We start from the raw sequence: 57671 nt of genomic DNA, 5'->3' as shown, positions 1-57671 counted from the left end.
GCGGCGGCCAGCCTGGCCGTCCCCAGGGCGGGGATCGGACCCGCGGCCGGCGAGTCCCTGAGGTCGCGGACGGTCACCATGACCGCCGACGGGTAGGCGTCGAGGACGCGGCGCACGGCGTAGTCGGGGCTGGCCGGGTCCATGGTGAGGTTGGCGAAGGTGGACACCTTGGCCTTGGGGGCGTTGGCCACCTCCAGGGTGAACCGGTCCTCACTCGTGCCCGCCCGGACGGTCGCGACGGCGTCGTCGACGTTGGTCAGCGCGCTGCGCACCTCCAGCAGCGGCTGCCCTGCCGGGTCGAGCAGGGTGACGCCTCCGGCGGTGTAGCTCCGGTTGCGCCAGACGGGCAGCGAGAGGCCGCGGTAGTCGGCCACGCCCCGCTCCGAGTCGCGCATGGCCAGCATGAGGTCGGCGTTGTGGACGAGCCGGTCCAGGTAGGAGGTGTCCTGGTAGGCCTCGTACATCCGGATGAAGGCGGCGAGCGCGTAGGACTGCCCCCAGCCCAGGCCGCCCTGCTCGTTGTGGTCGGTCGGCTGGCCGAGGGCGCCGCTGGAGTGGAAGACCTTGTCGAACAGGTCGAAGGTCTCCCTGGCCGTGTAGTCGTGGCCCGCGGCGGCGCGGGCCGTACCTGTGGTGCCGAGAACTCCCATGGCGAGGGCTCCCAGCGCGAATTGCCTGCGTGACAGCATGATTCGACCACCTCTCATTGTTCGATCACCGCTGGCGCGACGTCAGCCCTTGACCGCGCCGCGCATGCCTTCGAGTACGTGACGTTGCATGATCATGAAGAAGATGACGACGGGCAGGATCGAGATGACCGTCCCGGCGGCGAGGCTGCGGACGTCGGTGCCGGTGACGCCCGCGAGGTAGGAGATCCCCAGCGCGATCGGGTACATCGCGGAGTCCTTCAGCACGACCATCGGCCAGATGAAGCTGTTCCAGACCGAGATGAAGCCGAAGATGCCGAGAATCGCCAGGGTGGGACGTGCGGCGGGCAGCATGACGTGCCAGAAGATCCGCAGTTCGTGGCAGCCGTCGGTGCGGGCGGCGTCGATGACCTCGCGCGGCACGCCCGTGAAGGTCTGGCGGAGCAGGAAGATCCCGAAAGCCGACAGCAGGCCCGGCAGGATCACGCCCGCGTAGGTGTCGGCCAGGCCGAGCTGCGAGACCACCAGGAAGCGGGGGAGGAGCATGACCTCGCCCGGCAGGAACATCGTCGACAGGATGGCGAAGAAGATGAGGTTCTTGCCGCGGAAGTTCATCTGGGCGAGCGGGTAGGCGCACAGCGCGGAGACGATGATGTAGACGGGCACCATCACGCCGACGTAGACGACCGAGTTGAGCAGGTAGGTCGGGTAGGGGATGGTCGTCCACGCCTCCTTCACCCAGGTCAGGACCGGGGGCCGGGGGATGATGTCGGGAGGGAAGGAGAAGACGGCCTGGCCGGCGGGCTTGAAGGCCGCCGAGAGCAGGATCAGGAACGGGCCGACGAAGACGAGGGCGATCGCGGTCAGCAGGACGTACATGCCCGCGCGCCGCAGCCAGAAGGCGAGCCTCGGCGTCATGGCGTGACCGTCCTTCCCTTGGTGATCCGGTAGTTGGCGAGAGCCATGAGGACCAGAAGGACCCACAGGACGAGGCCCATGGCGCTGGCGTAACCCATGTCGTACTTCTGGAAGGCCGCCGACCAGATGTAGTAGCCGAGCGTGAGGGTGGAGTCCTGGGGGCCGCCCTGGGTCATCACGTAGACGGACGTGAAGACCTGCATCGCCTCGAGCATCTCCATGGTCAGCGTGACCGCGATGTAGGGGACGATCAGCGGGACGGTGATGTGGCGCAGCCGGTGCCAGGCCGAGGCGCCGTCGACCTTGGCGGCCTCGTAGAGGTTCGTGGGGATGGTCTGCAGCCCGGCGAGATAGATCATCATGAAGACGCCCATGCTCTTCCAGCCCTCGACGAGGACGAGGGCCGGAAGGGCCCACACGGGGTCGAGGAGATACTGGATCGGCTGGTCGAGGACGCCGAAGCCGGTGAGGATCCAGTTGAGCACGCCCTGCTGGTTGAAGACGTACTCCCAGGCGACGCCGACCGCGACCATCGAGGTCACCACGGGCAGGTAGTAGAGCATCCGGAACGTCTTGATGCCCGGCAGCCGCTGGTTGACGAGTACGGCCAGCAGCAGCGGGACGATGACGAGCAGCGGGAACATCCCCACCAGGAACAGCAGCGAATTGCCCAGGCCGGTCCAGAACCTGTCGTCGCCCATGAGCCGGACGAAGTTGCCCGCGCCCACGAAGACCGGCTCGGAGATCGCGTCCCAGTCGAAGAACGACAGCTGGATCGCGGTGATCGCCGGCCACGCGAAGAAGATCCCGAACAGGATCAGGGCGGGCAGCGGGAACAGATAGGGGGTGTACCAGCGCTGCCCCGGCAACCTGCCGGGCTGTGGCGCTCGTACGTCGCGTTTCCTGCGGCCACGCCGCGCCGGGGCCGCCGAAGGCGCGTGGCTCTCTTGTACGTGTATGGCCATCGGCGCTAACACCCTTCAGCGCGAATTTGTGAGGGCCGTAGATTAGATAACGGCAGGCCAGAATTCCGGGAGCGTATCTTTGCCGAATCGCGTTCGTCAAGGGTGAACAGGCTGGCCGGATGAGTTGTGAGCGAGATGGATCGAGGGGCTTGACGGGTCGGGATCGGGCTGACATTGTGCCGAAAGAATGATTTAAGGACGGCCGCAATTCAGGAGGCTCGTAATGACTCCACCCAGGACGGCGTTAGCGGCAGGGCTGCTGGCGCTGGCGGTTCTCACCACCGGCTGTGTGGCGGGCACCTCCGCCGGCACCCCATCCGCCGCGGCCGACCAGCCGTTCGAGGGTGAGGTCGAATTCTGGACGATCAACCTGAAGAAGAACTTCAACGACTATGTCACCGGGCTGATCACCCAGTACCAGAAGGACCACCCCAAGGTCACCGTCAAGTGGGTGGACGTGCCCGGCCAGGACAGCGCGACCAAGCTGCTCGCGGCCATGGCCAGCGGCGACGTGCCCGACGCGGTCAACCTGGGCTCTCCCGACCTCGGCAGGTTCATCCCGTCGCTGGCGCCGATGGACGACTACTTCACGCCGGAGGAGCTGGCCGACTTCCAGCCGAACCTGGTGGCGCCGCTGCGCCAGGACGGCAAGCTCTACGGGGTGCCCTGGTACAACGGCGGCGCCCCGGTGGCGATGTACCGCAAGTCGGTCGTGTCCAAGGCCGGCTTCGACGAGAAGGCGCCGCCGAAGACCTACGACGAGGCGCTGGCCCTGGCGGCCAAGGTCTACGACGAGACCAAGGTCTACGGCATCAACGAGATCCCCGGGCCGTCCGTCGTCTCCGTGCTGCGCTACTACGGGGTCACACTGCTGTCGGAGGACAAGAAGAAGGCGGCGTTCAACACCCCCGAGGTCGCCGCGATCATCGAGAAGTTCAAGAAGAGCTACGACGAGCACGGCATCGCGCCGGGCTCCGTCTCCAAGGACGTCCGCGCCCTCCCGCAGAGCCTCGACAACGGCCAGATCGCCTTCACCGCCAGTGCCAACGGCTCGACCCTGGTCAACATCCAGAAGAACGCCCCCGACATCTACAAGGACCTCGTCGTCACCGAGCCCGTCCAGACGGCCGGCGGCGGCTACCTGCTCAACGCCCAGCAGACGTTCACGATCCCCAAGGCCTCCAAGCACAAGAAGGCGGCGGCCGAGTTCATCAAGTTCTTCACCAACGGCGCCAACCAGCTCGCCTTCTGCAAGATCGTGCCGATCTACCCGTCGACGATCTCCTCGACGAAGGACGCCTTCTTCGCCGGCACCGGCGGTACCGAGCCGGTGGACGTCGCCCGCCAGGTGATCGTCAAGGGGCTGCCGAAGCTGGAGTACACCCCGATGGGCACGGCCAAGGACACCGAGCTCGCCGAGTCCCTGGCGGAGGAGATCCGCGCCGTGTTCCAGGGGCAGAAGAGCGTGAAGGACGCGCTCGACACCGCAGAGAAGAATTGGAATGACGCTCTTGTCTAAGCTACGAGTCGGCATCGTGGGCGCCGGAATCATGGGCCGCGGGCACGCCGAGGTGCTGGCGGCCCACCCGTACGCCGAGATCACCGCCGTGGCCAGCCGTACCCGGGAGCACGCGGAGGACCTGGCCGGGCGGGTGGGAGCCGCCGTCTACCCCGACTACCAGGAGTTGCTGGCCTCAGGCACGGTCGACGCGGTGTCGGTCACCACGCCCGACCACCTGCACGCCGACGTGATGGTGGCGGCGGCCGAGGCGGGCGTCCACATCCTGGTGGAGAAGCCGTTCACCACGACGGTGGCCGACGCCGACCGCGCGCTCGCGGCGATCCGGCGGGCGGGCGTGGTCGCGATGTGCCTGTTCAACCACCGCTGGGTGCCCGCCTACGCCCAGGCCAAGGACCAGATGCCCCTGCTGGGGGAGGCGGTCGTGGGCTACGCGAGGAAGAACGACACGATCCACGTGCCCACCGAGATGATCGGCTGGGCGGACCGGACGACCTGCGCCTGGTTCCTGTCCAGCCACGACATCGACCTGGTGACCTGGCTGTTCGACGACGAGGTGGTCGAGGTCTTCGCGACGGCCCGCTACGGCAAGCTCCGGGCGAGGGGCGTCGACACCCCGGACGCCATGCAGATCCAGGCCCGGTTCAGCCGGGGCGCCACAGCCACGTTCGAGTCGGCCTGGATCTATCCCAACACCTTCCCGACCATGGTCGACAGCTACGTCACCGTGGTCGGAGAGGACGGCGTGGTCCAGCTCGACCGGCAGCGGGAGAACATCCAGCTCGCCACCGACAAGGGCTACACCTACCCGCGGAACATGCTCCAGCGCGTCGTCCACGGCATTCCGGCCGGCGCCTACCGCGACGCCATCGAGCACTTCGTGCACTGCGCCCGGACGGGAACCGAGCCGTTGATCACGGTTGAGAGCTCCCGCCACGTCACCGCGGTGCTCGCCGCCGCGCACGAGTCCGCGCGGACGGGCCTGCCGGTGAAGGTCGTGGGGAGGGACTGACGTGCAGTACGTGGAGAAACCGCCACACATCGATCCCGTGCGGATGCGTCACATCACCGATGAGGACCTGCTCGCGGCGACCGGGACCGCGACGGTGGAGGAGCTGCGCCGCCACCTGTCCACCAGGACCGGGCCCCGGCCGGTGTTCGACGTCGCCCGCTGGGCGGCGGGCATGTCCGGGACGGAGACCGCCGCCCAGGCCGTCGCCGCCGCCGACGAACTCCTCGGCACCGAGGTCGACTTCCTGGACAAGGGCCGCGGCCGGTCGAGGCTCTACGGGTTCCACTACCTGAGGTGGATGTCGCCGCTGGTCTCGGCCTACGCGCTGACCGGCGACCCGGCCTACGCCAAGGAGTGGGACCGGCTGTTCGGCCAGTGGTACGACAGCCGGGACCACGTGGCCGGAGACTGGCCCGGTCTCGACGTCGTCTGGTACTCCCTCGGCGTCTGGTCGCGCTCCTCCCTGATCACCCAGGCCCTGGCGGTCTTCGGCGAGGAGCCCGCGCTCAGCCGCGAGGGCTGGCTGCGGATGGTGAAGACCGTCCTCGGCGGCGCCCGCTGGGCGGCCGAGGAGCACGACGAGTTCCGGCAGGGCAACTGGCAGTTCGCGTGCGCGTCCGAGCTCCTGCACGTCGCCGCGGTCTTCCCCGAGTTCGACGAGGCGAGCGGCTGGGCCGAGGTCGCGAAGGCGCGGATCCTCGACCACCTCGAACTCGACGTGCGGGCCGACGGCGGGCACCACGAGCGCTCTCCCGGCTACCACAGCATGTGCGTCGAGGCCGTCCAGCGGGCCGCCGTCATCGGCGAGCAGTACCTCGGCTGGGACCTCGCCGCCCACCCGCGCGTCCGGGCCATGCACGACTGGTACGTCGCGCTCGTCACCCCCGCCGGGTGGATTCCCCACCTGCAGGACAGCGGCCTGTACTGGCCCGCCGCGCACCTGCTGCGCGGCCACTACCTGCTCGGCGACCCCGGCTACGAGGCGCTCGCCCGGCGCTGGCTGACGCCCGAGCAGCTGCGCGGCGAGCTGGCGTGGCTGCCGCCCCGCCCGGACGGCGCGCCCGCGCCCGCGCCCGCTCCGGCGGGCGAGCCCGACTCCTCCTCCCGCACCCTGGACACCAGCCGGTACGCGGTCTTCCGTACCGGCTGGGAGCCCGACTCGCTGCACACCGTGGTGAACTACGGGCCGTTCGTCGGCCACGAGCTGGAGCCGCACAGCCACCACGCGGCGCTGGACTTCGTGCTGTCCGGCTGGGGCGTGCCGCTGGCGTGGGAGGCGGGCGGTCCGCCGTCCTACGACGATCCCGGCTACTACGACTGGTTCCAGGCGACCCGCGGGCACAACACGGTGCTCCTGCCGGGCGAGGAGTTCGCCGCCGACCGGGACGCCACCTGCGACACGTTCGCGGCGCTGCCGCACGTCGACGTGTTCGCGGGCCACCATCACGGCTACCCCAAGAGGCACGACCGGCGGATCGTCTTCGTCCGTGAATCCCCGTCGTACTGGCTGGTGACCGACGAGATCGAGGACGGCCCGGAGGCCGTCTGGCAGGTGCACGGCCGCTCGCCCTGGTCGGAACGCGCGGGGGGACACGCCAACGTGCGGGGCCCCGGCCTCTACGTGCTCCCCGCCGAGCCCGAGGCGGTCACCGGCGTCCTGCACGGCAGCGGGCCGAGCCGGATCCCCGACCCCTCGACCAGGACCGCGGAGTACGGCGAGATCCACACCCTCGGCCTGCGCCAGCGGGCCGGAACGTTCACGGTCGGCCTCTTCCCCTACGCCGAGGACCCTCCGGCGGTACGGCTGCGCGGCGGCGAGGTCTCCCTCGACGGCGTCGTCGACGCCTTCTCGGGTCACCAGTGGACGCGCTGCGACACCGGGGGCGTCCTGCTCGCCGCCGCCTGCTGGGGCCCCTCCCTCGTCCACGACGGGATCGCCCTGGTCGAGGCCCGGGGGCTGGTCGCGGCCGACGTCACCTACCAAGGGGGGTTCGCCGCGGTGGTGGACACCGACCGGTGCACCGAACTGAGGGTCCACGCCCCCGGCGTGACCAGGCTGGCGCTCAACGGGGTACGGCTGCGCCCGGGCCTCACGGTCACCCTGCCCTCGTCCGGCCGCTGGCGCCTGGAAGCAGCGGCCGATGAGTAGCCGAGGGCATGTGCTGCTCGACGCCGACGCGATGCTGGGCCGCCATCCCGCGCGCGACGTCGGCGCGGGCACCGTCGCGGAGGCGCTGGCCGGGATGGACCGCTTCGGCATCTCCGAGGCGCTGGTCGGGCACACGCTGTCGTGGCTGCACGACCCCCGCACCGGCAACCAGGCGCTGCTGGAGCTGGTCGCCGGCCAGCCCCGGCTGCACCCGTGCTGGGTGATGCTCCCCGACACCTGCGGGGAGACGGGCACCCCGGCGGAGTTCGTGACCGCCGCCCTGGAGGGCGGGGTCCGCGCGGTGCGCGCCTACCCCGTCGACCACGGCTACGACCTCGCGGGTGTGGACGCGGCGCCGGTGCTCGACGCGGTCGCCGAAGCCGGCCTCCCGCTGCTGCTCGACGCCGCCCAGACCACGTGGCCGCAGGTGGAGGCGGTCGCCGCGGCCCGCCCGCACCTCGCGATCGTGGTCGGCGGGCTCGGCTACCGCGTCCTGCGCCAGGCGGCCGGCGTCCTGGCCCGCACGGAGAACGTCCACCTGGGGCTGGCCAACCTCTCCTCGCACTGCGGTCTGGAGTGGCTCGTCGAGCGGTTCGGCGAGCAGCGGCTGCTCTTCGGCACCGGCGCGCCCACCCGTGACCCGGCCGAGGCGGTCACCCGGCTGCTCTGGTCGGAGCTCGGCGACGGCGCGGTGGCCGCGATCGGCGCGGGCAACCTGCGGAGCCTGCTCCGCGAGAAGGTGAGAGTAGCGTGAACCCCCTCACGGCCGCCCTCCGGGAGCGCCGTCCCCAGCACAGTCTGCGGATCGTCGACGCGCACGCGCACGCCGGGCCGTACAGCCTGTTCTTCATCCCCGACGCGGGGCCGGCGGCGATGGTCAGGGTGATGGACCGGTGCGGGGTGTCGCACGCCGTCCTCTCCAGCCACCTGGCGATCCAGCTCGACGCCGCGGCGGGCAACGCGGCGACCGCCGCGGTCGTCGACCACGCCCCCGGCCGGTTCACCGGCTACCTGACCGTCAACCCGTGGCAGGACCCGGTGGGGGAGATCGGGAAGTGGGGTGACGACCCCCGTTTCGGGGGCGTCAAGCTCCACCCGGACCTGCACGTCTACCCGCTCACGGGCCCGAGGTACGCGCCGGTGTGGGAGTTCGCGCAGCGCACCGGCTGCCCGGTGCTCACGCACACCTACGACGGCTCGCCGTACAACGACCTGCCCATGGTGGAGGAGATGGCCGTCCGGTATCCGGGGGCGGTGATCCTCGCCGGGCACGCGGGAGCCACCCCGCTGGGGTTCGACGCGGCCATCGAGGTGGCGCAGCGCCGTCCGGGGGTGGTGCTGGAGGTGTGCGGTTCGTACAACACCGGCGCCGACCTCGCCCGCATGGTGCGCGAGGTCGGTCCGCGGCAGGTGGTGTTCGGCTCCGACTTCCCGTTCATCGACCTCCGGATGTCGCTCGGACGGGTACTCTTCAGTGATCTCAGCGACGATGCCAGAGCCGCCGTGCTCGGTGGAACGATGACCGATCTGCTCCAGTGGCGGGACAACGCCCGGCGAGCACGTTCCAGTCAGGTGACCGCACCCTGAGCGCGATTTATGATCCCGATGGGGGCGACTCGGATAAGGGGTGACAACGGTCATGGAGCGGCTACGGTCCGAGACGCGATCGAGGGTGACGATCGGCGTCGTGGGGCCGCACGACCTGGTCGAGCAGATCATGTCGATCGGGGCGGATCTGCCCGCGGCCGCGGACTGGCGGCTGGTCGGCGCGCCGCACGCGGAGGAGCACGAGACATACGAGAAGTTCTGCAAGATCGCCGACAGCATCGACGTCGTCCTCTTCACCGGGCCTCTCCAGCACGACCTGGCCCGGCAGGCCGGTGAGCTGCCGGTGCCCGCGACGTTCGTCCCGGTCAACGGCTCCGGCCTCTACTCCAGCCTGCTGCGGGGCGTGCTCAGCCACGGCATCGACCCGGCCAGGGTCAGCATCGACTCGATCTCCGCCGCGGACGTGCGCGAGGCCTACGGTGAGATCGGCGTGAGCACCGACCACGTCCATCTGTCGGAGTACGACCAGCCGGAGTCGGCGCGCGGCTTCATCGGCTTCCACGAGAAGCTCTACCGGCAAGGGGACACGACCGCGGCGCTGACCACGATCAGGACCGTGGCCAAGAAGCTGGCCGCCGCCCAGGTGCCCGTGCTGCGGATGCTGCCGACCCCGCACACGTTGCGGCTCGCGCTCAACACCGCCGCGCTCCTCGGGACGGGCAGCCGGCTGGAGGAGTCGCAGATCGCCATCGTCCTGGTGGAGCTGGCCGCCTCGGCCCGGCCCAGCTACTCGGGGCCGGGCAACTACTGGCAGCAGGAGCTGAAGCTCTCGCTGCAGCAGGCGCTGCTGGCCGACGCCAGGCTGATGGGCGCCACCGTGGTGCCGCGCGACGAGAACAGCTACGTGGTCACCGCCACCGTCGGCTCGCTGTCGCAGGCGACCGACGGCTTCCGGGCCGCGCCCTTCATCGACCGGATCCGCACCGACGTGGGCGTCGCGGTCGAGGTCGGCATCGGCCTGGGCAACACCGCCCGGGACGCCGACTCCAACGCGATGCTCGCCGTGGAGAAGGCGCGCAACGCCGACGCCACCGCGGCCTTCCTCGTCGGCCTGGACGGAACGGTGCTGTCCCTGCCGCTGCGCCGGCGCCCCAAGGCCGAGCCGGTGAGCGAGCCCGCGGTGACCTCGAAGGCGGCGAAGGTCCTGGAGCGGCTGGTCGAGGGGCTCGGCGACGGGCCCGAGGCGAGGGTGGTGGACGCCGAGATCGTGGCGGACATCCTGTCGATCGCCCCGCGCAGCGCGCGCCGGGTCCTGCAGGGCCTGGTGGAGGAGGGCCTGGCCTGGCCCATGCCGACCGTGCGCGCGGCTCAGGCCGGGCGTCCGCGGCAGCCGTACCGGCTGGTGATGGAGCGGTCGCTCCGCTAGCGGTCAGGCGTCGCCGAGCCGCACCCGCCGGCCGTACCCGGCCAGGAGCAGGTCGTTGCGGGCGTCGCCGCCCGGGGTGTTGGCCGACCTGAACACGGGCGGCGATTCACCCGCGGCGACGTACCGGCCGGCCACCTCGGCGACCAGGAGCTGGGCGATCAGGACGCCGGTGAGGTTGGAGACCGGGCAGACGACGTCCCCGCCGGGCAGCTCCATGGTCGCGTCACCGTACGGCGCGCCGTTGTCGACGACCACGTGGGCCAGGTCGGCGAGCCGCTCCCGCCCGGTGATCCGGCTCGTGTGCGCGCGGGAGGTGATGGCGATCACGACATGCCCGCGGTCGGCGGCGAGGCGGGCCATCTCGACGACCGAGGCGTTGCCGCCCGAGTTCGAGATGATCACGAAGACGTCCTCCGGCCGGATGTCGGCCAGCTCCCAGATCCGCTCCGCCAGCCCGGGCTCGCGCTCGACCTTCGGGTCGAGGATGGCCGCGGGGACGGCGTCGCCGTAGTAGACGACGTCGCGGATGCCGAGCTGGTTGGCGGGGACCAGCCCGCCGGCCCGGCCCACCAGCTCCAGGGCGACCGACCTGGAGTGCCCGGTGCCGAACGCCTGGAGCACCCCGCCGGCTCGCAGCGCGTGGAAGACCAGCTCCCCGGCACGCGCGATGGCCGCGCGCTCTCCGGTGAGCAGCCGGTCGACCGCCGCCCGCGCGATCTCCGCATACGCCGCCTGGCCGATCATGATTCCTCCGGGGTGTCGAGGTCGTGCAGCAGGTCTGCGACGGTCGTGGCGAGGTACTCGGCGCTGCCGGGTGCGACCCGGCAGGCCAGCACCTCGTACTCCTGGCCGGCGTAGGCGGCGGCCGTCGGCAGGTAGCCCGGATAGCCGTTGACGTATCCCAGCACGAACGTCGGGTCCGGGCGCGTCCGGCGGACGGCCTCGCCCGTGGCGACGAAGGGCTCACCCGGCAGAGCGGCCAGCGCGAGCCCGCCGAGGCGCACGGCGCTCACCTCGGTGGTGATGGACGCCGGCGCCGGCGGCTTTCCGGCCGGTGGGCGGGCGGCGCCCGTCCCGGCGGCGCCGGGTGCGGGCTCCGGGGCCGCCTCGGTGAGGAGGCGGGCGCCTTCCAGGCGGCTCAGGGCCATGCGCGTGGCGGTCGCGTCGCCGGCGGCGCGGGACCGCTCGTGGGCGGCGCGCAGCTCGGCGAGCAGGGCGTGCGGGTCGGCGACCGAGGAGTCGCGGGCCAGGGAGCACCGCCGCGACGCCCAGCCGATCACGGAGCCGGGGCTCCAGGCCTCGGCGGCGGGGGCGGCGTCGAGGAGTTCGGCGCACCGATCGGCGACGAGGCCGCCGAGCCGGTCGAGTTCGGCGGCGTCCTGGCCCCGGCGGGTGTGCCGGGTGCTGATGTCGCCGGCCGTACCGGCCGCGACCAGGACCCAGACATCCGGTCCCAGCCGTGCCCGTACGGCCCCGCGCACCGCGCCGGTCAGGTCGGCGCTCACCAGGAGATTGTCCGGGGGCAGCACCGTGGGGTGAACGGGGAGCACGACCAGGACACCCTCCAGGCGGCCGGCCGGATCCCGGACGGCCAGGACGTCCAGCGGGACCAGAGGCTCGGCCGACGGCATGCCGCGGGCGGCGCCCACGTCGCGTAGCCCGCCCTGGTGAGCCGAGCCCCTCGCGGGCCGTTCGGCGGCCATCGCGCGCGCGAGGGCGGTGCGGGTGGCTTCGACGATCCGGTCGCGCCAGGGCTGCGGCGTCGGCCCGCCGCCGGGCACGCACCCGGTCTCCGGGCCCGCGTGGGTGTGCGTCGCGGCCAGCCACAGCTCGCAGGTCGCCGAGACCGCCTGCCTGGCCTGCCGGGAGAGGTCGTCGTTGACGCATATCACGTCCGCCACCGCCAGCGCGAAGCGCCGCCGCCCGTCGGACCAGGTGATCACGCCCACCTGCAGCGGGTCGAGCTCGCCGGCCGAGGCACCGGGCCGGTCGAGGTAGCCGCCCATCGGCGTGCCGGGAGGGACGGGCAGGCGGGCCGCCCCGTACCCGACTCTCATCGCTCCACCGTCCGGATGAGCGTCCGGTAGTGGCCGGGCCGGGAGGTGGCGGCGAGGAGGGCGGCGCCCGCGAGGCCGTCGCCCTCCGGGGGCGCCGGCAGGGCCCGGGGCAGGCGGGCCGTCAGCTCGGCTTCGAAGGCCGCCCGCAGGGCCGGTGCGCGGAGCAGGCGGCCGGTCCAGGAGACGGGCACCGGCTCGTCGCCGGGGAGGGAGCGGGCGGCGGCGGCGACGCTTGCCGCGAGCTCGCGGCCGGCCTCTTCGACGATCGCCCGCGCGGTCGCGTCCTCGCCGGCCAGGTCGAGCACGTGGACGGCGAAGCCCGCGACCTGGGCGACGGCGTCGGAGGACAGGTAGAGCCGCTGGGGCGCGGTTCCCAGATCGCCGAACACGTGCCGGGCGCGGTCGGTGAGCGGGCCCGGGGTCGCGCGGCCGTCGAACCCCCGGTAGGCGGCGTCGAGGCCGCGCCGGCCGATCCAGAAGCCGCTGCCCGCGTCGCCGTACAGGTATCCCCAGCCGTCCACCTGCCGGGCGTGGCCGTCCGGGGCCACCCCCAGGGCGATCGCACCGGTGCCCGCGGCGAGGACGACGCCGGAGCGCCCGGCGAAGGCGCCGGCGTGCGCGGTGACGACGTCGCTGGTGAGCAGGACGCGCCGGGCGCCGATCCCGGCGAACAGGCGCTCGGCCAGCTCCCGGTCGGCGGCGGGTCCGCCCAGCAGCGTGGTGAGCCCGAGGCAGACCGTGCCGACCGGGGCGTCCGGCGGGACCGAGGCGCCTGTGGCCTCCGGCAGGGCCGAGGCCCCGGGGGCGACCGCCGGAGCCAGGGCTCGCCAGGCCGCCAGCACCTTCCGCGCGACGGCGTCGACCGTGAGCCCGCTCGCGTAGGCCAGGCCCGGTTCTTCGCGGGTCAGGAGTATCCGCCCGCCGGACGCGAGCCCGAGCCGCAGCCCGCTCTGTCCACCGTCGACCGCCAGTTCCATGCGAGACAGCCTAATTTCGGTGCAGTCCCTAATTCAATACTTTGCGCACTGATTCAGGGATTTCTTATTTATGGTCGCGCCCGATATGTCTGGCGCCGATATTCGGTGGGTGAGCAGCCGACATGGCGCCGGAACACGCTCCGCAGGGCCTTCGCGCTCAGGTAGCCCGACTCGGTGGCGACGACGTCGACCGGCAGGGCGGAGGTGCTGAGCAGGGTCCGCGCGTGGCGCAGGCGCAGCCCGGTGAGGTGGCGCAGGAACGTGGTCCCGCGCTCCTCCGCGAACAGGTGCGAGATGTAGAAGGGGCTGGCGGAGATCGCCTCGGCGACTGTGGAGAGCCTGAGCCGGGGATCGGTGTAGTGCGCGGTCAGGTAGCTCTCGGCCATCGTGAGGATGTCCTTCGCGCCGTCGCCCGGCACCAGCCGCCTGACGGTCTCCTCCAGCCAGATGTGCAGGTAGGAACGCTCGTGGATCTCGGTCACGGTGATCAGCCGCTCGACCGGCAGCCGGGCGCAGGCCTCCAGCCAGTCCGTGGAGCCGCCGGCGAGCCGGGAGCGGTTGACCACGTCGACGACGAACAGCAGCTCGCCCATGAGCCAGCTGTGCAGGGTCTTCGGGTCCAGGTCGCGTTCCTGCAGGCACCGGTCCACCCAGTTGGAGAGCAGTCCGGCCGCGCCGCCGACGTCGCCGACCTGGATCCGGCGGGCCAGCTCGGGCTCGATCCGCACCGGAGGCGGCGAGCCCGGCCGGTCCGGCGCGGGCGAGGTGATCACTTGGTCCCCGCCGAGCAGGAGCTTGTAGGAGTTCGTCCATCGGGCGCCCCGCTCGGCCGCCGCGACCCCGCCCGGCCCGCTGTGCGGGGTGCCCAGGCTGACGGTCGCGGTGAGCTCGGTCTCGCCCACGATGCGGGTGCGCAGCTCCTCCGCCAGCCCGCCCGCCTCGGTCATGAGCGTGTGGGGGTCGTCGCCGGTCAGGAGCACGAGCCACTCGTCGGGAGGCGTCGAACGGCAGCTCGCCGCCGGCCGGCCGTACGTCACCGCCCGGACCGCCCGCCCGGCCCGGTCGAGCTGGTGGAGGGCCCACGGCTGCCCGCGCGACCGCCGCGAGGCGACGAAGTCGTCGATGTCGACCAGCGCGGCGACCGTGAAGGGCGCGTCCATGCGCCGAATAATACTATTTAGGCGGTCCTAAATGTAACCCTGTTCACCAGCGTTCCGACGCCGGCCACCGTGGCCCGCATGACGTCGCCCTCCTGGAGCGGGGCGATCCCGGCGATGGTGCCGGTCGCGATGAGGTCGCCGGGCTCCAGCGTCATCCCGTCCGACAGGTCGGCGATCAGCTGGGGGATCCCGAACACCATCTGCTTGGTGTTCGCCCGCTGCCGCACCTGGCCGTCCACCTCCAGGCGGAGTTCGAGCGCCTGGGGGTCGGGCACCTCGTCCACGGTGGCGAGATACGGCCCGGCGGGGGCGAAGGTGTCGAACCCCTTGGCCTGGTCCCACGGCACGTTGCGGTCGATGTTCGCCAGCTGCAGGTCGCGGGCCGTCATGTCGTTGATCACCGTGTAGCCGGCCACGGCCTCCCGCCAGCGCTCGGCCGGCAGGTCCCGGGTCACCGACCCGATGACGACGGCCAGCTCCACCTCGTGCTCCAGATGCCTCGTCCGGGCCGGAGCCACGACCGGGTGGTTGTGACCGGTCAGCGAGGACGGCGGCTTGAAGAACAGCACCGGCGAGGGCGGCACCTCCAGCCCGCTCTCCTCGGCGTGCTCCACGTAGTTGAGCGCCAGGCAGCAGATCTTGGTGCAGGTGGCCACCGGCGGCTCGAACAGCACCGCCGACTCGTCGAGCAGCGAGGACGCGGTCGCCCAGAGCCGGTCCACCTCCCCGGTGAGCCGCTCAAGCCCGAACCGGTCGAGCAGGGCCACCGGATCGGAGGGTCCGTCAAGACCGGACAGGCTGACAAGCTCGCCGCCCTCGCGCCAGGCCACGACTTCGACTTGGTCGGCGGGAGTCCGCCGGATACGCCCGAGAAACACGGCTATTCCTTCCTGAGGGTTGTGCCCCAGCTCACCAGCTCGGTCGAGGCGTCACAAGAACCCATCCTTGCGATGACGACCTCTCTCTTGCGCTCTTCCTTGTCCGCGGCGGGCGATGCGCCCTTTGATGGTCGTCATGACCCGCAATCTGGACGTCAGCCGCGACCTCTACTCCACCGCGCAGCAGTACCTGGCTGGAGGGGTCTCCAGCGACGCTCGCCGTACCACCGGCGTCCCGCTCTACGTGGACCGCGCGCGGGGCGCGCGCCTCTGGGACGTGGACGGCAACGCCTACATCGACTACGTCCTGGGCCAGGGGCCCGCGCTGCTCGGGCACTGCCCGCCCGAGGTGGTCGAGGCGATCTCGGCCCAGGCCGCGCGGGGCATGGTCTACTCGGCCCAGCACGCGGCCGAGGTCCGGGTGGCCGAGCGGCTGTGCGCGATGGTCCCCTCGGCGGAACGGGTCCGTTTCAACACCGTCGGCTCCGAGGCGGTCCACGCCGCTCTCCGGCTGGCCCGAGGCTTCACCGGCCGTTCCAGGATCCTCAAGTTCGAAGGGCACTACCACGGCTGGCTGGACCCGGTCCTCTACAGCGTGCATCCCGCCCTGGACCTGGCCGGCCCGGCCGACGCTCCCGTCGCGGTGCCCGGTACGGCCGGCCAGCAGGAGGGCCACGGCGAGGACCTGATCGTCTGCCCGTGGAACGACCTGGAGGCCCTGACCCGCCTGATGGACCGCTACGGTGCCGAGATCGCCGCGGTGATCGCCGAGCCGGTGCTCTGCAACACCGGGGCGATCCTGCCCGATCCCGGATACCTCGAAGCCGTACGGAAGCTCTGCGACCGGCACGGCAGCCTGATGATCTTCGATGAGATCATCACCGGTTTCCGGCTGGCGCCCGGCGGAGCCCAGGAGTACCTCGGCGTCACCCCGGACCTGTCGGTGTTCGGCAAGGCCATGGCCGGAGGCATGCAGGTGTCGGCGCTCGTCGGAAAGGCGGCCGTCATGGACCACATCTCGACGGGGAAGGTCGCCCACGCGGGCACGTTCAACTCCCAGCCCGTCGGCATCGCGGCGGCCGAGGCGACGCTGCGCGTTCTCGACGAGCGGCGCGACGAGGTCTACGGCACGCTGTTCGCCCGCGGCTCGGCGCTGATGGAGGGCATCAGGGCCGAGGCGGAGAAGGCGGGTGTGCCGCTGCTCGTGGACGGTCCCGGACCGGTCTTCCAGACCTACTTCACCGACGCCGGCGCGGTGCGCGACTATCGCGACTTCGCCGCGACCGATCGGGCGATGATGGCCCGGCTGCACGCGGCGCTCCTCGACCGCGGCGTCAACATGGTGCCGCGTGGCCTGTGGTTCTTGTCCACCGCGCACACCGAGTCCGACATCGCCGCCACCGTCGACGCCTTCGCCGGTGCGCTCCGGGCGCTCTGACCACCGGGTGCGCGAGCTGCCGACCACGTGGATCGATCAGAACGTACGGCCCGCGTCCCGATGTGGACCGGAGCGCGGGCCGCCCGGTCTCGCAGGTCGTCGCCATGTGTCATGTCGGCGTACTAGCCTCGGGCTTTCGCCACGAATATCGCCAGCCTTGATCGTTTACATGAGAAAAGTGCCTTTGACCTGGGATGATCGGACTTGTCTAAGGTCCCGTCCACACCAGCTCAAGAGGCACTTTTCACGTGAAGACTATCGCGTCGCACCGCAAGATCGTCATGTCCGCCGACGGCTCCGGGCTCATCTCCCAAGCAGGCGCGCTGCTGTTGCTGGAAACACTGCGCGTCACCGGCCTGGACCGTGCCTTGTCGGAGCAGCTGCAGCGATGGCGACCGGCCCGCGCGATCCACGACCCCGGAAAGATCATCGCTGATCTCGCCGTCAGCCTCGCCCTGGGAGGCGACTGCCTGGCCGACATCGCGATGCTGCGCGCCCAGCCAGAACTGTTCGGCCCCATCGCCTCCGATCCGACCGTCTCCCGGCTGATCGACCGGCTCGCCGCCGACACCACCAAAGCCCTCACCGCGATCCGCGCCGCCCGCGCCATCGCCCGTGAACACGCCTGGACCCGCGCCGAGTCAGCCGCGCCCGGAGCCGACAGCCGGCCGATCCCCATCGATCTGGACGCCACCATCGTCATCTCCCACTCCGACAAGGAAAACGCCACCCCGACCTGGAAGAAAACCTTCGGCTTCCACCCCATGACCGCCTTCGCCGACCACGGCCCCGACGGAGCCGGTGAGCCCCTGGCCCTGGTACTGCGGGCGGGCAACGCCGGCTCCAACACCGCCACCGACCACATCAACGCCACCCGCCTGGCCCTGGCCCAACTACCCAAGCACCGACGCCGCCAGATTCTGATCCGCACCGACTCAGGCGGCGGCACTCATGAGTTCCTCACCTGGCCGACCCGCCCGGGCCGGTGGTTGACGTACTCCATCGGCTTCACCATCACCGACGACATCGGTGAGGCGATCTTGCGATTGCCCGCCGGCGCGTGGACACCCGCCTACGACGCCGAGGGGCAGGTAAGACCAGGCGCCTGGGTCGCCGAGATCACCGGCCTGGCGAAGTCGACCTCCTGGCCCAAGGGCATGCGCGTCATCGTCCGCAGGGAGCGCCCGCACCCCGGTGCGCGACTGCGCTTCACCGACTCGGGCGGGCACCGCTTCACCTGTTTCGTCACCAACACCAAGCAAGGCCAGCTCGCCGATCTGGAACTGCGCCATCGCCGCCGCGCCCGCGCCGAGGACCGCATCCGCTGCGCCAAGGACACCGGCCTGCGCAACCTGCCGCTGCACGACTTCACCCAGAACCGGATCTGGTGCGAGATCGTCGCGCCGGCCTGCGACCTCATGGCCTGGATGCAGATGCTCGCCCTGAACGGCCCCGCCCGCCGCTGGGAACCCAAGCGCCTGCGGCTGCGCCTGTTCGCCGTCGCCGGACGTCTGGTCCGCAGCGGCCGGCGGCTCCGGCTCCGCATCGCCGCCCGATGGCCCTGGGCCACGCAGCTCATCACCGCCGTCACCCGCCTGCAAGCCCTGCCGGCGCCACCCTGACCAGCATCAAGCCACCCCACCGACCAGGAAAGGACACCCACGGGCCCGTGGAACCCCGCCCACCCGGCGCGACAGCCGGGCCACCACGCTGACCAGGAAGCGAAATCAACCCTCAGCCGAATGTCTCAGCCGACCACACGAAGATCATGAAAGATCGAGGCTAACACCACCGGCGACAATCCACGCCGCCCATCAGCGGGAAACCAGCCAGCGAAGTCCTTCTCGCCGAACACTCCCGCGAGCCGGTCTCGGATCCACATCGCCGGAGTTCCAGAAGGATTAGCCGCCCAGGCCGCACGGACCGTCTCCGCCGGGATCACCCGGCCGATATCCCCGCCCATCGACACCCGTCCACCTCCATACAGTCACTACAGAGCGGTGCGGAGAGGTCACTTTAGAGAACCACGAAGCCAACGGGAACACCAGACACAAGGAAGATCACCAACAGCATCCGGAGTTTGACTCAGATCCGAAGCAGACCCACGCACTGAGGTCCGCCGCGGTGGTTCCACCAGGGGCCACACTTCCGTCTTCCACGCCACGATCGCCTCTTCGTCCCCGTTCGCTCGCCCGGCGCGCCGGGGCCCCGTAGCAGCGCCTCCAGTCGGGCGAACTGCGCCTGGCTCAGCCGCGCAGCGACGCCGGGCCTTTGGAGGCCAGGCCCGGCGCCACCGGTTGGCCGACATCCGGGTGACCCGAAGGTCCCTGGCCACCTGCATATCGGTGTATCCGCAGGCGAACAGTTCGGCCGCGCGCAGCCGTACCCGTTTACGCTCTGCTCGTTGCACGGCGGTCAGCCCGCCGCCTTGCGTATACCGCACGACCTGGCTATACGGCAGTAATCCGACATATTCACATGATCGCCGAACATTACGAATTAAAGATCAGCAGAGGTTCCCGGCTGGGGTGCCGCCGGCGTGTTCGCGGGCTCTGGGGACTCACCCTCGGGCGTCTCACCGTCGTCCTCGAGACTCTGCAGGTAAAGCTCGCGGACCTTCTGGAGTTCCTCGTCGTCAAGGAAGCGACTGAACGAGCTGGGCATGCCATTTTCCTCTCACGTGGCGCAGCGGTCATAACTTCCGGTCCGGAGGCACCGGATTATGCTGGCGGACCCAGCGGAAAGCGTTCCCGGTGGCCTGCTGACCGCCATTTATGGGAACGGTCACCCCTGAAATCCAATCGGCCGCCGGAGAACAGAGGAAAACAATGGTTCTCGCGACGTCGTCCGGTTGGCCGAATCTTCGCAACGGGTACAAGGACGCACGGTCGGCCCGTTGGTCGTCGCCGGTCAGCCATTCGGCGGTGAGGTCGGTCTCGATGATTGCCGGGGCCACCGCGTTCACCCGGATCCGATGCTGGCCTAATTCATAGGCGAGCGTTCCCACAAGGTTCACCACGGCGGCCTTCGCGGCGCCGTAAAGGCCCTCGCCCGGCGCCGGGAAGAGCCCATCGATGGAGGCCGTGCAGCAGATCGAGCCGCCGGTGCCCTGAGCGATCATCAGCCGAGCCGCCTCAAGCGTGGCGAACAGCGTCGTCCGGATGTTGAGGTCCATCACCGACGTGTAGGCGTCATGGGTGGCCTTGAGCAGTGGACCGGTAGCACCGGGGCGGTCGCTCCAGCCGCCGACGTTGTTGACCAGCACGTCGATACCGCCAAGTAGATCGGCCGCCCGGCTCACCACCTGTTCGGCGGCGCCCGGCTCGCTCAGGTCGGCGGCCAGCGGCACGATCCGCCCTTGACCGTCCGATGCGGCCAGTTCCTTGAGGGTGGCCTCGCCCCGGGCGACCGCCACCACCCGGGCTTCGGCCGCGGCGAACAGTTCCACCACGGCCCGGCCGATGCCACGTGACCCGGCCAGCACCACGACCCGCCGGCCGGCCAAGCCCGGCACGTCCCCGATCGAGTTCACGTCACCCTCCATGTCTCGGCGAGCGCGGGCCTGTACGCGGCGATGCCTTCGCTCTGCAGCAGGTGCCCGTGGTCGGCGGGCGCGTCGACGACCGTGAGGCGGCCGCCGACCAAGTCGCGCCAGGCGTCCGTACGCCTCTCCCGTTCCGCGTCGTCCGGCGCGGCTCGCACGAGGAGCACGTCACCGGCGTACGGCTCGGGACGGAACGTAGCCATCATCCGCGCGTTATTGCGCGCCACCCGGGCCAACCGGCCGAGCTGCTCCTCGTCGAGGGCCGCGAACGGCGACGCCTGCACGGAATCGAGCCCGAGTGAATTCATGATCACCGCGAGCCAGTCCCGCTCGTGACCGGCCGCGTCGTCCGGCTGCAGCGGCGAGCCGGTCGGCGGATACACGTCCAGCAGGGTGAGCGAGGCGATGGGCAGTGCCTGCGCCACGAGGTAGGCCAGGACGCCACCGAATGACCAGCCGACCAGGTGGCAGGGCCGGTCGGGGCTGAGCGTCCGGATCCGATCGGTGTAGTCGGCGACCATGTCGGTCAGGCTCGGCGCCGGTGTATCGCCGGGTCGCAGCCCGAGCGACTGCAGGGCGTATACCGGACGGCGTTGCGGCACCTGCCGGAGCAGGGAAGTGTAGGACCAGGCCACCCCGGCGCCGGGGTGGACGCAGACGACCGGTTCCCGGTCGCCGGTGGAGCGCAGGGTCAGTACCGGAGCGAACGGGAGATCGTCGGCGGTGGTCAGCCGGGCCACCATGCCGGCCGGGGTGGGTGCCTGGAACAGGCTCAGCAGGGTGACGTCGCCGCCGAAGGCGAGCCGGATCCGACTGGTCAGTCGGCCGGCCAGCAGCGAGTGGCCGCCGAGCTCGAAGAAATTGTCGTCGGGCCGTACCTCGGGCATGTCCAGCACCTCGGCGAAGATGCCGCACATGAGGTCCTCGGCCGGTGAGGCGGCGGGCCGCCCGGCCGACTCGGTGACGGCCGGCTCCAGCAGGCGGGCGCGGTCGATCTTGCCGTTGGCCAGTAGCGGCAGGCTGTCCACGACCATTACCCGCGGCGGCACCATGTATTCCGGTAGCCGGTCGGCCAGATGCGCCCGCAGCTCCGCCTCGGCGGCTTCGTGCCCGGACCGCAGAAGCGCATAGGCCATCAGGCGCCTCTCACCGGACGGTCCGGTCTGGACGGTCACCACCGGACGGGCCACCGCGGCATGCCGGCTGAGGACGGCCTCGACCTCCTTCGGCTCGATCCGGAAACCCCGGATCTTGACCTGGTCGTCGTGCCGGCCGATGAACTCGATCTCGCCGGTGGGCCGCCACCTAGCGATGTCACCGCTGCGGTAGAACCGCCTCATGCGGCCGCGATGGTCAGGCCTCTCGACGAACAGCTCAGTGGTCAGCGCCGGATCGCCGAGGTAGCGGCGGGCCAGGCCGGCGCCGGCGACGTACACCTCGCCAGGCACGCCGACCGGCGCGCACCGGCCGTCCTCGGCGACGATCTCGATGAAGGTGTTGTCGAGCGGGCGCCCGACCAGCGGGAACGCCTCAGCCGATAGGTCGCGGGGCACCGGGCCGGAGGAGCAGATCACCGTCGACTCGGTGGGGCCATAGCCGTTCCACACGTCGAACGGCAAGCGGCTCCAGTCCCGCGGGCGCAGGCGTTCACTGCCTGTCAGCATGGTGCGCAGCCGCGTTCCCTCGGGCCAGGGGAGCTCGAACAGCGTTTCGGCGACCGGCGTGGTGAAGTGGGTCAGCGTGACGCCCTCGTGCAGCAGCCACTCCTGCAGTTCGGCGCCGACCGGGACGACGTCGCCGACCATCAACAGGGTGGCGCCGGCCGCCAGCATCGGCCAGACCTCAAGGGTCCAGGCATCGAACGAAGGGATGGACGAGACCGTGGCGATGTCGGAGGCACAGGTGCTGAACATCCGCTCGTGCCAAGCGACGAGGTTGAGCACGCCGCGGTGCTCGATGACGACGCCCTTGGGCCGGCCGGTGGAACCCGAAGTGTAGACGACGTACGCGATGCCGTCCCGCTTCCGGGCCCTGGCCTCTCCAGCAGCAGTAGGCAGGTCGTCCAGCGGGATCGTGGTGACCGGCAGCTCCGCGGCACGGCCGGCCAGCTCGGGCGCGGCCAACAGGAACCGTACACCGGCCTCCTCGGCCTGGAACCGCATACGGGGGCCGGGGTCGCGGGGGTTGAGCACCAGGTAGCCGCCGCCGGCCAGCCAGATGCCCAGCTGCACGGCCGCCAGGTCCGCGCCGCGCGGGGCGAGCACGCCGACCACCTCGTCGGGTACGGTACCCACGGCGGCCAGCGTTCCCGCCACCGCGGCGGCCCGTTCACAGAGCTCGCCGTACGTGATGGTGATGTCGTCCTGCACGAACGCAGGCGCGTCGGGCCGCTCCCGGCAGCGCCTCAGTACCAGGTCGGCGACGCTGGGCACGTCGGGCAGCGGCCGCTCGGTGGCGTTCCACACGTCGAGCAGCTCCCGCTCCTCCGCCGAGACCCAGGGCAAGTCGCGGATCGGCGTGCCCGGATCCTGGACGGCGGCCTCCAGCACCGCGCGTACGGTCCGGCCGATCTTCTCGATCGTCGCGCGGTCGAACAGCTCGGTGCGGTACGCGAGGCGCAGGGTGGCGGTGTCGCCGTTGATCAGCAGAGTCGGGCCGAGGTCGAAATGCAGCGGCAAGTGAGCGCCGGTGTCGACCGGCTCGACCTCGAGGCCGGTCAGTTCGAGCTCAGGCTCGGTGTCGTCGAGCGTCTGCAGCACGATCTGGAACGGCTGCGCGTCGCTGAGCGCCACCCGGCGGCCCAGTTCGGCGGTGATCAGCTCGAACGGCACGTGCTGGGCCTCCAGCGCGTCGAGCAGCGCGCCGCGGGCCGCCTCCACCAGGTCGCGGAACGGCTCGGCCCGCGCGACGGACACCCGCAGCACCGCGAGGTTCACGAACAGCCCGACCGCGTCGGCCTCCCGGCGGCGCCGATTGAGCGTCGCTGTGCCGATCGCGACGTCCGATCGTGCACCGTGGACGGAGGAGAGCGCGGCGAACACGGCGTGCAGAATGCTGAACGGTGCGCATCGCTCCTCGGCGGCCAGCGCTCGCACTGCCTTCCACAGCGGCTCGTCGAGGTCGACGGCCACGAAGTCGGCCGCGAAGGTGGACACGCGCGGCCGGGGGCGGTCGGCGGTGATGGCCGGTTCCACCGGCAGGTCGGCCAGGTCCTCGACGATCTCACGGACGGCCGCCGAGTTCGAACCCTGCGGAAAGCTCCGGCGCTGAACGGCGGTGTGTTCGCGTGCGATGGCGTCGACCTCGCCGCCTGTGTCGGCCAGGCCGGCGTACGCGTCGCGTAGTTCCCCGCGGATCACCGCGAGCGAGCGACCATCGCAGGCGATGTGGTGCGCGCACAGGTGCAGTAGGTGATCCGCGGGCGCGAGCCGGACGACGGCGGCCCGCAGCAGCACGTCGCGCCCGAGGTCGAACGGCCGCGCGCCGGCCCGGGCGAGCGCCGCCGACGCCTCTGCCTCGGTCATGCCGGTGGCGTCGATGACCTCGGCGGTCACCGGTGCGGGGTCGAGGAGCCGACCGCGGGGCACGCCGTCCACGGCGGTCACCGCAGTGCGCAGGCTCTCATGCCGAGCCACGATGCCGGTCAGCGCGGCATCGAGGCGGGCGACGTCGAGCGGGCCGCGCACCCGGTAGGTCGCCACCGAGTTGAAGACCGCGGCCTCCGGCGCCGACTGATCGATCAGCCACAGGCCCTCCTGCTGATAGGAGAGCGGAAACTCCTCAGACATCGGCGGTCCCCTGCGCGCCCGCGGCAGCCCAGGCGAGGAACCGTGCGAGCCGTTCGACGCCGATGTCGATCTGCTGCTCGGAGAGGTAGCTGCAGGCCAGGCGCAGCCGCCGGCGTACGGTCGGGTCGTCGTCCAGGCTGAAGTGGCTCATCGGGGTCCAGAGCACGCCGAAATCGCGGCCGGAAACCTCCAGCAGCTCCTCGGGCACCGGGAAGTCACAGGTGACGACCACGAAGAAGCCACCGTCCGGGCGGTTCCACCGCACCCGGTCACGCAGCCGCGGGTGCTGCCCGAGCTGGGCGTCGAGGGCGGACAGCAGGTGGGCGAGGGAGGCCCGATAGAACGCGCCGCGGTCCTCGCCCGGCAGCCTGTCCTGTTCCTCCAGCTCCAGCAGCAGGCCGCCGACGACGGCCTGGCCGATGGGCGAGGTGTTGAGTGTGACCATGCTCTTGGCGGTGGCGATTTGCGCGGCCAGCGTGCTCTCACCGGCCGGGCCGGTGACCCGCTGGTCGGCGACCACGTAACCGACCCGCGCGCCGGGCAGGCCGGTCTTGGCGAACGTGCCGATGTGGATCACCCGTGGGTCGGCCGGGTCGTCCAGCGCCTTGAGGGTGGGCACGCGCTCGTCGCGGGGCGCGGTGAAGACGTACGGACTGTCCTCGATGATCAGCAGGCCGAGCTCGCCGGCGGCCGCGATCAGCTCGCGCCGCTCACCGACGGTCATCGTGTAGCCGCCCGGGTTGGCGAAGTCAGGGATCGTGTAGAGCACCCGCGGCGGGCGGCCGTCCCGCCGCAACCCGGCGACGACCTCGCGTAACGCGTCCGCTCGCGGCGCCGAGGCGCCCTCGTGGGCGGCCACGGCCACCAGGTCGAGGCCGAGCAGGCGGGCCGCACCCGAGGCGCCGACGTAGCAGGGGTCGGTGACCAGCACCGGACCGCGCTCGGGACCGGACAGCACCAGCAGGGAGAGGAAGATTCCCTCCTGGGCGCCGACGGTGACCACGAGGTCCTCACCGATCACCTCGAGGCCCTGTTCCCGGCCGAGCGCCCGGGCCAGCAGGTCGTTGATGATCCCAGCCGCAGCGCCGTACTGCAGGACCCGGCGCTGCGCCTCCCGAGGGGTGGCGCCGGTCGCGCGCAGGTGGTCCTGATAGCGGCGGATCAGCCGTCCCGGATCCACGCCCTCGAAGAACTGTTCGTGCGGGCGGCCCGGAGCGAATGAAACGGCCTCCGGATATCGGGAGGTCACCTCGTTCAAGAAGTCCATTGAGGAAAGAACCGGCTCGGACAATGCCGGGTGAAGATCGGTGATCGACAATGGCGCCGATGTCGCCTGCGGGAGAAGAATCCGAGACGGCATAGCGTCAAGCCGCATGAAATTTCCCCCGTTTCATCAGGCGCAGCTCCCTGATCATCATTACTACACGCACGGGAGTGTGATTGCAAGACTCTCGCGAAGCGCATCGAGCCCGGCGCACATGTGGCAGGCCCTTGCCATTATGAACTTCAATATGGCGCACGACCTGCGACTTCGTCTTGACTGGATGGTCGCGCGCGGAAGAAAAACTGGATCCGTGCTGGACGAGCATTGGGGATGTACTGATAACGTCGGCGCCGAAGCTGTCGGGCCCGATTGGCCCTGAGCCGGGGAGCACGGCACACGCGCCTGGGACGACGACGGGGAGAGCCGAGGAGGCAAGGCTGTTTTCTCATGGTCATTTCTCGATTTGAGCGGGGCCGGACTAACCCTGATCGGTGTTGCGCGCCTTCTCGTGACGTCACCATAGTTGCGGCGGCTGATGCGGAACCCGTTTCGGCCCGACGCGTCTCTGCTGTTCGCTGAAACCGTTTCAATCGTGGAATAACCGAGATCAGAAGGAGCAACCTTTGTCTACCGGCTTGCTTCCGTTCAGCCGCGAAAGAATTGTCGAACTGCACGATGAATACGATCGTGACGGGTCGGTGGTGGTCGGTCAGATCCTCAGCGGCGACGAGGTCCAGGAGTGCCGATCGCAGATCGACCGGTACATTAAGCAGGTCATTCCGGCGCTTCCCCAGTCGGTCATCGACAAGACCGTCCGGTACGAGGAGGACGGCGAGGCCATCCGTAGCTGCTACTTCATGGATCAGGTGGACCCCTGGTTCCGCAAGTTCGGCAACCGGGCCGATCTGAAGGCCCTGGTGGCCGGTGTGGCCGGCTACGAGCCTGAACTGTACGTGGTGGAGACCTTCAACAAGTACGCCGAAGTCGGCTCGTCCGCGGTCCCGCATCAGGATGCCATCTTCCTGCCGATCGAGCCGATCGACATGGTGCACCTGTGGATCGCCATCGACCCGGCGACCGAGCAGAACGGTGCGCTGGAATACTGGAACGGCACCCACAAGCAGGGCCTGGTCCCGCACGAGCCGGCGCCGTTCGGCCTCATCGTGACCGGCTGGGACATCCACAGCCAGCGGGAACTCGTGAAGACGGCGGTGCTGGAGCCGGGCGGAGCCGCCATCCACAGTGGCACCGTGATCCACTACAGCCCGCCCAACCCGACCACGCAGCCCCGGCTCGGCCTGCTCTGCGGATACCGGGGCGCGCACACCCGTGTGCTGGAGGAAGAGTAGGTGTGGTCCCGGCATCACGACCCACCGCCGGCGCCCTGTCGCCGGAACTCTGGCAGCGACTCCTCGCCGAGGGACGCGGGCTGACCTCTCCCCTCGTCCTCGGGGGACGGCTGGAGGCCCAGGTGCTGCTCGACGCATACACCAGCGGAGTCTTCCCCGAACCGTGCGTGCGCGAGACGACCAAGGCCATGATGCGCGAGAAGCACGCCGACGAACTGGCGTCCGGCATCATCCCGGAGTTCCCGGGCGGACCTTCCGGCGATGAGGTGTGGTGGCAGTCGCCCGACCCGCGAGGGGTGTTCACCGTCGACGGCCCGTGGAAACCCCGGCGGCACCTGCGCCGGCTGATGCGCGAGTGCGGGTGGCGCAGCACCGTCGACCAGCGCCTGCGGGAGGTGATGCTGTCCTGCCGGCGTCACGACACGTCGTGGATCACCGACGACATGGTGGACGCGTTCGAGGAACTGCACCGGCGGGGCCGCGCGCACAGCCTGGAGATCTGGGAGGGGGACGAGCTGATCGGCGGCCTGTACGGCCTGCAGGTCGGCGGCGTCCTGATGGCCGAGTCGCTGTTCCACCGGCGCGAGGGCGTGTGGAAGGTGGCGCTGCTCGACATCGTGGTGCGGTTCTTCGACGGCGGCGGGGCGCTGGTCGACTGCCAGTACCCGGGACCACATCTGATCCCGCGCGGCGTACAGCCGGTGTCGCGGGCCGAGTACCTGAGGATCCTCGGCCGCGAGCGTGACCGGGACGTCGATTGGGACCGGGCGGAGCGGCCGATCGGGCGGCTCGACGAGCGGTTCGCCGGTCCGGCGCCCGCCCGGGGACCGAAGAAGAAGACCAAAGCCTGACGGCGGGGGTACCGCAGCGTAGAAAGGGCAGGACGTGATGGACGACCTGGATCGGCGGCTGGCGGCATTGTCTCCGGAACGCCGCGCGTTGCTCGAACGGCGGTTGACGGGCGCCTCCGGTGGCGCGGCGGTGGCGCCGCGGCCGGCTCCCGAGGTGCCGGCCGGTGAGTCGGAGAACAACCCGGGCTTCAGCCTCTTCTTCTTCTCGGCCGAGACCGGTGACGTCGCGGCGAGCAAGTACGACCTGCTGCTCAAGTGCGCCGGGTTCGCGGATCGGGCGGGCTTCGAGGCGGTCTGGGTGCCCGAGCGGCACTTCGACGCGTTCGGCGGGCCGTACAGTTCGCCCGGCCTTCTGCTGGCTGCGCTGGCTGCGACCACCACGCGGGTGAAGCTGCGCGCCGGCAGCGTGGTGCTCCCGCTGCACGATCCGCTGCTGGTAGCCGAGCAGTGGGGCGTCCTCGACAACCTCAGCGGCGGCCGGGTCGGGCTGAGCCTGGCCAGCGGATGGCACACGCAGGACTTCGCACTGGCGCCGCAGGCGTACGAACGGCGCCGCGAGATCCTGTTGGAACGCCTCCAGGAGCTGCGCGGCCTGTGGGCGGGCAAGCCGGTGTCCCGACTCGACGGTGCGGGCCAGCCGGTGGAGCTGCTCTCCCACCCGCGGCCGGCCACCGCCCGGTTGCCGATCTGGCTGACCAGTTCCGGCAACGTGTCCACCTGGAAGGCGGCGGCCGCGGCCGACACCCACGTGCTGAGCGCGCTGCTCGAACAGTCGGTGGAGGAACTGGCCGATAAGATCGCGGTCTACCGCAAGGCACGGGCGGAAGCCGGTCTCGACCCGGCGGCCGGACGGGTCACGGTGATGTTGCACACGTACGTCGGTGCCACGTTGGAGCAGGCCCGGCAGGAGGCCCGCGGGCCGCTGGTGCGCTACCTGCTCGCGCACATGTCGTTGTTCGAGAAGCTGCTCGCCCGTACCGGAGCGATCGACCTCGCGAAGGTGACCGAGGCCGACCGGCGCACGCTGGCCGAGATGGCGTTCGAACGGTACTTCGTCAGCAATGGGCTCTTCGGTGATGTGGCGACGGCGAGCGCCATGGTGCGGCGGCTGCGCGAGGCGGGGGTGAACGAGATCGCCTGTCTGGTCGACTTCGGCATCCCGGCGCCGACCGTGCTCGACGGCCTCACGAACTTGCACGAGCTGGCCCGGTCGGTGTGGCAGTCGGCATGACGACCTATCCCGACCTCTTCTTCGCCGCGGCCGAACGTGATCCGGGAGCGCTCGCCCTCGATGGCCGTGGGCACCGGATGACGTACGGCGAGCTCGCGGCCATCGTCCGGCGGCTGGCCCGGCGGCTGGCGGCGGACGGTGTCTGCCGGGGTGACCTGGTTGCGGTGGTGTCCACGCCGGGCGGCGCGGGGGTCGCCGGGTTGCTCGCCGTAATGGCGGCCGGTGCCGCATATATCGCCCTGGATCCGCGCGACCCGCCGGCCCGGCTGCGGCACATCGCGTCGGTCGCCGGCGTGCGGCTCACACTGCTCGGGGACGACGCCGGTGAATCCCCGGTCATGGGGCCGGCCCGGACCATCGATCTTGAAATCGGTGGTGATCCGGGTGCCACGCGGGCGGAGCCGGAGGACCTCGCGTACGTCTGCTTCACCTCCGGCTCGACCGGGACGCCGCGCGGGGTGATGGTCGAGCACCGGCAGCTGGTGAACTATGTGCGCTGGGTCGCGCCGGTCACGGTGCCCGCGCTGACCCGGCTGAGCTTCGACGCGAGCGTCCAGCAGACCCTCGCGCCGCTGTCCCGCGGCGACACTGTGTGGCTGGTCGACCCGGACCTGGCCCGGCGGCCGGACCGGCTGCTCACCGCGTTGCGTGACCGGCCCGGCAGCGGGCTGCACTGCGTGCCGTCACTTTGGCGGCTGGTCCTTCCGTTCGTCGACCCCTCTGATCCGCCGCGGCTGGCGGCGCTGTTCCTGGGCGGCGAGATGGTCGACGAGAAGCTGTGGGCGGACACCCGGGCCGCGCTGCCGGGTACCCGGATCGCCGACGTGTACGGCCCGACCGAGACGACAGTACAGGCCACCGGCGGTTTCCAGGAGCCGGGGGAGCCGCTGCACGTCGGCTGTCCGGCCGACGGCGTACTCCTCGAAATCGTCGACGACCAGGGGCGCCCGCTTCCGGCCGGCGAGCGCGGCGAGATCCTGATCGGCGGGACCGGGGTCGCCCGCGGCTACCTCAACGATCCCGAAGCGACCGCGGCGGCGTTCACGCTGCGCGCGGGGCCCTCCGGCGAGCCGGAACGTTGGTACGCCACCGGGGACCGGGGGTGGATCGACGCTTCGGGACGCCTGTATGTCACGGGCCGCCGCGACCGGCAGGTCAAGGTGCGCGGGCACCGGGTCGAGTTGGCCGAGGTGGAGAGCCTGCTCTGCTCGGCCGGTGCCGCCACGGCCGCCGCGGTCCTGCTGCCGGACGGTGAGCTCGGCGCGGCGGTGGTCTACGCCGAGGGGCCCGAGCCCCGGCTGCGCGAGGCCCTTACCCGGGTCGCTCCGGCTGTCATGATTCCGGCTCGGCTCACCCTGGTTGACGAGATTCCCCGGTTGTTCAACGGCAAGCCGGACTATGCGGCCGTCGCTACCCGGTTGGCCGATGGAACCTCCAACCGGCATGCGGAGCATACGCTCGAACATCATTGGTGCCGGCTGCTTGGCGTGTCCGAGGTGGCCGATGACGATGACTTCTTCGCGCTGGGCGGGCACAGCCTGACTGCCACCCGGCTCACCGCGGCCGCCCGTGCCGTCACCGGGCGCGACGTTCCGCTCGCCCTGATCTTCGACCATCCCTCGTTCGGGGCCTGGCAGGCGGCGGTGCGGCGAGCCGCCGCTGCGGCCGCGCCCCGGTCTGGCCGTGCCGTGCGATCCACGCGGGTGCCGGCTACCTCGCAGCAACTGGCGCTCTGGCCCGTGGAACGCGCGCTGCGGGACACCCCGGTCAACACCCTCACGTTGCCGCTGTGGCTGGCCGACCGGCCCAGCACCACCCGGCTGCGCCGCCTGGGCGACTACCTTCAGCAGCGGCACGATGCCCTGCGCGCGGTACTCGAGGAGGATCGGGACGGCGTCTGGCTGCGCGACGCCGGACCGGAGGTGGTCGAGATCGGGACGCACGCCGCCGACGATGAGGCCGGTGTGCTTGCCCGGGCCGTCCGGATCGCCCAGCAGCCGGTGTCGCCGACGGACCGCCCGGCGCTGCGCCTGCATCTGATCACACACGCCGACCGCAGCCTCCTGCTGGTGCTGACCAGCCACCTGGTCGCCGACGGCCGAAGCCTGGAGGTGCTCGCCGCCGACGTCGGGCGGCTGCTCTCCGGGGAGCGGACTCCGGAGGCGGCCGGCAGCTATCTCGCGTATGCGCAGGCTCAGGCCGACCAGGACCAGGCGGCTCGGGTGCGGCGGGCCGAGGAAGCGCTGGCCGAACGGATCCACCGGACGAGCCGGGCCGCGCGGCTGCCGGGTGGCGCCGGGAGGCGTACCCACCGGTTGGCCACCTGGACCTCGCCGCTGCCCCCGGTGGACCCCGGGTTGCGCACGACGCCGTTCGTCGTGCTGCTGGCCACGGTGGCAGCGGCCGTGGCCGAACCGGCGAAGGCCGCCCTGCTCGGCACCGTCCTGGAGAACCGCGGCGCCGCCGATCAGGATACGATCGGGCTGTTCGCCACCTCGGCCCATCTGGCGATCGAGGCCCACGAGAACCCGCGGATCGCGCTGGCGCAGGCTCGCCGCGAGCTGGTGACCGCGTTCGACGGTGACCCGGTTCCGCCCGAGCTGCTGACCCTGCCGGCCGAGGTGACGCCGGTGGCCGCCCTGGCATACGCACCGGCTCCGGCCGAGCTTCCCGGTCCGGTGCGTCTGGTTCGGAGGCACGAGTACGCCCACCTGCCCCGCCCGGTCACACCGACCGCCGTCCCATGGTTCGTCACCGTTCGCGACGACGCCACCGGTCTGCACCTCGATGTCGAGTACGACACCGGCGCGGTCGGCGCAGACGCGGCGGACGAGTGCGGTCGGCGCCTGCTCTCCACCTGGTCGCGACTGTCGCGTCTGGGGGCGGGCCACAGATGACCGAACTGGAGATCGTGCGGGCGGACGACTGGGTGGCCGGCTGGCACGCCGAGGGGCGTCGGCAGGGCCGCACCCGGGCGCGACAGCTGGATCACCTGCGTCACCGGGCGCGGACCGAGCCCCGGCAGCTACGGCTCGGCGTCGGGGACCGCGCGGACCGCCTCGTCGACGAACTGCCCGATGAACAGCGTACGGAGCTGATCGCGTTCGCCGAGGGCGTCGCCGCGACCGGTGTTCCGGGCTGGACGGCGGGTGACAGCCTGGCGGTCGGCATCTTCTACGCTCAGGAGCTGTCCACCGATGGCACCGACATCGCCGCCGAGCAGACCCTGCGGGTCACCCTCCCAGAGTCGGTCGCCGATCTGTTGTTGCCGACCGATGATCCGTACGCGACGGACCTCTTCGGCGCGGCGATTCCGGCCGAACCGGGCCTGAGCGACCGGCAGCGCGACGACGTGCGGGCCGTGCTCGCGACCGCGGCCCGATCCTGGACGCCCCTCGACCGCACGCCGATGAAGACCGCCGATCCGTGGGGCTCCAACGTCTGGGCTCGGGTGCACGAGCGGGGCACCGTGTTCGCCAACGATCTGCATCTGCCGCTGACCCACCCGAGTCTGCTCTGCCCGGTGCACTTCGCGGTCGGCGGTGACACGGTCATCGGCTTCGTGATGATCGGCCTGCCCGCGGTCGCCAGCGGCACCAACGGCACTCTGGCCTGGGGTGTCACCCGCCTGGCCGGCTACACGGTCGCCGACGGTCGGTGGGCCGTTCTCGAGCCGGGCGGCTACGACCTGACGCTGAGCCGCATCGCCCGCTCCCGTGACCTGGCCGAGGCACTCGATCTCGCGGCGACCTCCGGCGGCCCCGCGCTCAACGTCGTGATCGCCGACGGCACCCGGATCGGCTGGACGTGCGGCGGCGCCCAGTGGGATCGGACGGGCACCCGGCTGGCCGACCCGGCCTACCGGCCCCGGCTGGTCCGCGACAGCGGCGTCATCGTCAACGCGAACAACGCAAGCCCGCAGCACCGCACCGACGACACCACCCCGATCGGCCGCAACCACTTCCCGGCGGTACGGGCCCGCCGCATCGCCGACGTGCTGACCGGCCGGGCCGAGCTCCCCGGCGCCCCCGAAGATCTCGACCTGGCACTGCAGCTCGACGACGACGCCGCGTACTACTCCTTCTATCGCGACCTGCTCACCCGGATCCCGGTCGGCGCCAATGCCCCCGCCGAGTTGCGGGCGGCGGTCGCGGCCGCCAAGGCATGGGACGGGCGCAGCACGCTTGGCTCGGTGGGGCTGCCCCTGCTTGCCGTGTACCGCGAATGCCTGCGCGACGCGCTGTTCGGCCCACTGCTGCACGCCTGCGTGCAGGCGGATCCTGCCTTCGCGTACGCCTGGCACAACCACGAACACGCGCTGCACTCGCTTCTCACCGCTGGTATCGTCCCGCCGCCGTTCCGCGGAGCGTCCGCATTCCATCGCACACAGGCCGGCCTCGCCGCTGCCATGGTGCGCCGGATGACCGGCCTCGCCGCGGACAAGGCGGCCTGGGGCGCGGTCAGCGGCATCGGGCTGGTCCACAGCGACCCATCCCGGGTGCACGGCGAGGACCGGCAGGTGCCGGGCTGCGCCGAGGCGGTCCGGTCGCACCGGCCCGGCTTCGGCGCCGCCATGCGCCTGACAGTCCGGCTCGAACCCGGGCGCGGTGCCCGGGTGGCGTGGCAGTTGGCCGGCCGGATCGACGAGGCCGGCGACGACGACCTGCTCCAGAACTGGGCCGATGGTGTGCCCGCCCGAATCGACCTCGACACGGTGAAGCCCTGATGACACATCCGTTCTCTTTCTCACTGGCCACCCCCGGCGTCCCCAGCGCCACCGAGTGGCGCGACCTCGTCCGCCGGGCCGAAGACCTGGGGTACGACGGGGTGGCCCTCAACGACCATGTCGGGCAGGGCTTGGAGGCGATCACGGCCCTCGCCTCGGCCGCGGCGCTGAGCACCCGCCTCACGCTCGCCTTGCGCGTGGCGAACCTGTCCCTGCGCAACCCGGTCGAGCTGGCCGACGCGGCGCTCTCCCTGGACGCCCTGTCCGGCGGCCGGTTCCAGCTCGGCGTGGGCGCCGGATGGCTGGCCAGCGACGCGATCGCCACCGGCAGCAGGCCCTATACCCGGGCCGAGCGTCTCCTGCGGGTCACCGAGGCGATCGAGATCCTCGGGACATTGCTGCGGGGACAAGCCCTCAAGTACACCGGCACGTGCTTCACCGCCGAGGTCGCCGAGCCGCTCGGCACGCCGGTGACCGGCCGGGTGCCGCTCACCATCGGCGCGGCGAGCCCGCGGATGCTCACGCTGGCCGCCCGGCACGCCGACATCATCAGCATCATGGTCCGCAGCACGTGGCAGGGCGGCATCGACGTAGCCGACCTCGAACCCGAGCGGCTGGACGAGAAGGTGCGCCGGATCGCCGAGGCCGAGGCCGGCCGCGAGACCAAGGCGCCGCGCAACCACGTCGTCTGGGAGTGCCTGATCACGCCGCGGCCCGAGCCGGTCATCCAGGCGTACGCGACGGCGGCCGGCAAGACCCCGGAACGGTTGTGCTCATCACCCGGCATGCTGATCGGCTCGCCGGCCCAGGTCGCCGAGGAACTGCTGCGGCGCCGGGACCGCTGGGGGCTAACCGACGTGACCGTGCCCGCCGAGGCGGCCAAGGCGTTCGCGCCGGTCCTCGACCTGCTGCGCTGAGCCACGCATGCCCGGAACCCTGCAAGACTTCGTCTCTGCGCTCACCCCGGACAAGGCCCGGCTGCTTGTCGAACGGGTCGGTGACTCGGAGCGGTACCCGCTGTCCCCACCGCAACTGGCCGTCTACACCGCCGACCAGGTCACGCCGGGCACGACCGCGTACCTGAATCCGAGCATCATCCGGCTCGATGGACCGCTTGACACCGGGCGGCTGGTCACCGCACTCGCTGGTCTGCACTACCGCAATCCGGCCCTGCGCAGCCGCTACGGGTTGGGCGCCGACGGACCGTACGCGGTGGTCACCGCCTGCGGTTCACCCGAGCTGGAGATCGTGGACGTCTCCGACGCGGCCGATCCCGGCACGGAGGCGCTAGACGAGGCACGCTGGGCGTTGCGCCCGTTCACCGGCCTCGACGCGCCCCCGCTGTGGCGGGCGATGCTGATCCGTGAGGCAGCGGAGCGGCACTCGCTGGTGCTGATCCTGCACCACCTGATCTCCGACGGCTGGTCATGGGAAATCCTGAGCGAGCAGCTCGCGGCGCTTTACGCGGCAGGCCCCGTCCCGCGCAGCGAGGACTACTTCCGCACCTGGCAGCGCCGGTGCCCGGTGGATCCGGCCGCCGCCGAGGACATCGCCATCGAGGTGGCCGACGCCCTCGACGCACCGAGGCTGGCGGGCTCGGGTGACGGGCCCGGTCCCGGGGTGACGCTCCAGTTCCGGCTCGTCGACGAGGACCGCGCCCGAGTCGAGGCCGCCGCCCGCGCCACCGGTGCCACCCCGATGACGGTGCTGCTCTGGGCGGCCGGGAAGGCGCTTGCTGAGTTGCGCGAGACGCCCCGCAGCGTGGTGCTGGTGCCGGCGGCCGGGCGCTGGGACGCCGCCTCCGAGCGGGCTGTCGGCTGCTACGTGAACAGCCTGCCGCTGGTGCTGGACGCTCGCTCCACGCTGGCCGTCACCGCGGAGCGGCTGCGCGCACTGGTGGCCCGGCAGGCGACGCCGCTCAGCGAGGTCATGCGCCATCTCGGCGACGAGCGTGCCGAGGCCGGTCGCATCATGGTGGTGCACAACAACGCCCCGGCGGCCGGGACGTCGTTCGCCGCGCTGACCGCGACCCCGGTGCATCTGCCCCTCGCCGATGTGCAGCGGGACCTGACCTATTCGGTCTGGTCCCGCCACGACGGCATCGGCGGAGAGCTTCAGGTACGGGCCGGAGTCGCCGCCGCGTACGGCGCCGACCGCCTGGTCGGCGAGTTCATCGCGGTGCTGCGCCGCCTGCCCGGCTGACCTCGCCGGCCGCGTTCTCCAGCCAGAGCCGCTGCACCGCGCCGGTGAGCGCGTCCGCGTCCAGCCGCAGATGCCGCCGGACCTCGACCGGGTCGCCGTGCGGCAGGAACCGTCCGGGCGGCCCGAACACGCGCAACCTGGCGGCGAAGCCGTGGCCGCTGGTCCGGGCCAGCATCTCGCCGAACCCGCCCATGACACCGTGGTCCTCCAGGACGACGACCACATCCGCGTCGTCGAGCGCCTTGCGCAACCCGGCCGGGACCGGAAGCAACTGGCCGGTGACCTCGGCCTCGGCCGGGACGCCGCGCTCACGCAGCATCCCGGCGACCTCGATGGCCAGCGGTGCCGTCGAACCGTAGCCGACCACGGCGAGCCCCCGCTCGCACGGGCCGGCCGGCGCGTTGCGCGCGACAGGCTCAGCCGGCAGCGCCCGGGAGTACCGGACGAAGGCGGGACGGCCTGCTTCCAGCGCCCGGCTCAGCGCCTCCTTCAGGCCGGACGCGTCGACCGGTGCCAGCACCAGCGCGTCCGGCACGTGGCCTGCGATCGCCAGGTCGTAGAGCCCGTTGTGGGACGGCCCGTCGCCGCCGGTGATCCCGGCCCGGTCGATCAGGAAGACGACCTCCAGGGCGTGCAGGCCGACCTCGTAGAGGACCTGGTCGAAGGCTCGGCCGAGGAAGGTGCTGTGGATCGCGACCACCGGCCGGGCGCCGCTCATGGCCAGACCACAGGCCAGCGTGACGGCGTACTGCTCGGCGATGCCGACGTCGTGGAACCGGTCGGGGAAACGGTCGCGGAACGGATCGAGCCCCGACGCGCTGCCCATGGCCGCGGTGATCACGTGGATGCGGTCGTCGCATTCGCCGGCCTCGACCAGCGAGCGGGCGAGGATCTCGGTGACCGGGATCCGGCCGGGCGGCGCGGTCAGCGGCCGTCCGTCGAGCGGATCGAACGGGCCCACGCCGTGCAGATGGTCGACCTCGTCGGCCAATGCCGGTTCGTAACCGCGGCCCTTCTGCGTCACCGCGTGCACGATCCGCAGGCCTTCGTCCCGGGCGGCGGCCCGCAGGGCTTCCTCGACCGCCACGCGATCGTGGCCGTCGACCGGGCCGTGGTAGCGCACCCCGGCCCCGCTGAGTACGGCGGCCGCCTGTTCCCCGACCGGTCCCCGCAGGGCGCGCAGCGCGGCCGCCAGAGCACCGGTGGTCGGGGCGTACGACCGGCCGTTGTCGTTGATGACCAGGATCAGGTCGAGGTCGCGTTCCACGACGTCGTTGAGCGTCTCGAGGGCTACCCCGGCGGTCAGCGCCCCGTCGCCGACGATCGCGACCACGTGCCCGTCGTGACGCCCGAGCGCGAACCCGGCCGCGTACGCGAGCGCGTTGCCGGCGTGCGAGCTCTCCACCCAGTCGTGCTCGCTCTCCTCGCGGTTCGGGTATCCGGCCAGCCCGCCCCAGGCGCGCAGCTCGTCGAAGAGCGGAACCCGGCCGGTCACCATCTTGTGGATGTAGCTCTGGTGGCCGGTGTCCCAGAGCAGCACATCGCGCGGGCTGTCGAAGACCCGGTGCAGGGCCAGGGTCAGCTCGACGACGCCGAGGTTCGGACCCAGGTGGCCGCCGCGGACGGCGACCGACCGGACCAGGAGCCGCCGTAGGTCGGCCGCCAGCTGCTTGAGCTGCTCGTCGTCCATCCGCTTGAGGACCTCCGGCGTCAGATCCGCCGAAAGGGTCGCCGGGAGCCGTGTCACTGCTGCTCCTGCTCTGTGGACAGTTCGGACAGCTGCCGGGCGACCTCGTTGTCGTTCATCTGCTCGATCTCGGCGAACAACGCGGCGAGATCCTCGTCCTCGTCGCCCTTTTCATCTTCGGCGGGTGGCGCCAGCTCGGCCTCGCCGTGCTTCTGGATGCTGACGGCGAGCCCGCGCACGGTCGGATCGGCGAAGATCTCCTCCATCGGCAGCGCGATCCGGTACTCGTCTCGGAGCAGGGAGATCAACTGCATGGCCATCAGCGAATCACCGCCGAGGTCGAAGAAATTGTCTGCGGCGCCCACCCGGTCGATGCCGAGCAGCCGCTTCATCTGCGCGGCCACGTTCTTCTCGACGTCGCCAGATGGTGACATGTACGGCGTCTGGATGTCCGGCCGCCGGTGCGTCCCACCGTCGACGACCTCGCCGTCGGTCTCGGCCCTGGCCGGGGCCTGCGAGGTCGGCCGGCTCTGTTCGACGCGGTAGCCGAGGTCGCCGGTGCTGACCGCGAGCCGTCCGTGCCCGGCGGCCAGAACGATCTCCAGCGTCGTGCCGATGAGCTCGGCGTCCATCGCGTAGCGCGCCATACTGCCGGCCAGCACCTCGTCCGGTCGCCGCCAGTGCTCCCAGTCGACCGAGGTCCAGCCGGGTCCCTGGTTCTCGGCCAGCGTCGCGGCCAGCTCGTTGGCGGCGGCGTAAGCGGCCGACCCTAGCCCGCCGAGCGCCGTGGACAGCGAGGACACCTGCACGACCCGGGGCGTCACCGGGCGGACGGCGAGCACCTCGGCCAGAGCGGACACCATTGCGGCGCGCGGCGTCACATGTGCGGCGAGCGTACCGCCGTCGATCTCGGAGACCGCCGCCGGGGACAGGCTGAGCGGACCCGCCGCGATGATCACCACGGCCAGTCTCTCGTCGAGAGCCGGGTCGAGCGCTGCGGCGAGCGAGGCCGCATCGGTGACGTCGGCTCGCGCGACCGTGAGCCGGTCACCGCCGATGCCCCGCAGCCGGGCCAGGTCGCCGCTCTCGGCGGCGTCGAGATCCTTCTCCGCACGGTTGTCCAGCAGCCACACCTCGGTTTCGGGCTGGGCCAGCAGGTGGGCCGCGGCTCGGCGGCCGAACAGGCCCAGGCCGCCGAGGACCGCGACCCGCCGCCCGGTGAGCGACTCCTGCCCGGACACCGGCAGCGGGATCCAGACCCGGCCCCAGCGCCGTCCGCCGCGGATCGCCACCAGCGGCGGATCGTCCCGGCCGACCAGGGTCCGGATCTCTTCGGGGCCGCCGTCAGCCGCGACCACGCCGGCGTCCAGCATGGCCGTCTCCTGCGACGCGACGTGCGCCAGCGCGGCCAGCGCGGCGGTGGACGGGGCGACGTCGGCGCGGTCGAGCAGTCGGCCGGCGCCACGGACAGCGAGCACCAGCCGCAGCGGCGACTTCCGGTCGCGGACCGCGGCGGCCGCGTCCCGCACCAGGATCGAGGCCGCGGCGAGGTCGTCGGGCGCGGGGACCAGCAGGATTTCGGTTTCCTCGGCGACCGTCCTGGTATCGGCGGCCACCACGACGCGGTCGGCGCTCCCGGTCGGCGAGTCGAGCTCCTGCCAGCGGGCCTGGTGGATCCACTGGTGGGGATCGGGCAGCACGGCGGCCCGGTCGCGTACCGCAGAAGAGGTCGTGGGGTTGCCGACGGGCTGGATCCAGTAACGTTTGCGCTCGAAGGGGTAGGTCGGCAGGGCGAGGCGGTGCCGTGGCTGCTCCTCGGCGGCCGGTTCGGAGACCATCAGCCCGGCGTGCCAGAGACCGGCCAGGGCCTCCAGCGCGGTCCGCCGGCCGGCGCGCTTGTCGTCGCCCATGGGCAGGGTGGGCACGCCCGCGGCCCAGTCGGCCGTGGCGGCATACTGCCGGGCCAGCGCGAGCATGGTCTCGCCCGGCCCGACCTCCAGCAGGATCTGGCCCTGCCGCTCGTTCAGGCGCTCCAGGCAGCCGGCTACGTCGACCGGCCGGCGCACGTGCTCACCCCAGTACGCGGGCTCGATGGGTGCCGGGCCGTGCCAGTCGCCGGTCACGTTCGACAACATCGGGATCTCCGGCGCCGTGGCGGGGAAGGCGGCCGCGAGTTCGCGCAACCGGTCGGTGGCCGCCTGCATGTGTCGGCTGTGGAACGGGTGGCTGACGATGAGCCGCCGGCTGGCGATGCCGGCGGCGTCGAGGCGCACCGCGAGCACGTCGACAGCCTCGGTGGTGCCCGAGACCGACACCAGGGCGGGGCCGTTGATCGCGGCGATGTCCACGTCATCGCCCAAGTGCTCGCGTACCGTCTCGGCGGACGCCACCACACTGAGCATGGCCCCGGCCGGCTGGACCGCCATCAGCTCTCCGCGAGCGATGACCAGGGCGAATGCGTCGGCCGGGCGCAGCACACCGGCGACCGCCGCCGCGACCAGCTCACCGATGCTATGGCCGAGCAAGGCGGTCGGGCTGATGCCGTACGCGATCAGGGCACGCGCCCAGCCGTAGCAGACCAGGAAGAGGGCCGGCTGAGTGACGCGGGTATCGGCCAGCCGCCGTTCCTGCGCTTCGGTGCCGGTGCCCGCGGTGAGGACGAGCTCGCGAAGCTCGGCGGCGAGCAGCTCCGGCGCGGTGTCCAGCAGATCGTCGACGACCTCGCGGAACACCGGCGACCCGGCGTACGCGGTCGCGCCCATCCCGAACCGCTGGGAGCCCTGACCGGGGAAGAGGAACACCACCCCTGAAGGCTCCCGGGACAGCAGCGAGTCGGTCACCCGGGCCGAGCCGGGCGCGCCGAGCGCGGCGGCGGCGTCCTCGACGTCGCGGGCCACGACGGTACGGCGGTAGGACAGCGGCCGACGGCCGACGTCCAGCGTGTATGCCACGTCGGCCAGCTCGGCGGCCGGGTGTTCCCGCAGCCAGGTGGCCAGCCTCGCAGTGGCGGTGTCGAGGGCGGTCGGCGTCGCGGCCGACACCCGCAGCAGTTGCCACGCGGCGGAACCGGAAGCCGGCGCGGGGGGCGGGGCCTGCTCGATGACCACGTGTGCGTTCGTGCCGCCCATGCCGATCGAGTTGACCGCAGCGCGGCGCGGCCGGTCGACCTCTGGCCAGTCGACCAGCTCGCTGCTCACGTAGAACGGGCTCGCCGCGAAGTCGATCTGCGGATTGGGTGTGGTGAAGTTCAGCGTCGGCGGGACGAGGCCGTGCCGCACCGACTGGACAGCCTTGATGAACCCGGCCACACCGGCGGCGGCGTCCAGGTGGCCGATGTTGGTCTTGACGCTGCCCAGCACGACGTCCTGGCGGCGGTCGGTGGTCTCGCGCAGTCCCCGGGTCAGCGCCGCCACCTCGATCGGGTCGCCGAGCGGAGTGCCGGTGCCATGCGCCTCGATGTAGTCGATGTCGTCACCGGTGAGCCCAGCCGCCAGTAGCGCGCTGGCCGCGGCCCGCGCCTGGCCCTCCACGCTGGGGGCGGTGAAGCTGACCTTGGCGTTACCGTCGTTGTTGATCGCGGTGCCCTTGATGACCGTGTAGACGTGGTCGCCATCCCGGATGGCGTCCTTGAGGTGCTTGAGGACGACCGCGCCGACACCCGATCCGACGACGCTGCCCTCCGCCGCGGCGTCGAAGGCCCGGCAGTGCCCGTCCGACGACGAGGTGCCACCGGGCTGGTGCATGTACCCGCCCCCGAGCGGCATGCGGACCGAACTGCCGCCGACCAGCGCCATGTCACACTCGCCAGCCAGGATCGCCTGGCAGGCCATGTGCACCGCGACCAGGCTGGTCGAGCAGGCGGTCTGCACCACGCAGCTCGGGCCCTTGAGGTTGAGCTTGTACGACACCCGGCTGGCCAGGTACTCCTTGTCGTTGCCGATCATCGTCTGCAGGTCGCCGACGACTTCGAGCACGCTCTGGTTGGGCACCAGGTTCATCAGGATGTACGTGTTCATGGTGCTGCCCGCGTACACGCCGATGAGTCCGTCGTAGCGGGCCGGATCGTATCCGGCGTCCTCCAGCGCCGAGTAGCCCGTCTCCAGGAACAGCCGGTGCTGCGGGTCCATCAACTCGGCCTCGCGGGCGCTATACCCGAAGAAGGCGGCGTCGAAGGTGTCACCGCCCTCGACCGGCGCCGACGCCTTCACGTACCGGGGGTTGTCCAGTTGCCGCTGTGTGACGCCGTTGGCCAGCAGCACCTCGTCGGACTGGAAGCGGATCGATTCGACGCCTTCGCGCAGATTGCGCCAGTACTGGTCGGGGTCGTTCGCGCCAGGGAACCGGCAGGCCATTCCAATGACCGCGATATCGGCGGGAGTGGTGTCCATACGTGGGCTCCTCGGATCGGAGAACTTCATGACGGCCGGTGCCTCCGCTGCAGACCCCGGCGCTTGCGGGCGGTGGCCAGGGAAGGAGTCCGAGCGGGTGCGGGGTCGACCAGTGCGGCCAGGTGTCCGGCGAGCCGTCGCGGGGTGACGTGCTCGAAGAACAGCGACAGCGGCAGGCCGGGCAGGTCGAGCGCGGCCTGAATGCGGCTCATCACCTGGGTGACCGCCAGGCTGTGTCCACCGAGCTCGAAGAAGGTGTCGTCCGGCTCGACGTCGACGCCGAGCACGTCGCGCCAGGCGTCGAGCACCACGTCGAGCGGGTCGCGGGCCCGGGTCCGGCGGCGGTCGTCGGCCACCGCCAGCAGCGCGTCGACGTCCAGCTTGCCGTGCGCGGTGCGGGCCAGGGCGGTGACCGCGCAGAGCAGCTCGGGCCGCATGTGCGGCGGCATGCCAGCCACCGCGGCCTGGCGCAGGGCGGCCAGGTCGGCGCCGGGAGCCACGACGAACGCGGCCAGCCGCGCGGTCCCGCCTCGCCGGTCGACGACGACCGCCGCATCCCGCACGCCGTCGAGCGCGCGCAGCCGGGCCTCGACCTCGCCTACCTCGATCCGGAACCCGCTGACCTTGGCCTGCCCGTCGGCGCGGCCGAGGATGACCAGTTCGCCGCCGGCCGTCCACATGGCCCGGTCGCCGCTGCGGTACAGCCGCCCGCCCCCGGGCTCCGGAGCGTCCACGAACCGCTCGGCGGTCTCGGCCGCCAGCCCGAGATAACCGGATGCCACACCGGGCCCTCCGATCACCACCTCGCCGACAGCGCCGGGCGGGACACGACGGCCGAGGCGGTCGAGCAGCCGGATAGTCGAGGCTCCGGTGGGCACGCCGACCGGCACCACCGCAGCGCACCTGCGCGCCTCCACCCGTTGCATCGCGCAGTTGATGCTGGCCTCGGTCGGGCCGTATCCGTTGATCACGACTGCGCCCGGTGGCAGCAGCGCCACGATCCGGTCCACCAGCTCGTACGTGAGCAACTCACCACCGAGCACGAAGAGCCGCACGGTCGGCATCGGCTGTCCCCAGGTCATCAGCTCACGGGCGAACGACGGGGTGACGAACAGCGCGTTGATCTCGTGCTCGGTCACGAACCGGAGGTATGCGCCGGCGTTCGACCGTACGTGGTCGGGCGGCATGACGAGGGTCCCGCCGTACAGCAGCGGCGTCCACAGTTCCTGCAGGCCGAAGTCGAAGGTCAGCGCCAGGGTCTGGATGAGCCGGAATCTGGGGCCGGCTCCGAGCCCGCCGACCTGCCAGTCGAGCAGCGGCAGGACGTTGGCGTGGGTGATCGGTACGCCCTTCGGCGTGCCCGTGCTGCCGCTGGTATAGACGATGTACGCCACCGCGTCGGCGCTCACCGGCTCGAACGCCTCGGACGGTCGGCCGGCGGAGACCAGCGTCGCGAGGTCGGGCAGCAGCTCCACCCGGGGCGGCCGGGCGCACTCGGCGACAAGCTGCCGGGCCCGCGGGGCGAGCTCCTCGTCGGCCAGCAGCACCTCGGCACCGGCGTCCTCGATCATGAAGCGCAGATCGGCGTTGGGACTGGCCGTCCCGAGCGGCAGCACGGCCGCGCCGCGTACGTGCGACGCCAGCACGGCCGGCACCATCCGGTCCCGGTCCCCGATCAGCAGTGCGGCCACCGGCGCCCGGCCCAGTTTCCCGAGGCGGGCGGCCACGTCCCGTACGCCCTGATCGAGCTGCTCATAGGTGAACGAGTCGCGCGCGGTCACCAGCGCCGTGTCACCCGGGCGGGTCGCGACCTGATCGTGCCAGCGGTCGGCCAGCGTGCCCGCCGAGGGACCGGCCGGCGGCTGCGGCTCGGTGAACCCGGCCCGCTTGACGGTTAACTCCCGCAGCGCCCGGCCGGGTTGTGCCAGTGCCGCTGCGTGAATCTGGGACAGGGCATCGGTGAGCAGGTCGGCGTGGTCGTCGTCGAACATGTCGGCGGCCAGCACCAGCCGGCCCACCAGGCCGTCCCCGGACGGCGCGTACGCCAGGTCGATCGGCGCCAGCGCGGAGATCGGCAGCGGCTCCAAACGCATCCGTGCGCCGTACGCCAGCAGTTGCGTGCCCGGTTCCTGCAGGGCGACCCCGGCCAGGCCCCGCACCTCGTCCTCGTGATCTTCCAGGTAGCCGAACAGGCAGCGCATCGCCTCGCCGGCCCGGGCGGCCGTGCCGGCATCGCCGACCAGTTCGGTCAGCGGTACGCCGCGCAGCGCCAGCGCGCGCAGTTGGGCCGCCGCGCAACGGACCACGAGGTCGTCGAAGCTGCCGTTCTCGTCGATGGTCACCACCAGCGGCAGCGTGTTGACCGCATATCCCGGGATGCGGGCCTCGGCGGCCGCGGTGCGCAGCGACAGCGGCACGGCGAGCGAGACGGTGTCCTGGTCGGACAGCCGGGCGAGCCAGAGCACCTCGAACGCGAGCAGGACCCCGGCCCGGGTGGTGCGGTTGCGGACGGCGATCGCGTCGACCTGGTCCAGCGCGGTCGGCGACAGCGTGGCCCAGCGGACCCGGCCCGCGCCGACCTCGGTGGCCGACGACGCCGCCGTGGGCAGCCACAGCGGCGTCGCATCGGCGAACTCGGCACGCCAGGCGGCCAGCTCCGCCGGATCCGGCGTCTGCGGTTCGGGCGCGAAGACCGGCGCGCCGTCCGGAACGCCCGCACCGCCGGCGGCCAGCGCGAGCAGCTCACCAGCGAGCACTCCGGCCGAGGTCATGTCGGCCAGGATGTGGTGCACGCGCAGCAGCAGGACCCGGCAGCCGTCGTCGGTGAAGACGTCGAGGGCGATGAGCGGCCCTGCGGACAGGTCGATCGGCTCGGTGGCGGCCCGCTCGGCGGCGGCCATCGCGTCGTCGGCCCGCTGGTGCCGGGCGGTCGGCCCGATACCGGGCTCGCGGATCAGCGAGCCCTCCCGCAAGCGGTAGACGCTGCTCAGATGCGGACGGGCGGCGACCAGCGCGTCGAAAGCGGCCAGCAGGGCCGGTACCTCGACCGTGTCGTCGAGGACGAAACGGCGGGCGATGACGTATGCCGTACTGGCCGGGTTGCGGCGCTGGACCGCCCACATGATGCGTTCCCAGGCGGTGGCCGGGGCGAACGGCAGCTCCCCGCCGGCGAGGGGCTGAGGGCCGGCCGGCCCGGCGGCCCGGGCGACCGGACGGCAGGCGGCGGCCAGGTCGGCCACGCCTCCGGCGGCCAGCAGGTCGGCGATCGTGACGTCGATCGCGAGCCGTTCCCGCAGCTCCTCCTTGAGCTGCACCGCGCGCAGGCTGTCGAGGCCGAGCGCGACCAGGGGGGTGCCGGTGACGTCGAGGTCGCCGGGCAGTCGCAGGAACTCGCGGACGACTCCGGCCAGCCGGTCGGTGGCCACCCCGCCGCATCCGCCCTCCGGCGTGCCGTCGCCGCTTACCGCGAGGACCTCCAGCTTTCCCTCGCGCAGCAGGCGCAGGGACTCGGAACGGCGGATCTTGCCGCTGGTCGTCTTGGGCACCGAGCCGGGGGCGACGAAGACGATGGAGTCGAGCGTGACGCCGTGCGCGCGGACCACGGCGGCGCGGACCAGCCGGGCGGCCTCCTCGGCCCGTCCGGCGTCACGCAGCCCTTGCACCAGCACGACCGCGTCGCCGTCCTGCACAACTGCGCCGTCGCCGCGCCGCAGCAGAGCAGAGGCCGACTGGGCGGTGTCCTCGATGTCGTGCGAGTACAGGTTGCGGCCACGAACGATGACGACGTCCTTGATCCGCCCGCTCACGTACAGCTCGCCCTTCTCGAGGAAGCCGAGGTCGCCGGTGGTCATCCAGCCCTCGGGCCGCCAGTGTTCGTCGGCGGCAGCGGTGGCGCTGGCCGGGTCCCAGTAGCCGTCGGTGACGTTGGCGCCGCGGACCTCGATCTCACCGATCTCGCCCGGGGCGGCCGGCCCGCCGCCGGAGGCGACCACGCGTACCTCGCACACCGGGACACCGCAGGAGACGCGGCCCTGGCGCAGGCCGGGCTCGGTGCCGCGCGGCACGGCGGAGACCATCAAAGTCGCCTCGGCCAAGCCGTACGCCGGCGACATGGCGCTCGGGTCGAAACCGTGGGGTGCGAAGCGGGCGGTGAACGCCCGCAGAGTGGCGGCCCGCACCGGTTCGGCGCCGTTGCAGGCCACGTTCCAAGTCGACAGGTCGACGCCGCCCAGCTCCTCGTCGCGGATGCGGGCCGTACACAGATCGAACGCGAAGTTCGGCGCCGGGCTCACCGTGCCGCCGAATCGGCTGATCGCCCGCAACCAGCGGGCGGGCCGTTCGAGAAAAGCTTCGGGCGGCATGAGTACGGCGGTGGCGCCCAGGTAGAGCGGATGCAGCACCGCGCCGATCAGGCCCATGTCGTGGTACATCGGCAGCCAGCTCACCACGACTGCGTCCTCGTCCTGCTCGAATCGCGAACGGATCTGTTCCTGGTTGGCCATCAGGTTGCCGTGCCGCACCACCACGCCCCTGGGCGAGCCGGTGGATCCGCTGGTGAACTGGAGGAACGCGATGTCGTCGAGGCTGGGCAGCGCGGCCGGGCCGGTGGCACCCGGGTACCGCTCGGTGACGTCCAGGACCGGCAGGCCGGGGTGGTCGGCGAGCAGCGGCGCGACCACGGCCGACAGGTCGGTCAGGACGGCCGACGCCGCACTGGCCCGGATGATCAGCCGTAGCGCCGACAGGGCCGCGTTGGGGCTGCTTGGCAGGGCCAGCGGTACCGCGATCCGTCCGGTGCGCAGGCAGGCCAGAAATGTTGGCACGAACAGCGCGGGGCGGCGGACCAGTACGATCACCCGGTCGCCCTGCCCGGTGCGCTTGTCGAGGGTGGCGGCCATCTGCTCGACGCTGTCGGCTAGCTGCGCATAGGTCACCGTGGCGGTGATGTTCTCACCGTCGCCCAGTTCGCGGATCGCGACATCGGCGCTCCGCGCGATCGCGTGTTGCCGGATGATTTCCGGCAACACGACTCGGCGAGGATTTGAAAAAGATTGGAGGTGCCGAAGGTTGACGGAATTCTGCAACGAACTGATCGCCTCCCCGTAATTGTCGATCACCCGCGGACACCCTCTCTCGTGCCGCACTGCGATGTCAACAGTGAGTCCTTATCAGCAACGGTTTTTCACACTGCGTGGCCGTTGCCCATGAAATTGCCCGCGCCGGAAGAGAACAAGGCCGCGGCGACGATGCCACCGATCCTCCACGGAAACTCGCTGACCTTGCGTAACGCCTTGAAACGCACCTTGAGCTGAGCATTCGCCCGTTCGACCAGAGCACGCAACGCGCGGTGGACCCTTGTTGTACGGGATCCGATCACCGGTCAGGGTGCCGCCCTCGGGCCGCTTTTACGGCGGGCACAAACCCGGCCCGCCGACGGCGCAGCCGAGATCGGCCGACGTGCCCAGGCCGCTGGCGGCCACCTCGTTCAGCGGAGCTGAGAATCACGAACAGCGGCCCGATGGAAACCCCGGACATGGGCTTCCATCGGGCGTCTTCCGTGCCGGTCAGGCCTGCTTCCGAACCTCCAGCAGGTACGTCTCCCAGCGCTGCCAGAACTCGTCGACGATCTCCTGGGAGTACACGTCGGCCTTGTGGTGCAGGATCCCTGCCAGCCGGTCGGCGTCTGGCCGCACCTCGACGACCAGGTCGAACGTGGTCGGGTCGATCCGCTCGGTCTCCGGCGGGACCCGCAGGTCGGCCACGATCACGCCGTCGGGCAGCTCGACCCGCTTCACCGACCGCTCGTTGAGCGTGAAGCCCAGCCGCAGCTGCCGCTGCACCTTGAGGGGGGTGGTCGCGCGGATCATGTCGACGGCCAGCTCAAGCGGTACCTCCTGGGCGTCGACGACGTCCAGGAGGCGGCGCTCGACGATGCGCACTTGGCTCGCTACATCGTCGGACGGGCCGTCGGGGCCGACCACCACCAGCGTGTTGGCGAAGGGGCCGATCATGCCCCGCTGGCGGACGTCACTACGGTTCGCCACCTGCACCGCCACCGGGATCCGCCACTGCCCGCTCATGTCCGAGACGACCTGGTGGAACGCCGCCAGCAGTACCGTGAACAGGGTGACGCCATTGGCCCGGGCGAACTCGGTGGCCGCGATCACCGCGTCCCGGGAGATGGTCCGGTTCAGCGTCCGGGTGCGGTAGGTGCCGCGCCCCTCCGCCTTGCCGCCGCGTAGCAGCACGTCGGGGGCGCCCGCCTCGAACTGCTCGCGCCAGAACTCGACGGTTCGGGCCACCACACCGTCGGTCATGCGTTTGCGCTGGTCGGTGACGAATTCCACGAACGAACCCCGTCGCGGGCGCGGTGCCGGACCGCCCCGGCGCGCCCGATACGCCGCCACCAGGTCCTGCACGAAGATCTGCCGGGACAGCCCATCGAAGCTGATGTGGTGGGTGAACACCAGCAGCGACGACTCGCGGGGGCCGAAGCGCAGCAGCGACGCCCGGATTGGCAGCTCGCTACCCAGGTCAAACGGGGTGGCGGTGCCCTTGAGCGTGGCCTGTGCGATCAGCGCGATGCGGTCGGCGTCGGCGTCGGCGCCCTCGTGATCGATGACCGTGACCGGCACCTCCAGGTCCGGCTCGATCCGCTGCATCGGGTGCCCGTCGCGGACATGGAACGTGCAGCGCAGGGCGGACTGGCGCCGCACCACGTCCTGCAGGGCACCCAGCAGGTCGCCGGTGTCCACATCGGTGCAGTGCAGCTCGGTGCACTGCACGAAGAACGTCGCGTCGGGCATCTCGGTGGCCAGGCGCCAGAAGTACTCCTGACCCAGCGCCAGCGGAAACTCGACCGCCGCCGGCTCGCCATCGGCGGTCTCGCCGGTGCCGGCACCGGCCCCTTCGCTGGCCGCGGACGCCGCCACCAGCTCGGACAAGCGATTTACGCTCGGGTTGTCGAAGATCTGCCGCAGCCGCAGCCGGACCCCAAACGACTCCTGGATGCGTTCGTTCAGTTCCAGCGCGCTCAGCGAGTCACCACCCAGAGTGAAGAATGTATCGTTCACCCCCACTGAGTCAACTTTCAGAACGTCACGCCAAATGTTTAGCATGGAGTGCGTGATGTTGCCCTCTGGCACATGCTCTCCTAACACGACGAGTTCTTCGAGTCAATCCTTCATGACCCTTGTGGACCATTGCGCCGCTCATGTTTACTGCTAGGCGTTCTTGCTTGAGGGCCGAGCGGATTGATTGATGGCTGAAAATCACGATAGTGCGACACTACCAGTGCTTCCCGGCCGAGGGGAAACAGACTACGCGCGGTATATGCGGGTTGACGATCTCCTTTCCCTGCAGCGCGACAGCAAATCGGTGATTCACCGCGATGAACTGCTCTTCCAGACCGTTCATCAGTCCACCGAGTTGTGGCTGAAATTGGTGAACCACGAGGCCGTCGAGGCGGCCGGCATGATCGCCGCCGACCAGCCCCTGGGGGCCGCCCGCCTGCTCGGCCGCAGCGCGACCGGCTTCCGGCTGATCACCAACCAGCTCGACATGCTGCGTCACCTGGCGCCGGCCGACTTCCATGCCTTCCGCCGCGAGCTCGGCAACGGCTCCGGCTTCGAGTCCCCCGGGTGGCGATCGATCCAGCACGCCGGCCGCACCCTGGACGCGGAATTCACCGCTTACCTCGGACGCCACAGCATCGACCTGCTCGAGCTCTATCGGGGCTCGGTCGACGATCCGGCGTACCTGCTGGCTGAGGCCCTCGTCGACTTCGACGAGGGCGTCGCGGTGTGGCGCACGGTGCACTACAAGATCGCCACGAGGGTCATCGGGCACGAGGTCGTCGGCACCAAGGGCACCCCGGTCGACATCCTCGCAAAACTGATCGCGCACAAGTTCTTCCCCGACCTATGGACCGTGCGCACCCGGCTGACCGCCGCGCACCCGCTTGGCAGCCACACCCCCGCGTCCGATGTCGGCTGACCTCGATTCGGCAGCGTTCCGTGACCGGTTCCCGCAGCTGCGGACCTCGGCGTACCTGAATTCGTGCAGCCTGTCGCCGCTGTCGGTGGACGTTTCGGCGGCTCTCTCATCGATGACCGCGGCGATGACCGGCGAGCCGGTGGCGTGGGCGGTGTTCGAGCAGACGCTGGAACAGGCCCGGGCCGCGTTCGCCCAGCTGGTGCACGCGCCGATGGATAACGTGGCCGTGCTGCCGAACGCGAGCGTAGCGGCGTTCCAGGTGGCCTCGACCCGCGACCTGAGCGCCCGGCCGAGGATCATGGCGCTGCCCGGTGAGTTCCCCTCGCTCGGCCAGGTCTGGCAGGCCCAGCGTTCGCGCGGGGCCGACGTCACGCGGCTGCCCGATCTGACGTGTACCGAACTGGCTGCCCCCTGCGCTGAGAGGATGGACGAGGACGTGGCCCTGGTATGCCTCGCCTCGGTGAACTACCTCGACAGTGCGCGCCGCCCGGTGGCCGAGGTCGTGAAAGCAGCCCACCAGGCCGGGGCTCAGGTGCTCGTCGACGCGTACCAGAGTGCCGGCGTCGAACCGATCGACGTGGACGAACTGGGATGCGACTTCCTGCTGGCCGGCACGTCGAAGTACCTACTCGGGCTGCCCGGGGTTGCCTTCCTCTACGTCCGCGAACCCGAGCGTGGGCTTCCCCCGTCGCTGACCGGCTGGTTCGGGCGCCCGCCCACCGACCGGTTCGACCCCCGGTCGACCGCCCCGGCGCCGGGCGCGGCTCGCTTCGAGACCGGGACGCCGGCCGTGCCCTCGGTCTACGCGGCTCTGGCCGGGCTGCGGCTGCTCGAGCGGCTGGACCTCGCGGCCGTACGCAGGCACGTCGAAGACCTGACCGCCTTCGGCCATGCGCTGCTGACCGACTTGGGACTCGAGGTGGTGGGACCGGCCCGTGCTGCCGAACGCGGCGCGCACCTGGCCGTCGCCGTCCCCGATCCGCTCGCCACCGCCGCCCGCCTGGCCGAACGGGGCGTCGTAGTCTCCGTCCGGGCCCACGTCGTCCGGCTGGCCTGTCACTACTTCACCACCGAAGAGGACTTGCGCCGCGCCGGCCGCGCGCTGGCGGCCTTGGCCACTTAAGGCCTGAACTCATCTCACGGGGGACGGAGAGATGTCACAACAACCACATCCGACGATGCTCGACGCCGTTCCGGCGGCCGAGCTGGTCCGGCGCTGGCGTACGGTTTCCGCCGATCCGGGCATGTTCCCGTATGACGCCGTCGTGGACGCGTACCACGAGGTCGGCAAGCACTTCACCGGCGCCGAACTGCTGGAAGAGCTCAATCGCGTACAGGCGGCAGCCCGGCCCCGCCACGAGATCCTGGATCCGTTCCTGGACGCCGCGCTGGACAAGTTCGACGACCGGTACGACTATGTCACCTACCTGGCCCTGGACCTGCTCGGCCTGCCCGATCCGGTGCCCGTGCTCGACGGTGTCCCGGCCGAGCCGCAGCAGGAACTCTGCCGGTGGCTGTTCGCCGGGCTGATGGCCGACGCGCTGGCTTTTGAGGAGGCGGCGCGCGACGACAAACACACGATCCTTCCCGGGTTGCGGCCCGGCTGGGGGCTCGCCGACAAGCGGTTGCGGCACCTGCGCCGCGCCATCCGCCCGGTGCTCGGCGAACTCGGTATCGCCGACGGCCCCGACCTGGCCGCCGCCGTCGCGCGACGCTCGCCGGTGGACGGCCGCCGGCTGCGATGCAGCATGCTGCCGGTCTACACGCACCACGACGAATGGATGTTCATCCGCGTTCTGCAGTGCTTCGAGACCGTCTTCCAGTGGGTGTCGCTCTCGCTCGCGGCGGCCATCGCCGCGATCCGCGCCGGCGACGCACCCGGCGGCGTCACCCATCTGCTGGCCGCGGTCGGGGCGCTGAACGCCGCTGCTCCCGCCTTCTCAGTGCTCGCCACCCTGCAGCCGGTCGCCTTCCAGGAGTTCCGGCGCTACACCGAGGGGGCTAGCGCAATCCAATCTCGCTCGTACAAGGTGATGGAGGCGCTCTGCCGCCGGCCCGACGCCGAACGGATCGACTCGGCCGCGTTCACGTTGGTGCCGCCGGTCCGCGAGCGCATCCTGACGACGTACCCCAGCCTCTTGGAAGCGCTGCAAGCGTGCGAGGACCGCCTGGCCGGCCCCGAACGGGCCCGGATCGACGCGGCCATGCAAACCTTCGCCGACCGGCTCATCCGCTGGCGGCAGACCCACTACCGGCTGGCCCGGCGGATGCTCGGCGACCGCACCGGCACCGGATACACCGAGGGCGTGCCCTACCTTGACCGGGTCCGCACGATCCCGGTCTTCGCTCCGCCCACGCCCTGATTGGAGTAGTATATGAACGTCGTGCCCTCCCTGCTCACGGCCCTGGCTGACGGCAGCGTCACCGTTGTGGACCTGACCGCGCCGTTGTCGGAGGATACGCCGATCATCGCGCTGCCGCCCGAGCGCGGCCAGCCCTCGCCGCTGCGAGTCCACCCGATCAGCCGCTACGACGCGGCCGGACCGGACGTCTACTGGAACAACATCGAGCTGTCCGAGCACACCGGCACGCACTTCGACGCGCCGATCCACTGGGTGACCGGCCGCGATGGCGAGGACGTCTCGCAGGTGCCGCCGTCCCGGTTAGTCGGTCCGGCCGTGACGATCGACGTGACCGAACAGGTGGCGGCCGACTCCGAGTTCCTGCTCACCCGGGCGCACGTTGAGGCGTGGATCGGCCGGCACGGCCCGCTCCCCGACGGCGGCTGGCTGCTCTACCGTACGGGCTGGGGTCGGCGCCACGCGCGGGATGGGTCATTCCTCAACGGAGGCAGCACCCCCGGGATCGAGCCGGCCTGCGCCCGATGGCTGGCCGAGGAGACCCCGATCATCGGGCTCGGTGTCGAGACGGTAGGCACCGACGCCGGCAAAGCAGGCGAGTTCGACCCGCCTTACCCCTGCCACTGGTTCTTCCACCGGGCCGGCAAATACGGCCTGACCCAGTTGCACCGGCTCGACGAGCTACCGGCGACCGGCGCTCTCCTAATCGCGGCGCCGCTCCCGCTGGTCGGCGGCTCCGGCAGCCCGTGCCGTGTGCTGGCGCTGGTAGAACGGTGACCCGCCGCTCAGACGTCGACCGTCTTCGGTGCCGGTTGCTCATGGTGCCCGGAGGCGACCGGCCAGGTCAGGAGCCCGGCCAGAGCGAGCAGTACGCCGAGCGCGATCCAGCCCGCCCCGCCGAACGTCAGCGCCGTGGAGGTGACCAGCAGCGGGCCGAGCATGGTTCCCCCCGAGCCGAGCGCGCCGAACATGCCTTGGTACTGCCCCTGCTTGTCGGCCGGGGCCAGCTCGAAGGAGAGCGCCCAGGACCCGGACGCGTGCAGTATCTCGCCCAGGGTGTACGCCAGCATCCCGGCCGCCAGCAGCACGATGGCCACGACCGCGGTCACGTCGCCCGACCAGGCCAGCGCCAGGCTGGTGACCAGAAACAGCAGGCCGGCCCGGATCAGCGCCCAGGAGCCCCGCCGCGGGGTGTCGACGCCTTTGCTCATCCACACCTGCAAGGCTATGACCAGGACCGTGTTGCTCAGGATGAGCAGCGGCACTACGGCCACCGGCGCCTTCGTATGGGCGCTCACCCACAGCGGCAGGGCTACCTCGATGATGGCGTAGTGGGTGCTCATCAGCCCGGCGAGGCCGGCCGCCAGCGCGTACCGGACGTCGCGCAGCACCGGCAGCGCGGGACCGCGCTCGGCCCGGGGCCGCACCTCGGGGTCGGGCAGCCGCCAGGACACAAGCGCGGACACGGCCAGCGTGGCGCCGTTGATCACGATGACGATCGAGTACGCCAGCCGGGTGTCGAACGCGAGCGCGACCGCCGCGGCCACCACACCGGCCGAGACGCCGACATTGCCCATGGCGCGCAGGTAGGCACGGGCGCCCACCCGTTCGGTGCGCGGCAGCACTCCGGCGATGATCGTGGACCGCGCGGCGGCCGACGTCCGCTCGCCGACGACCACCGTCATCGCGACCGCCAGGAAGCTCCAGAAGTTCTGCGCGGCGAGGTACAGACAGGTGCCGACGGCCTGCACGACCAGGGCCGCGACCAAGATGAACCGCGGGCGAAAGCGGTCGCTCAGATAGCCGAGCGGCACGCCTCCCGCGATGCCGACGATCCCGGCCGCACCGAGCCCGAAGCCCACCTCGGTGGGGGTGAGCCCGACCACGCGGTTGAAGTACAGTGCACTGATCGAGATGAAAAGGCCCATCCCCACCGATTCGGCGAAACCGCCTATGACGAGCGGCCGCGGGATGGATGTGGGGGGCATGACCTTCCGGAGCGATCCGAGACCACGAAGCGCACTCACCCGGGCAGGCTAGCATGGTATCGATCTCGGTCAATGCCGCTCGCGGCCGCCAGGCGGCGGCCTTGAAACTGCTCTGCTTCCCGTACGCCGGGGGCTCGGCCGACGTCTTCCGGGGTTGGTCGGCGCTGACCCCGTCCTGGTTGGAGCCGCTCGCGGTGCCGCTGCCGGGCCGCCGGGAACGCATCTTCGAACCGATGCCGTCCGACCTCGACGATCTCGTCGCCGGGTTGCTCGTCGAGGGCCACCTGCCGACCGACGAGCCGTACGCGCTACTCGGCATCTCGATGGGTGCGTTGATCGCGTTCGAACTGGCCCGCGCGTTGATGCGGGCCGACGCTCACCAGGGACTGCGCCACTTCGTCGCCGTGTCCTACCCGGCGCCCTGGCGGGTCCGGCACATGGATCTGCACCGGATGAACGACGACGAGTTCATCACGGCTCTGCGCGTCATCGACGCCACCCCGCCCGCCGTGCTGGAGAACGACGAACTCATGCGGCTGATCATGCCGACGCTGCGGGCTGATTTCGCGGTGGCCGAACGCTGGCGCCACCGGCCCGCACCCCCGCTGCCGGTGCCGGTCACGGTGGTGCACGGCGACGCCGACGCTGGCTGCACCACCGAGGACGCTGCGGCTTGGCAGCAGGAGTGCGGTGTGGACGGTTTCACCATGCACACGATGGCGGGCGGCCACTTCTTCTTCCGCCCCGACCCGTCCGAACTCGTCACTGTAGTCGCGCGGGCGCTCGACCGCGCGCGGACAGACCAGGAGGTTTCATGAACCCGACCACTGCTCGCCGGTCGCTGACGCACGCGTTCCGCCAGCACGCTGCGGAGCGTCCCGGGGCGCCGGCCCTCATCGGAAAGGGCCGAAGCCGGACGTACGCGCAGCTAGCCGCCGAGGTGGACCGGCGGGCTGAGTTGCTGCGCGCGCAGGACCTCGCCCCCGGCACCGCAGTCGCCGTCGAGGCGCTCTGCGGCGACGGCTGGGTGCCGACTCTGCTCGCCATCCTCGAGGCCGGCCTGGTCGTGCTCCCGCTGGACCCGTCGACCACTCCCCCAGCGCGCCGGGAACAGCTGATCGCGCGGGTCGGCGCGGGTGCCGTGGTACGGCACGACGCGAACGGCGAGCCGACGATCAACCCCGCGGCCGGTGGCGATCCGGCCGGCGACGACGCGGCGTACATCCTCTTCACCTCCGGCAGCACCGGCGAGCCGAAGGGTGTGATCGGCGGCGACGAACCGCTGTCGAAGCACGTCGCGGCCATCGCCGATGCGTTCGCGCTGACCCCGGACGACCGAGTGCTCATGTTCGCGTCCCCGGCCTTCGACGTCGCCCTCGAGGAGATCCTGCCCGCCCTGGCCGTAGGGGCCTGCCTGGTCGCGCCGGATGAACCGGCCACCCGGCTGCCGGACCTCGATGCGACCCTGCGGGCGCACGACGTGACGGTCGCCAACCTGCCGTCCAGCTCGTGGGCGGCCTGGCTGCGCGAACGGGAGACACGCGGCGAACGGGTCCCACCGAGTCTGCGCTTGGTCGTGGTCGGCTCGGAACCGGCCCGGATCGCCGACGCACGCCGCTGGTGGTCGCTCTCCGCACCGGGGCAGCGGCTGTTGAACGCGTACGGGACGACCGAGACCACCATCACCGACCTGATCTTCGACGCGTCCGACCCGACCGACCATGCGGAGAGCCTCCCGATCGGTTTTCCGTTGCCGCACGTGCGCACCCGCCTTGAGCGAGTGCCGTCCGGCGGCCACGAGCTGTGGCTGGCCGGCTGCCTGGCGCTGGGCTACCTGGGCTCCGGCGACGCCTTCGCGGCTCGGCTGACCGTCCGCGACGGAGTCACCTGGTACCGCACGGGCGACCGGGTGAGCACGCGGGCGGACGGCGCCCTCCTGCACGGCGGACGGCTCGACGACCAGATCAAGGTGGGCGGGGTGCGCGTCGTGCCGTCCGAGGTGGAGAACGCCGCGCGCGGCGTGCCGGGGGTGGTCGACGTGGTGGCCGGGCTCGCGGATGACCGCCGCCTGGCCGCCGCGATGGAGTCGGCGGACACCGACGCCGAGACCGTGCGTTCGGCCCTGCGCGCCGTCCTGCCGACCGCGATGGTTCCCCAGGAGATCGTCGTCGTCCCGGAGTTGCCGCGGCGCCCCGACGGCTCGCTCGATCGGGCCGCCGCCCTCGCGCTCGTCCCGGTGGCGACCGGCGACGCGGACGGGGACGACCCGGTCGGCGCGATCTGGCGACGACTGGTCGGGAACACCGGGTCCGACGGCGACTTCTTCGCGGCCGGAGGCACCAGCCTCACCGCAGCCCAGCTCGCCGTCGAGATCGAGGAAGGTCTCGGCGTGCGGATCGGCGCCGCCGAGGTGCTGCGCCACGCGTACGGCCTCGCCGACCTTCGCAAGATCGTTGCGGACGCCGCCCGGACCGACGACGGCGACGCCGCCGCCTCCGCCATCTCCCCCGACCGGGCACCGGTCGCGCTGCAGGTGGCGGCGGCCCTGGAACGGATGAGCGCCCTCATCGCACGCGGCCTGGAACCACGCCCGTTCAACCTCTCGACCGCCTACCGGGTGCGCGGGCCGATCGACGTACCCCGGCTGTCCGCCGCGCTCCGCGCCCTGGTCGCCACCCATCCCATGCTGCGCTCATCGTTCGAGCGCGACGGCGACGGCTGGATCTCCCGGGTGCACCCCGTCCCCGAGATCGTGGTGCCGGTCGAGGAGCTGGAAGCCGACCCGGCCTGGGGCAGTGACGCGGCCGATGAGGAGCTGGCCGACCGAGTCGGCGAGCTGTTCGACGAGCCGTTCACCCCGGAGGAGACACTGCGGATCCGGCCGCGCCTGATCCGGGTCGGCGATGACCACCACGTCTTCGTCCTGGCCACCGACCACCTGGCCACCGACGAGTGGTCGATCGACGTCCTCAACCACCAGCTCGCCGCCCAGTACGACGAGCCCGCCGAGGTGACCGAGAACTGGGCCTACCACGAGTACGTCCAGCGGCAGGAGGCCCTCGCGGCCGGTCCCGGCGGTGCCCGGATCGTCGACTTCTGGCGTCGCGAGGTCGGCATCGAGGGCCTGCCCGCGCACACCGAACTGCCCTTCGAGCAGGACCTTTCGCCCGGCACGCCGGGTGTCCCCGGCCGCTTGGAGCACCTGCTCACCGCGCCGCTCGTCGAGCTTCTGCAGGCCCGCTGCCGGGATCGGCGGCACACCGTCTTCGCCCTGGTGATGGCCTGTGTGCAGACCGCGGTCGTTGAGGTCACCGGCGACCCGGTCATCACCAGCGTGGTGCCGCACGCCAACCGAAGCTCGGCCCGCGACTGCGGCGCCGTCGGCTGGTTCGCGCAGCTGGTCATCCACCACGCCGACTACACCGGCTGCGAGCGCCTCTCCGATGCCGTGCGGGTGGCGGCCGAGAGCGCGTACCGGTCCGAGGCCAACGGGCAGCTCAGCATGCACCACTTGGTGCGCGCGCTGACCCCGGAGGCGTTCGGCAGGCCGCGCACGGCGAGCTGGGTCGAGGTCGGGGTGGGCCGGCAGCTGTCGATCCGGCTC

40 protein-coding genes and 1 pseudogene (2 of these 41 running past the window's edge) are annotated in these 57671 nt (G+C 71.3%); 22 read left to right on the top strand and 19 right to left on the bottom strand.

Features of this window, described 5'->3' with window-relative positions:
- The 3 genes in view from BM085_RS11260 to BM085_RS11250 are tightly spaced (at most 42 nt apart) and all read right to left on the bottom strand, a layout consistent with a single transcriptional unit that may run on beyond the window.
- Positions 1-689: the 5' end (the start) of a hypothetical protein gene (locus tag BM085_RS11260; protein WP_093886958.1), read on the bottom strand. 847 nt of this gene lie to the left of the window's left edge; the window shows 689 of its 1536 coding nt (coding positions 1-689); the start codon lies at positions 687-689; its stop codon lies beyond the left edge, outside the window.
- A 42-nt stretch (positions 690-731) separates the two neighbouring features.
- Positions 732-1565 carry a carbohydrate ABC transporter permease gene (locus BM085_RS11255; protein WP_093886957.1) on the bottom strand — a complete coding sequence of 278 codons (834 nt, stop codon included), beginning with the start codon at positions 1563-1565 and terminating at the stop codon, positions 732-734.
- Positions 1562-2434: a carbohydrate ABC transporter permease gene (locus BM085_RS11250; RefSeq protein WP_245789254.1), complete on the bottom strand. Its 873-nt coding sequence runs from the start codon at positions 2432-2434 to the stop codon at positions 1562-1564. The genes BM085_RS11255 and BM085_RS11250 overlap by 4 nt, the downstream gene beginning before the upstream one ends.
- A gap of 319 nt (positions 2435-2753) precedes the next feature.
- Between BM085_RS11250 and BM085_RS11245 the strand changes: the two genes are divergently transcribed.
- Genes BM085_RS11245 through BM085_RS11220 form a run of 6 tightly spaced genes read left to right on the top strand, consistent with a single transcriptional unit; the run spans position 2754 to position 10184 of the window.
- Positions 2754-4049: an ABC transporter substrate-binding protein gene (locus tag BM085_RS11245; protein ID WP_093886955.1), complete on the top strand. Its 1296-nt coding sequence runs from the start codon at positions 2754-2756 to the stop codon at positions 4047-4049.
- On the top strand, positions 4033-5061 hold the full coding sequence (locus BM085_RS11240) for a Gfo/Idh/MocA family protein (RefSeq protein ID WP_093886954.1): 1029 nt from the start codon (positions 4033-4035) through the stop codon (positions 5059-5061). The genes BM085_RS11245 and BM085_RS11240 overlap by 17 nt, the downstream gene beginning before the upstream one ends.
- A gap of 1 nt (position 5062) precedes the next feature.
- Positions 5063-7210 carry a heparinase II/III family protein gene (locus BM085_RS11235; protein ID WP_093886953.1) on the top strand — a complete coding sequence of 716 codons (2148 nt, stop codon included), beginning with the start codon at positions 5063-5065 and terminating at the stop codon, positions 7208-7210.
- Positions 7203-7964, top strand: a complete 762-nt coding sequence (locus BM085_RS11230; RefSeq protein ID WP_093886952.1) for an amidohydrolase family protein — start codon at positions 7203-7205, stop codon at positions 7962-7964. Before BM085_RS11235 ends, BM085_RS11230 begins: the two co-directional genes overlap by 8 nt.
- On the top strand, positions 7961-8797 hold the full coding sequence (locus BM085_RS11225) for an amidohydrolase family protein (RefSeq protein WP_093886951.1): 837 nt from the start codon (positions 7961-7963) through the stop codon (positions 8795-8797). The genes BM085_RS11230 and BM085_RS11225 overlap by 4 nt, the downstream gene beginning before the upstream one ends.
- 52 nt (positions 8798-8849) lie before the next feature.
- Entirely contained in the window at positions 8850-10184 is a 1335-nt protein-coding gene (locus BM085_RS11220; RefSeq protein ID WP_143120885.1) for a transcriptional regulator, read from the top strand.
- Positions 10185-10187: 3 nt separating this feature from the next.
- On the opposite strand, the gene BM085_RS11215 is transcribed toward BM085_RS11220, so the two are convergent.
- The 5 genes from BM085_RS11215 to BM085_RS11195 form a co-directional block, all read right to left on the bottom strand.
- Positions 10188-10928, bottom strand: coding sequence for an SIS domain-containing protein (locus tag BM085_RS11215; RefSeq protein ID WP_093886949.1), 741 nt, complete (start codon positions 10926-10928; stop codon positions 10188-10190).
- Positions 10925-12241 carry a hypothetical protein gene (locus BM085_RS11210; RefSeq protein ID WP_093886948.1) on the bottom strand — a complete coding sequence of 439 codons (1317 nt, stop codon included), beginning with the start codon at positions 12239-12241 and terminating at the stop codon, positions 10925-10927. Before BM085_RS11210 ends, BM085_RS11215 begins: the two co-directional genes overlap by 4 nt.
- Positions 12238-13218, bottom strand: coding sequence for an N-acetylglucosamine kinase (locus BM085_RS11205; protein ID WP_093886947.1), 981 nt, complete (start codon positions 13216-13218; stop codon positions 12238-12240). The genes BM085_RS11210 and BM085_RS11205 overlap by 4 nt, the downstream gene beginning before the upstream one ends.
- A 68-nt stretch (positions 13219-13286) precedes the next feature.
- Positions 13287-14378: a helix-turn-helix transcriptional regulator gene (locus BM085_RS11200; RefSeq protein ID WP_093886946.1), complete on the bottom strand. Its 1092-nt coding sequence runs from the start codon at positions 14376-14378 to the stop codon at positions 13287-13289.
- A gap of 17 nt (positions 14379-14395) precedes the next feature.
- Positions 14396-15256, bottom strand: a complete 861-nt coding sequence (locus BM085_RS11195) for a fumarylacetoacetate hydrolase family protein (protein WP_245789253.1) — start codon at positions 15254-15256, stop codon at positions 14396-14398.
- A 136-nt stretch (positions 15257-15392) separates the two neighbouring features.
- Here BM085_RS11195 and BM085_RS11190 point away from each other — a divergent pair, with 136 nt between their 5' ends.
- Positions 15393-16694 carry an aspartate aminotransferase family protein gene (locus tag BM085_RS11190; protein ID WP_177245057.1) on the top strand — a complete coding sequence of 434 codons (1302 nt, stop codon included), beginning with the start codon at positions 15393-15395 and terminating at the stop codon, positions 16692-16694.
- Between the two features lie 248 nt (positions 16695-16942).
- Positions 16943-18316 (top strand): IS1380 family transposase, encoded by a 1374-nt coding sequence (locus BM085_RS11185; protein ID WP_143120884.1) that lies wholly within the window; start codon positions 16943-16945, stop codon positions 18314-18316.
- A 125-nt stretch (positions 18317-18441) separates the two neighbouring features.
- Here the strand turns inward: BM085_RS11185 and BM085_RS11180 are convergent, their stop codons facing one another.
- The 5 genes and pseudogenes from BM085_RS11180 to BM085_RS11160 all read right to left on the bottom strand — a co-directional run bounded on the left by BM085_RS11180 (position 18442) and on the right by BM085_RS11160 (position 25293).
- Positions 18442-18663 carry a hypothetical protein gene (locus tag BM085_RS11180; RefSeq protein ID WP_177245056.1) on the bottom strand — a complete coding sequence of 74 codons (222 nt, stop codon included), beginning with the start codon at positions 18661-18663 and terminating at the stop codon, positions 18442-18444.
- A 115-nt stretch (positions 18664-18778) separates the two neighbouring features.
- A pseudogene (locus tag BM085_RS47395) lies at positions 18779-19137 on the bottom strand (helix-turn-helix domain-containing protein); the annotation flags it as partial.
- A 249-nt stretch (positions 19138-19386) separates the two neighbouring features.
- A complete protein-coding gene (locus BM085_RS11170) occupies positions 19387-20226 on the bottom strand; it encodes an SDR family NAD(P)-dependent oxidoreductase (RefSeq protein ID WP_177245055.1) in 840 nt (279 codons plus the stop codon).
- Positions 20223-24026: a non-ribosomal peptide synthetase gene (locus BM085_RS11165; RefSeq protein WP_093886944.1), complete on the bottom strand. Its 3804-nt coding sequence runs from the start codon at positions 24024-24026 to the stop codon at positions 20223-20225. The genes BM085_RS11170 and BM085_RS11165 overlap by 4 nt, the downstream gene beginning before the upstream one ends.
- Positions 24019-25293 carry an aminotransferase-like domain-containing protein gene (locus BM085_RS11160; RefSeq protein ID WP_218158689.1) on the bottom strand — a complete coding sequence of 425 codons (1275 nt, stop codon included), beginning with the start codon at positions 25291-25293 and terminating at the stop codon, positions 24019-24021. The genes BM085_RS11165 and BM085_RS11160 overlap by 8 nt, the downstream gene beginning before the upstream one ends.
- 40 nt (positions 25294-25333) lie before the next feature.
- Here BM085_RS11160 and BM085_RS42850 point away from each other — a divergent pair, with 40 nt between their 5' ends.
- The 8 genes from BM085_RS42850 (at position 25334) to BM085_RS11125 (ending at position 35649) form a co-directional block, all read left to right on the top strand.
- The gene (locus BM085_RS42850) at positions 25334-25669 is read left to right on the top strand and encodes a hypothetical protein (protein ID WP_177245043.1); all 336 of its coding nucleotides are present in this window, start codon (positions 25334-25336) and stop codon (positions 25667-25669) included.
- 244 nt (positions 25670-25913) lie between these two features.
- The gene (locus BM085_RS11155) at positions 25914-26639 is read left to right on the top strand and encodes a phytanoyl-CoA dioxygenase family protein (protein ID WP_177245054.1); all 726 of its coding nucleotides are present in this window, start codon (positions 25914-25916) and stop codon (positions 26637-26639) included.
- Between the two features lie 2 nt (positions 26640-26641).
- Positions 26642-27490 (top strand): leucyl/phenylalanyl-tRNA--protein transferase, encoded by an 849-nt coding sequence (locus BM085_RS11150; RefSeq protein WP_093886941.1) that lies wholly within the window; start codon positions 26642-26644, stop codon positions 27488-27490.
- Between the two features lie 37 nt (positions 27491-27527).
- Positions 27528-28721: a MupA/Atu3671 family FMN-dependent luciferase-like monooxygenase gene (locus BM085_RS11145; RefSeq protein ID WP_093886940.1), complete on the top strand. Its 1194-nt coding sequence runs from the start codon at positions 27528-27530 to the stop codon at positions 28719-28721.
- A complete protein-coding gene (locus tag BM085_RS11140) occupies positions 28718-31618 on the top strand; it encodes a non-ribosomal peptide synthetase (protein ID WP_093886939.1) in 2901 nt (966 codons plus the stop codon). Before BM085_RS11145 ends, BM085_RS11140 begins: the two co-directional genes overlap by 4 nt.
- Positions 31615-33447 carry a penicillin acylase family protein gene (locus tag BM085_RS11135; protein ID WP_177245053.1) on the top strand — a complete coding sequence of 611 codons (1833 nt, stop codon included), beginning with the start codon at positions 31615-31617 and terminating at the stop codon, positions 33445-33447. The genes BM085_RS11140 and BM085_RS11135 overlap by 4 nt, the downstream gene beginning before the upstream one ends.
- Positions 33447-34364, top strand: coding sequence for an LLM class flavin-dependent oxidoreductase (locus BM085_RS11130; protein ID WP_093886937.1), 918 nt, complete (start codon positions 33447-33449; stop codon positions 34362-34364). The genes BM085_RS11135 and BM085_RS11130 overlap by 1 nt, the downstream gene beginning before the upstream one ends.
- A gap of 7 nt (positions 34365-34371) precedes the next feature.
- Entirely contained in the window at positions 34372-35649 is a 1278-nt protein-coding gene (locus tag BM085_RS11125) for a condensation domain-containing protein (RefSeq protein ID WP_093886936.1), read from the top strand.
- Here the strand turns inward: BM085_RS11125 and BM085_RS11120 are convergent.
- The 5 genes from BM085_RS11120 to BM085_RS11105 form a co-directional block, all read right to left on the bottom strand.
- Positions 35618-37396 carry a 1-deoxy-D-xylulose-5-phosphate synthase gene (locus tag BM085_RS11120; protein ID WP_218158688.1) on the bottom strand — a complete coding sequence of 593 codons (1779 nt, stop codon included), beginning with the start codon at positions 37394-37396 and terminating at the stop codon, positions 35618-35620. The genes BM085_RS11125 and BM085_RS11120 overlap by 32 nt on opposite strands.
- Entirely contained in the window at positions 37393-41724 is a 4332-nt protein-coding gene (locus BM085_RS11115; RefSeq protein ID WP_177245052.1) for a type I polyketide synthase, read from the bottom strand. Before BM085_RS11115 ends, BM085_RS11120 begins: the two co-directional genes overlap by 4 nt.
- A gap of 26 nt (positions 41725-41750) precedes the next feature.
- Positions 41751-46748: a non-ribosomal peptide synthetase gene (locus BM085_RS11110; protein WP_218158687.1), complete on the bottom strand. Its 4998-nt coding sequence runs from the start codon at positions 46746-46748 to the stop codon at positions 41751-41753.
- Between the two features lie 158 nt (positions 46749-46906).
- The gene (locus BM085_RS44310) at positions 46907-47065 is read right to left on the bottom strand and encodes a hypothetical protein (RefSeq protein ID WP_177245051.1); all 159 of its coding nucleotides are present in this window, start codon (positions 47063-47065) and stop codon (positions 46907-46909) included.
- Positions 47066-47288: 223 nt separating this feature from the next.
- The gene (locus tag BM085_RS11105; RefSeq protein WP_143120880.1) at positions 47289-48842 is read right to left on the bottom strand and encodes a condensation domain-containing protein; all 1554 of its coding nucleotides are present in this window, start codon (positions 48840-48842) and stop codon (positions 47289-47291) included.
- A gap of 142 nt (positions 48843-48984) precedes the next feature.
- Between BM085_RS11105 and BM085_RS11100 the strand changes: the two genes are divergently transcribed.
- The 4 genes from BM085_RS11100 (at position 48985) to BM085_RS11085 (ending at position 52856) form a co-directional block, all read left to right on the top strand.
- Complete coding sequence (locus BM085_RS11100) at positions 48985-49719, top strand: tryptophan 2,3-dioxygenase family protein (protein WP_093886932.1); 735 nt, start codon at positions 48985-48987, stop codon at positions 49717-49719.
- 112 nt (positions 49720-49831) lie between these two features.
- The gene (locus tag BM085_RS11095) at positions 49832-50842 is read left to right on the top strand and encodes an aminotransferase class V-fold PLP-dependent enzyme (protein WP_177245049.1); all 1011 of its coding nucleotides are present in this window, start codon (positions 49832-49834) and stop codon (positions 50840-50842) included.
- A gap of 31 nt (positions 50843-50873) precedes the next feature.
- Positions 50874-52082 (top strand): tryptophan 2,3-dioxygenase, encoded by a 1209-nt coding sequence (locus BM085_RS11090; protein WP_218158685.1) that lies wholly within the window; start codon positions 50874-50876, stop codon positions 52080-52082.
- 12 nt (positions 52083-52094) lie between these two features.
- Positions 52095-52856, top strand: a complete 762-nt coding sequence (locus BM085_RS11085) for a cyclase family protein (protein ID WP_093886929.1) — start codon at positions 52095-52097, stop codon at positions 52854-52856.
- Between the two features lie 8 nt (positions 52857-52864).
- Here the strand turns inward: BM085_RS11085 and BM085_RS11080 are convergent, their stop codons facing one another.
- A complete protein-coding gene (locus tag BM085_RS11080; protein ID WP_093886928.1) occupies positions 52865-54067 on the bottom strand; it encodes an MFS transporter in 1203 nt (400 codons plus the stop codon).
- 53 nt (positions 54068-54120) lie between these two features.
- Between BM085_RS11080 and BM085_RS11075 the strand changes: the two genes are divergently transcribed.
- Positions 54121-54885: a thioesterase II family protein gene (locus BM085_RS11075; protein ID WP_093886927.1), complete on the top strand. Its 765-nt coding sequence runs from the start codon at positions 54121-54123 to the stop codon at positions 54883-54885.
- Positions 54882-57671 carry the 5' portion of an AMP-binding protein gene (locus tag BM085_RS11070; protein ID WP_093886926.1) on the top strand. The gene runs 222 nt beyond the window's last position, so only the first 2790 of its 3012 coding nucleotides appear in the window; it begins with the start codon at positions 54882-54884; its stop codon lies beyond the right edge, outside the window. Before BM085_RS11075 ends, BM085_RS11070 begins: the two co-directional genes overlap by 4 nt.

The sequence above is a fragment of the Streptosporangium canum genome (assembly GCF_900113865.1).
Classification (GTDB): domain Bacteria; phylum Actinomycetota; class Actinomycetes; order Streptosporangiales; family Streptosporangiaceae; genus Streptosporangium; species Streptosporangium canum.
Note: the sequence above shows the minus strand (reverse complement) of the source record. Positions and strands in the feature narration are given on the sequence as shown.

Coding starts and splice junctions, on each gene's coding strand:
- BM085_RS11115 (WP_177245052.1), bottom strand. CDS start 41,724: ATGGACACCACTCCCGCCGATATCGCGGTCATTGGAATGGCCTGCCGG.
- BM085_RS11160 (WP_218158689.1), bottom strand. CDS start 25,293: ATGGACTTCTTGAACGAGGTGACCTCCCGATATCCGGAGGCCGTTTCA.
- BM085_RS11220 (WP_143120885.1), top strand. CDS start 8,850: ATGGAGCGGCTACGGTCCGAGACGCGATCGAGGGTGACGATCGGCGTC.
- BM085_RS11245 (WP_093886955.1), top strand. CDS start 2,754: ATGACTCCACCCAGGACGGCGTTAGCGGCAGGGCTGCTGGCGCTGGCG.
- BM085_RS11210 (WP_093886948.1), bottom strand. CDS start 12,241: ATGAGAGTCGGGTACGGGGCGGCCCGCCTGCCCGTCCCTCCCGGCACG.
- BM085_RS11140 (WP_093886939.1), top strand. CDS start 28,718: ATGACGACCTATCCCGACCTCTTCTTCGCCGCGGCCGAACGTGATCCG.
- BM085_RS11085 (WP_093886929.1), top strand. CDS start 52,095: ATGAACGTCGTGCCCTCCCTGCTCACGGCCCTGGCTGACGGCAGCGTC.
- BM085_RS11200 (WP_093886946.1), bottom strand. CDS start 14,378: ATGGACGCGCCCTTCACGGTCGCCGCGCTGGTCGACATCGACGACTTC.
- BM085_RS11100 (WP_093886932.1), top strand. CDS start 48,985: ATGGCTGAAAATCACGATAGTGCGACACTACCAGTGCTTCCCGGCCGA.
- BM085_RS11230 (WP_093886952.1), top strand. CDS start 7,203: ATGAGTAGCCGAGGGCATGTGCTGCTCGACGCCGACGCGATGCTGGGC.
- BM085_RS11130 (WP_093886937.1), top strand. CDS start 33,447: ATGACACATCCGTTCTCTTTCTCACTGGCCACCCCCGGCGTCCCCAGC.
- BM085_RS11105 (WP_143120880.1), bottom strand. CDS start 48,842: ATGCTAAACATTTGGCGTGACGTTCTGAAAGTTGACTCAGTGGGGGTG.
- BM085_RS11135 (WP_177245053.1), top strand. CDS start 31,615: ATGACCGAACTGGAGATCGTGCGGGCGGACGACTGGGTGGCCGGCTGG.
- BM085_RS11145 (WP_093886940.1), top strand. CDS start 27,528: ATGGACGACCTGGATCGGCGGCTGGCGGCATTGTCTCCGGAACGCCGC.
- BM085_RS11240 (WP_093886954.1), top strand. CDS start 4,033: ATGACGCTCTTGTCTAAGCTACGAGTCGGCATCGTGGGCGCCGGAATC.
- BM085_RS11255 (WP_093886957.1), bottom strand. CDS start 1,565: ATGACGCCGAGGCTCGCCTTCTGGCTGCGGCGCGCGGGCATGTACGTC.
- BM085_RS11165 (WP_093886944.1), bottom strand. CDS start 24,026: ATGTCTGAGGAGTTTCCGCTCTCCTATCAGCAGGAGGGCCTGTGGCTG.
- BM085_RS11215 (WP_093886949.1), bottom strand. CDS start 10,928: ATGATCGGCCAGGCGGCGTATGCGGAGATCGCGCGGGCGGCGGTCGAC.
- BM085_RS11205 (WP_093886947.1), bottom strand. CDS start 13,218: ATGGAACTGGCGGTCGACGGTGGACAGAGCGGGCTGCGGCTCGGGCTC.
- BM085_RS11095 (WP_177245049.1), top strand. CDS start 49,832: ATGACCGCGGCGATGACCGGCGAGCCGGTGGCGTGGGCGGTGTTCGAG.
- BM085_RS11190 (WP_177245057.1), top strand. CDS start 15,393: ATGACCCGCAATCTGGACGTCAGCCGCGACCTCTACTCCACCGCGCAG.
- BM085_RS11075 (WP_093886927.1), top strand. CDS start 54,121: ATGGTATCGATCTCGGTCAATGCCGCTCGCGGCCGCCAGGCGGCGGCC.
- BM085_RS11090 (WP_218158685.1), top strand. CDS start 50,874: ATGTCACAACAACCACATCCGACGATGCTCGACGCCGTTCCGGCGGCC.
- BM085_RS11125 (WP_093886936.1), top strand. CDS start 34,372: ATGCCCGGAACCCTGCAAGACTTCGTCTCTGCGCTCACCCCGGACAAG.
- BM085_RS11080 (WP_093886928.1), bottom strand. CDS start 54,067: ATGCCCCCCACATCCATCCCGCGGCCGCTCGTCATAGGCGGTTTCGCC.